This is a genomic window from Streptomyces sp. NPDC060028, from assembly GCF_042736725.1.
Lineage (GTDB): Bacteria > Actinomycetota > Actinomycetes > Streptomycetales > Streptomycetaceae > Streptomyces.
Genome location: NZ_JBHWVJ010000015.1, coordinates 54,782 through 111,237 on the forward strand (window position 1 = coordinate 54,782; position 56,456 = coordinate 111,237).

The window sequence follows — 56,456 nt, forward strand, 5'->3', positions numbered from 1 at the left end:
GCGGGCGGCCGGGGTGCTGCCGCCGCCGCGCTGGGCCCGGCGCCCGGCTTCGGTGCTGGACCACCAGGAGGAGGGCCCGGGCGGCCAGTTCGCCCTGCTGTAGTCCGGGAAATCAGGGCCGGGAAATCAGGGCCGGAGGTCAGGACCCCCACGCCGTCAGCAGCCGGGCCATCGAGCGGTCGAAGGCCGCGGTCAGGTCCGGTCCCGCGGTGGTGACCGGCGTGGCCGAGGCGAGCGCCGCCGCGAGGTGCGGGTACTCCCCCGTCGCCAGCCGGGAGCCGAGCCAGGCCGCCCGTACGCCCTGCTCCTCGGCCTCGCTCCAGGGGAGTTGGCGGCTCCGCTCGGCCAGCGCCAGCTCGCCCGCCACGTACGTGGCCACCGTGCCGTTGATCGCGGCGATCAGCTCCAGCTTCTCGCCGTCGGACGCCTCCAGCGGCGCCAGGCAGGCGAGGCTGTGCTCCAGGTACCGCAGGGCGTTCGGGCTGAAGCCGTGGACCGGGCTCAGCAGCCGGGGCAGCCAGGGGTGGCGCTGCATCAGCTGCCGCGTCTGGCGCGCCAGCGCCAGCAGGTCGGCGCGCCAGTCGCCGGTGGGCGGGGTCAGCTCGTACTCCGCGCTGACGGCGTCGACCATCAGCTCGTACAGGTCCTCTTTGCGGGGGACGTAGTTGTACAGGGACATCGTCCCGGCGCCGATGCCTGCCGCCACGCGCCGCATGGAGACGGCTTCGATGCCCTCCGCGTCCGCGATCCGCACCGCCTCGGCCGCGATCGAGTCGCGGCTGTGCGCGGGCCGGGGGCCGCGGCCGGCCCGCTGCGGGCGGGCCCAGATCACCGCGGGTTCAGTGGCGCGGTCACCGGTCGTCATCGCGCATCGCCTCGTCGCTCTCGTCGCCCTCGCGACCTCTTCACGTCCATGGATCACCATCCTAGTTACGTACGGCGTACGTAGTGCGGTAGGGTGCCGCACATGACTACTACGTACGCTGTACTTAGTGAGGGTCTGGAGAAGCGCTACGGGGACGTCCACGCCCTGCGCGGCCTCGACCTCGCCGTCCCCCAAGGCACGGTCTGCGGCCTCCTCGGCCCGAACGGCGCGGGCAAGACCACCGCCGTCCGGATCCTCGCCACCCTGACCGCGCCCACCGGCGGCCGCGCCCTGGTCGCCGGCCACGACGTCACCCGCGAACCCGCCGCCGTCCGCCGCGCCATCGGGGTCACCGGCCAGTACGCCTCGGTCGACGGCGACCTGACCGGCCGCGAGAACCTCCGGCTCTTCGCCCGCCTCACCGGACTGCGCGGGGCAGCCGGCCGGACCCGCGCCGACGAGCTGCTGGACCGCTTCGACCTCGCCGAGGCCGCCGACCGGGTGGCGTCCACCTGGTCGGGCGGGATGCGCCGGCGCCTCGACCTGGCCGCGGGGCTCCTCACCGACCCCCGGGTGCTGTTCCTCGACGAGCCCACCACGGGCCTGGATCCCGCGGCGCGCGAGCAGATCTGGACCGCGGTACGAGCCCTCGCCGACCAGGGCACGACCGTGCTGCTCACCACCCAGTACCTGGAGGAGGCCGACCGCCTCGCCGACGACATCGTGGTCGTGGACCGCGGCCGGACCGCGGCCAGCGGCACCCCGGCCGAGCTCAAGGCCCGGCTCGGCTCCCACGCGGAGGTCACCGTCACCACCCGCGAGGCGCTCGCGGGCGCGGCCGTCGTGCTCGACCAGCTCACCGGCGGCCGGCCCGCGCTGGACGGGGAGCGCCTCACCGTCGGCGTGACCGTCCCGGACGGCGCCCTGACCCTGCCCGCGATCATCCGCGCCCTCGACGCCGCCGGGATCCCGGTCACCGACGCGAGCCTGCGCCCGCCCACCCTCGACGAGGTGTTCCTGCGCCTCACCCGGGTCCGCCGGGCCGAGCAACCCGGGCGGCACGCCGACCAGAACCAGGAGCACGCGGCATGAGCACCCTGCTGTCCGACGGCGGCGCCGTCCTGACCCGCCAGCTGCAAAAGGCCCGGCACGCGCCGGCGCTGCTGATCCTGACCCAGACCATGCCGGTCACCATGCTGCTGTTCTTCGGGTACGTCTTCGGCAGCGCGCTGGCCATGCCGGGCTCGGAGTACCGGGAGTTCCTGGTTCCGGGGCTGCTCGCCGCGACCGCCGCGAACGGTCTGATGACCGGGATGTTCACGGCCGCGCAGGACGCCCACCGCGGGGTGATGGACCGGCTGCGGACCCTGCCGATGAGCCGGGCCGCCGTGCCGTTGGGCCAGACGGCCGCGGACCTGCTGACCACCGCGGTCTCGATGGTGCCGCTCATGCTGGTGGGGCTGGCGATGGGCTGGCGGGTCGAGAACGGCCTCGGGGGCGCGCTCGCGGCCCTCGGTGTGCTGCTCCTGTTCCGGTTCGCGACCGCGTGGGTGGGGACGTACCTCGGGCTGCTGAGCAAGAGCGAGGAGGCGGCGGGCCAGCTCGGCAGCGCCACCTTCGTCCTGCCGATGCTCTCCAGCGCGTACCTGCCGACCGCCGGGCTGCCCGGGTGGCTGCGGGCGGTCGCCGAGTGGAATCCGATCAGCGCCGTCGCCACCGCCGTGCGCACGCTGTGCGGGAACGCGGGCGGCGAGGCCGCGGCGGGCGCCGCCTGGCCGGCCGCGCACCCGGTCGCGGGGGCGCTGCTCTGGTCCCTCGTGCTGCTGGCCCTCTTCGCGCCGCCGGCCACGCGCAGGTTCGCGCGTGGCCGGGACTGAGGTCGGCACGCAGGGACCGGGACCAGGGACCCGGACCAGGGGACCCGGACCAGGGGACCGGGAGCAACGGCGCTGGGACTAGGGGACCGGGAGCAACGGCACTTGGACGGTCCTCGGGAAGGACTCGGTGCCGCCGTCGTCCAGGGCGTCGGTGCGCAGCACTTGGACGTCCGCCGTGAAGCGGCAGTTGAGCACGAGGAGGCCGCACACCCGGTAGCGGACCACCACCTGCTTCTCGGCACCCGCCGCCAGCGCACCCACCGCCTGCGGCACCGGGCCGATCCGGGTCACCCCGGAGCCGGCGGGAAGGGCGTCGGTGAGCACCACCCCGAAGGCGTCACCGGGTCCCGTGTTGCGGATCCGGTACTCGACGCCGAGGGTGCGGGAGAGGTAGTTGAGCGGCCCGCCCCAGTAGGCGCGGTGGGTCACGGCGAGCTGCGGCTGCAGGACCGTGATCGAACCGCTGAGGGCGAGCTGCCATGCCTTGCCGGTGCCGACGGAGACGGCGGCCGCCGGGATCGCGAAGGTGCCCGACCCCGTGGCGCCCCGGTACGCGTTGGTCGTGGTGGCGTCCGGTACGACGGTCCAGGTCCCGGAGCCCGTCACCGAGGTCCCGCTGTAGCTCAGGCCCGGCGCGGCGCAGCTGCCGCTCTGCAGGGCGAGGGTCAGGGTGCCGCGGGCGTTGGTCAGGGTCACCCGCGCGTCGGTGGACTCCAGCACGGCTTGGGTCCCGCCCACCCGGAACGGGAGGTCGATGCCCAGTTGGGAGGGCAGCGCCGAGAACACTCCGGCGGAGAGCGCGGAGCTGCCGGTGAGCCGCCGGGTGTCGGTGAGCGGCCCCGAGGAACAGCCCGGGCCGCTCGTCACGACGCCGTTCGCGCTGGAGGCGTTCACGTTCAGCGGGTGCGGGGCGAGGCTCTCCGCGCCCGCGGGCGGGGCCATGACCACCAGCCCGGCCAGCAGCGCCGTCAGGACGACCGCTGCCCGCCGGGCTGCGGAGCGCGGAATCGATGCGGTCGGGCGTCTCATGGGCGGCCCTTCTGTACGAGTCGACGGATGAGCCCGTACCTTACGCACGTAAAACGGATTATCAGTGTGCATTTCGCACCGCACACGGGTGACAGACCGCCCTCCACCCGGTAGGCAGGGCGCCATGACCACCACCGAGCCCCTCCCCCTGGACGGCATCACCGTCGTCGCCGTCGAACAGGCCGTCTCGGCCCCGTTCGCCACCCGCCAGCTCGCCGACCTCGGAGCCCGCGTCATCAAGGTCGAGCGGCCCGACGGCGGTGATTTCGCGCGCGCCTACGACACCGCCGCGCACGGGCTGGCCTCCCACTTCGTCTGGGCCAACCGGGGCAAGGAGTCGATCGCGCTCGATCTGAAGGACCCGCGCGGCCGGGAGATCCTGCACGGGCTGCTCGACGGCGCCGACGTGTTCGTGCAGAACCTCGCCCAGGGGGCCGCCGCCCGGCTGGGGCTCGACTCGGCGGCGCTGTGCGCCCGCTATCCGCGGCTGGTCGCGGTGGACGTCTCCGGCTACGGCGCCGAAGGCCCGTACGCCCACAAGCGCGCCTACGACATGCTCGTGCAGTGCGAGGCGGGCCTGGTCTCGGTGACCGGCACCCCGGAGCAGCCCGTCAAGGCGGGCATTCCGGCGGCGGACATCGCGGCCGCCATGTACGCCTTCTCGGGGGTGCTCGCGGCCCTGCTGCGGCGCGGCACCACGGGGCGCGGGGGCAGGGTGGAGGTGTCGATGCTGGACGCGCTCGCCGAGTGGATGGGCCATCCGCTGCACCTGACGATGCACGGCGGGCAGGAGCCGGTACGCACCGGACTGGCGCACGCGGTGATCGCCCCTTACGACGCCTACCCGACGGCGGACGGCGACCGGGTGCTGCTGGCGGTGCAGAACGACCGGGAGTGGCGTCGTCTTACCGAACAGGTCCTGCAGCGGCCGGAGTTGGCGCTCAACCCGGCGTACGCGACGAACGCGGCGCGCACCGCGAACCGGGAGAAGACCGACGCGGTGGTGGCCCAGGCGCTGGTCCGGCTGGGCGCGGACGAGGCGATCGCCGCACTGGAGGCGGCGGGCCTGGCCTGCGCACGGCTGAACTCGGTGGCCCGGCTGGCCGGGCATCCACAGCTGGCGGCGCGGGACCGCTGGCGGGAGGTGGGGTCGCCGGCCGGTCCGCTGCGGGCTCTGCTGCCGCCCATCGGACTGCCGGGTGGCGCGGCACCGCACATGGGTGCGGTGCCCGCGCTCGGCGAGCACACCGAAGTCCTGCTGGGCGCCTTGGGGATGACGGGCGCACAGATCGCGGCATTGCGCCGGGACGGTGTGATCGGGTGAATCAGGCCGGGACGAAACGGCTTTGCTTCGGGGACAGTTACGAGCGGCGGCTGCCGAAGAGCGTGCGACGCAGACGGCGCAGCGGCGCGAAGAGCGAGACGCGCGCGCTCCGGCTCCGCAGACGGTGCGTGTGGTCGCGGGAGGTGAGCTCGCGCATCAGCAGCGTCGCCTCGGCGGCCTCGCGGTGCGGGACGGCGGGGCCGCCCAGCACGGCGAGGTGGCGGTCGAGGCGCGAGCTGGTCGCGCTGCTGCCGCAGGTGATGGCAGGCACGCGAGGCGGCCTGCTGCGCATTGCTATCTGTTCCATGTCTCTCCCCACCCGTACGAGGGCACCCGGCCCGGGCAGGTTAACCCTATCGCCCCCGCGTCGCGCTCGGGTATCCCGGTGGTGTGAATTACCCCTACCACAACGGGGAGTTGACGATTACTCAGCGGAGTCGACAGTTACTCTCCGCACAATTTCGGCGCCATGCGGACTCCCTGCGCGGCGGGAGTCACTCAGCGCGCACTGCGCTAACTTGGAGTGATCAGTCGGTAACGCATTGGGGGCTCCCGTGAATGAGGCTCGCTCGGATGGGGAGACGGACGGCGAGCGGCTCATCGCCGGCCGGTACCGCCTGCTGGGCCCGCTCGGCCGGGGCGGCATGGGCATCGTGTGGCGGGCCCGGGACGAGCTGCTCGGCCGCGAGGTGGCGGTCAAGGAGGTGCGGGCGCCGGCCGGGCTGGACGAGGCCGACGTGAGCCGGATGTACCGGCGGCTGGAGCGGGAGGCCTGGGCCGCGGCCCGGGTCTCGCACCGCGGGGTCGTCACGGTCTACGACGTGGCGACCGAGGGCGGCCGGCCCTGGATCGTGATGGAGCTGGTGCGCGGGCTCACCCTGGCGGAGGTGCTGGAGGCCGAGGGGCCGCTCACCCCGCAGCGGGCCGCGCACATCGGCGAGCAGGTGCTGGCCGCGCTGCGCTCCGCGCACGAGGCGGGGGTGCTGCACCGGGACGTGAAGCCCGGCAATGTGCTGATCGCCAATGACGGCCGGGTGGTGCTGAGCGATTTCGGGATCGCGAGCCTGGAGGGTTCCTCCTCCATCACGATGACGGGCGAGGTGATCGGCTCCCCCGAGTTCCTGGCGCCGGAGCGGGCGCTCGGGCGCGAGCCGGGTCCCGAGTCGGATCTGTGGGCGCTCGGGGTGATGCTCTACGCGGCCGTCGAGGGGGTCTCGCCCTTCCGGCACGACACCCCGCTGTCCACGCTGCGGGCGGTGGTGGACGAGGAGTTCCCGCCGCCGCGGCGGGCCGGCGCGCTGGAGCCCGTACTGGCGGGGCTGCTGCGCAAGGATCCCGCCGAGCGGCTGCCCGCGGCGGAGGCGGCCCGGATGCTGCGGATCATCGGCGCGGGCGGGACCGTACGGGCCTTCGGCGGGCCGGTGTCGGGGCCGGATGCGCCGACCGCGGTCGTGCCCCACCGGCACGAGGAGCAGGGCGGACCCGGTGGGTACGGCGCGCGCGGCGGGCCCGGCGGGCCGACCCCGCGGATGCCGCTGCCGATGCCGACGCCCGCGTCCGGGCCCGCGGCGGCCCGGGGGCCCGCCCCGGAGCCGCCCCGACGGGGGCGGGCCGGGCTGGTACTGACGGCCGGCATCTTCGTACTGGCGCTGGCCCTGGTCGTGCTGGCCTGGCTGGTACTGCAGGACCGCAAGGGCTCGGGCGGGGACGGCGGCGAGAGCCCGACGGACGCTCCGACCACCTCGCAGTCGGCCTCCCCCTCCGCCTCCCCTTCGGCGAGCCCGTCGCCTTCCCCGAGCCCCTCCGCCTCCCCGTCGGCCACCCCCGCGCCGCACGTCACCGTGTCCGCGGTGACGGCCGTACGGGACACCTACAGCGGCAGCTGCCCGCCGCCGGCCGACCGGGCGCCCGCCTTCGGCGCCACCGTGGAGGTGGACGGGACGCCCGCCGTGCTGGAGTACCGCTGGGCCACGCGCAGCGGGGTGACCACGGGACCGGGCTGGCAGTCCGTCACGTACGAGGCGGGCGGGCCCGCGAGCAGGAGGCTGGAGTACACGGAGCTGACGTACTTCGCGAGCGCGACCTTCGAGGACGCGGTCCGGCTGGAGGTCCGGGCGCCGGAGGAAAGCACCTCGGACTGGGTGGAGTTCTCCGTGACGTGCGAGAAGGAGACCCCGACGGACGGGGCCTCCTCCCCTGGAACACCCGGAACGCCTGGCGCGTCCGGTCCGCCCGCGTCACCGGGCCCGACGAAGTCGGGTCAGGCTGCCGACGGCGAGGCACTGGACGAGTGAGCGTCAGGCCGCGTTGGTGAAGGCGGGCAGGTAGCCGCCGGAGTGTCCGGCGGCGGTCGGGTGGTAGGACTCGCCGATGTTGAGCCAGTTGAGACTGTGCAGCCACGCGTCGCCGGAGCAGATCTCGTGGCCGGTGAAGGCGCCCGCCACCGAGGCGAAGGCGAAGCCGTGGTTGGCGGCGCGTTTGGCGACGGCGGCGTTCAGGTAGTCGGAACCGCCGTTGATGGCGGTGCGCTCGCCCTCGGTGAGGCCGGTGACGCAGGACCCGTTGAGCTTGTAGAAGCGGGGATAGCCGAGGACGACCACGCGGGCGTTCGGCGCCTTGGAGTGGATGGCGTTGTAGACCTGGTCGAGCTGGCCGGGGAGGGTGGAGTCGACGTACGCCTTGGCCTGGTTGACGCGGCTGACGCAGGTGGACTCCGACTGGAGCACACAGGTCGTCATGACGTCGGCGAAGCCGGCGTCGTTGCCGCCGATGGTGATGCTGACCAGGTCGGTGCCGGAGTTCAGCGGGCCGAGCTGACCCGCGAGCACATCACCCGTACGGGCGCCCGAACAGGCGGTGAAGGAGAAGGTCTGGGGGGAATGGGCGGCGGCCCACAGGGCCGGGTAGGCACGGGTGGTGCGTTTGCAGTCGCCGCTCCCGCTGTCGTAGTTGCCGGCGCCGACGCCGGAGGAGTACGAGTCGCCGAGGGCGACGTAGCCGAAGTCCGCCGAGGCGGCGGCGGAGGCCTGGCCGGCGCCGAACAGGGCGGCGCCCGCGGCGAGTAACAGCGAGGAGGTCAAGGCTGCGAAGCGCGACATTCTCATGCTCATGTGTGCGGCTCCTTGTGGGGGTTACTCCTGAGTCCGTGGTACTGGGAGACGGGAGCCGCTGGAAGCGTTCATGCCAAGAATGTTCGGGGTGGACTTGCGGTCCGAATCTTCACGTCCGATGCGTTTGAAGAGGGAACTTGGGCACCCGATCCGGCGAAACACGGGTGCATGAGGACACTTCGTGCCGGATCATGGGCGCCATGCCAGCCAACCCGCATGACGCGCTGCCGATCCGGCTCAACGTCGACGACAGCGACTCGCCGTCCGACGTCGTCGATGCGCTGTTCCTCGGCCGGTTCGCGTCCGGCGAGCAGCCGTACTCGCACAGCGTGTCGATCGAGCGGGTGAAGGCCGACGCGAGCCTGCTGCCGCCCGAGGCCACCGTGCTGCGCTCGGCGCGCGACACCGACCGCAGCGCGACGCTCGCGGAGGGCGACGGCTGGACCATGCTCGTCTCCCGCTGGAGCCGGGGCGCGGACGTGACGGTGACCGCGGTCAGCGACGAACTCGCCGCCGGGGTGCTGGGCAAGGCCACGGAGGGGGTTCAGGACGAGCCCGCCCCGCAGCCGGAGAACGTCGCGATGGGCTTCTGGTACGTCTCCCCGCGCCGCGGCCCGTACCGTACGACGCGTCAGATCGCGGCCGGTACGTGGGCGGAGGTGCGGCCCAACTACACGGCGCCGGTGGCGGGGGCCATGGACCGGCTGATGAAGGTCACCCCCGACGACATCGCGGGCCGGCTGCTGTTGCTGCACGGTCCGCCGGGCACCGGGAAGACCTCGGCCCTGCGGACGCTGGCCCGCTCCTGGCGGGACTGGTGCCAGGTGGACTGCGTCCTGGACCCGGAGCGGCTGTTCAACGACGTCGGCTACCTGATGGACATCGCGATCGGCGAGGACGAGGGCACGGCGAAGGGCCGCTGGCGGCTGCTTCTCCTGGAGGACTGCGACGAGCTGATCCGCGGCGAGGCCCGGCACACCGCCGGGCAGGCGCTGTCCCGGCTGCTCAACCTGACGGACGGCCTGCTCGGCCAGGGGCGCAACGTCCTGGTCGGCGTCACCACCAACGAGGACCTGGAGCGCCTGCACCCCGCGGTGGTGCGGCCGGGCCGCTGCCTGGCCCGCATCGAGGTCGGCCGGCTGACGCACCGCGAGGCGGTGGACTGGCTGGGCACGGACGAGGGCATCCCCCGCGAGGGCGCCACCCTGGCCGAACTCTTCGCCCTCCGCCGAGGCGCGACGGGCCCCACGCCCCTCCTCCCGCCCCAGGGCCACGACACCGACGCGGGCCTGTACCTGTAGCGGAGCTGAATGGCCCGGCCGGCGCGCCGAAAGGCGGCGCCGGCCACAATCCAGCCGCGGGCGGAGTTACTGGCCGTACCGCGCCCGGAGGGCATCGGCGGCGGCCGCCGTGGCTTCCTCCATGCTCAGGCCCAGCCGGTGGACCCGGTCCGCGAACGCCTGGCCGGCCGCCGCGGCCTCGCGGGAGGCCCCTTCCCCCGCCGCCGCGACGAACGTGCCATGGCGGCCCCGCGTCTCGATGACCCCGTCGGCCTCCAGCGCCCGGTACGCCTTGGCGACCGTGTTCGCCGCCAACCCGAGCTCCTGCGCCAGCCCCCGCACCGTGGGCAGCTTGAACCCCGTCGGCAGCTTCCCCGACCGCGCACGGTCCGCGATCTGCGCGCGCAGCTGCTCGTACGGGGCGGCGGCGCCGGCCGCGCCGTCAATCCGGATCTTCAGGTTCGTCGAGGTCACGCGGCCGATTCTCCCCCATCACCCCCGTGATCCGCAGGCATCCGTCCCGGCACCGCCCGGCCGCGCGGACCGACAGTGCCCCCCGCTACGGCTCGGGGATGACCGGCACCCTGCGGGCCTTGCGCGGCCGGGGCCTGGCTAAGCTCGCGAAGACCGATTCGGGTACGAGATCCGCGCGACCGAACGCGCCACGCGAAGAAGCTGGAGACCACGAGAACATGACCGAACAGCTCACCGTCGCCCTGGTCAAGGCCGGCCGTACCAAGATCCGCTACCCGGCGGACCTGGTCGCCGACACCGGCAGCCGGATCTCCGTGCGCGCCCCCTGGGCGGCAGAAGGCGTACGGGACTTCGGCTTCGTGCGCTTCGAGCCGGGCGACGTGTTCACCGAGCACTTCTGGCGCGACCGCTGGTACGCGGTCAAGGAAGTGCGCACCGGCGAGGGCGTCCTCAAGGGCTGGTACTGCGACGTCACCCGCCCGGCCGTGGTGGAGGACGGCGTGATCGTGGTCGAGGACCTGGACCTCGACCTGTGGGTCTCGGCCGACGGCACGTCCGTGCTGCGGCTGGACGAGGACGAGTTCGCCGAGAGCGGCCTCGCCGAGACCGACCCGGAGGCGGCGGCCGAGGCCGTACGGGCCCTCGACGCCCTGGACGCGCAGGCCAGGACGGCGGCGGGGCTGAACGCCCTGCTGGCGTAGCCGGCAGCGCTTCCTGTGGGCACGCTTACCGCTTCCTTAAGCGGAGCCTAAGGATCGCCTTCCGGGCCCCGGAGCCGGGGAAACCCGGGGTGCGGGCGGTTAGTTTGGCTGGGCCAGGGAGGGCCGGAGGCGGCGCCGCGACCCCGTAGGGGACGGCGCCGCACAGCCCGGGTCTCCTGGCGCACCCCTGCCTTGCGCCCGAAGGAGATCCACCATGCCCGCACGCCGCACCGCCACCCGTATCGCGTCCGTCGCGCTGGCCCCCCTCGCGGTGGCCGCGTACGCCGCGGCGCCCGCGGCGGCCCACGGTTCGATGACGGATCCGGTCAGCCGGGTGGCGGCGTGCTACGCGGAGGGACCGGAGGCCCCGAAGTCGGCGGCCTGCAAGGCGGCGGTGGCGGCGAGCGGGACGCAGGCGTTCTACGACTGGAACGCGGTGAACATCGCCAACGCGGCCGGCCAGAGCAAGTCCCTGATCCCGGACGGGCAGTTGTGCTCGGCAGCCAACCCCAAGTACAAGGGTCTGGACCTGGCCCGCGGCGACTGGCCGGCGAGCCCGATGGCAGCGGGCGCGCACACCTTCCGCTACAAGGGGACCGCCCCGCACAAGGGTTCCTTCGAGCTGTACGTGACGAAGGACGGGTACGACCCGTCGAAGCCGCTGAAGTGGTCGGACCTGGAGCCCGCGCCGTTCGCGAAGGTCACCGATCCGGGCATGCAGAACGGCGACTACGTCTTCTCCGGCACGGTCCCGAACAAGTCGGGCCGCCACCTGATCTACAGCGTGTGGCAGCGCTCGGACAGCCCCGAGGCCTTCTACACCTGCTCGGACGTGGTGTTCGGCAAGGACAACGGCGGCAACGGCGGCAACGGCAACGGGGGCGGTTCCACCGCCAAGCCGAGCACGAAGCCCGGCTCGAAGCCGAGCACCCAGCCGTCGCAGCAGGCCTCGCAGCCGGCCTCGCAGCAGCCCTCCGTGCAGCCCTCGGACGAGAGCGGCCCCCAGGCCCCGACCGACGAGCAGATCGCCGACGGCGCGGACAAGTCCACGGTGGAGCACAACGGCCACGGTGACAACGACCCCAAGACGAACGCCAAGACCGCCGAGTCGCCGGTCCCCGCGCAGGGCACCAACCTCGCGGAGACCGGCGCCGGCAGCGCCACCCCGGCGATCGCGATCGCCGGGGCGGGCATCCTGGCCGTCGGTGCGGCCGTGCTGTTCGCACTGGCCCGGCGCCGTGCGGCCACGGGCCGCCACGGCCGCTAGTCCAGCGCGGGGTTCACGCCGGACGGACCGTCTGCCGCGTCAGTCGAAGACCGACGCGCAGGTGGTCCGTCGGGCGTGCGCCGGGTCGAGGGCGTTGGCCGCCTCGTGCCAGGCGATCCGGTCGGTGAGGCCGATGGCCACGTGCTCCGAGAGGTCCAGGAGGCACATGTCCTGGAGCACCACGTTGCGTACGTCCGGCCCGTCGAGGAATGCGCTGCGGTAGGGGGTGACCACCTCGTCGTACTTGGTCGCGATCACCGTGTACTTGACGCCGGGAACGGTGTCCCCGCCCGCGTTCAGCTTGTTCTGGAAGGCCGATCCGGCGATCTGGTCGGCGAGTCCGGGTGTCGCGGCGCTGATCAGGTCCTCGGCTCCGGGGAAGTACGGGAGCAGTTGGGTGAGCCCGTCCAGGTCCGTGCCGTGGTTGTCGGGGGCGAGTCCGACCAGCGCGTTGACCTTGGCGGCGCCGCCGAGGAACTTCAGGTAGTAGCGCGGCATCATGCCGCCCTGGGAGTGGCCGATGAGGTCGGTCTCGGCGGCGCCGGTGGAGGCGAGCACCTTGTCGACGAAGACGGAGAGCTGGCCGGCGGACTTGTCGATGGGACCGAGCCCGTTGAAGAGGGGTACGCCGGGCAGTTGACCGTAGTCGAGCGAGTAGACGCAGTACCCGCGGTGGACGAGGTACGGCGCGAGGCCGAGCCAGTTGTCGATGGAGTTGCCGAAGGTGCCGTGTACGAGCACGACGGGCCGGGGGTGGGCGGCGGACGGCTTGCAGGACCAGTCGTTCCAGCCGCTGCTCGGTGCGGACGCGGCCTGCGCGGTGCCGGTGGGGGCGACGAGCGCGGCGGCGGTGAGGGTGAGGACGGCCAGCGGGCGGAGCAGGCGTCTCCAGGGCAGCATCGTGTGATCTCCTTGCGGCTCAAGGGGAATGCGTGGGGATGAGTGGGGATGACGTGGGGGCTCGTCCCGTGATCCGGATCACAAGGGGGGCTGCTGTCGCCAAATTACGGGCGGGTAGCAAAACAAGGAAGTTACGCGTCAGTAAAAGATGCGTGTCGCAAGCCGCGCTCCAGCGCCGCGCCAGAGCCGCGCCGGCCCTCCGCCGGTGCTACGCCGACGCGGCGAACGTCGCCGCGGGGCGGACCGTGCCCGCACCGAAGCGGGCGTTCGCGCGGTCGATGGCCGCCTCCACCGTCAGCCGGGCCTCGCGGACCGGGTCCAGGGAGATCTGCCGGGCCGTCTTCTCCGCGCCCGTGAGGTCCTCGGCGCGCAGCACCATGCCGGTCAGCCGGGCCCGTTGCAGGCCGGCCGCGTCCAGCAGCCGGTACGCGAGGGCCCGCAGGTCCTCGTCGTGCGCGGAGGGCTCGGCGAGCCGCCGGGACTTCTCCCAGCGGGTGCCGCCGACGAACTGCAGGGTCAGCGACAGGGACCGGGCGGCCTGACGGCGGCCGCGCAGCAGCGCGCCCAGCCGTACGGCGAGGCCGAGCAGTTCGGCGCGCGCGAGGGGGCCGTCCAGTTCGTGCCGGGCGAAGCCGGTCCGGACCGCGGCCGACGGCGGCAGGCCCTGCGGGGTGACGGGGCGCGGGTCGATGCCGCGGGCGCGCTCCGCGGCGGGCCGGCCCGCCCGCCGGCCCAGGACCCGCTCGACGACCCCCGGCGGTACGGCGGCCAGCGCGCCGACCGTGTGCAGTCCGTACCCGCGCAGCACCGCCGCCTGTTTGGAGCCGATGCCGTACAGCGCCTCCACCGGCAGCGGCCCCAGGAAGTCGGCCACCGCCCCCTCGGGCACGCTCAGCACTCCGCCGGGCCCGGGGACCCGCGCGGAGGCCATCGAGGCCACCGCCCAGGTGCCGGCCACCCCGATCCGTACGTCCGTGCCCAGCCGGGCGACCGCGCGCAGCCGTACGACCTCGGCGATCCGGCCCGCGTCCGCGCCGAAGTACCGCTGGGCGCCGCGGACCTGGACCAGTGCCGAGCGGGGCGGCAGCGCCTGGACCAGCGGGGAGAACTCCCGCAGCAGTTCCAGGACCTCCCGGTACCCCTCCTCCGGCAGGGCCGCGGCGCACCGGACGTGCAGGACCGCGCTCCCGCGGACCGCACTCCCTCGGACCGCACTCCCTCGGACCGCACTCCCTCGGACCGCGCTGTGCGAGGGGCCGCTCATCCCGCGCTCCCCGGGCTGGAGTGCCACAGCTTGCGGCCGGTCAGGTCGCCCTCGCCGGGCGGCCGGAGGTCGGCCCAGGGGTTCATCTCGTAGCCGGTGGACAGGTGGATGCGGCGTCCGGAATCCGTGGAGGCCGCCGCCCCGGGCTCTGTCGTCACCGGCTGCGAGAGGTGGGCGGTGACGGCTTCCAGGCCGCGCTGCCCGCGCAGTTCGACCAGCTCCGACAGGTTCCAGGCCGCCGCTCCGACGACGCTCAGGCTCTGCGGGCCGCGCCGCTGCACGACTCCCCGTACGAGCAGCAGGAAGGAGTGGAAGACGGTGTGCGCGCAGGCGTCGTGGCTGTCGTCGAAGAAGGCCAGGTCGACCAGGCCGCTGCCGTCGTCCAGGGTCGTGAAGATGACCCGTTTGCCGGATCTGATCGGCGGGGTCTGGGTGGCCGCCTTGGCCCCGGCGACCAGGACGGTCCGGCCGTGCTCGACCTCCCGCAGCCGGTGCGCCGGGACCACGCCCAGCTCGGCCAGGAAGGCCTGGTGGTCGCCCATCAGGTGCCGCGAGGCGTCCATGCCGAGGACGCCCAGTTCGGCACTGAGCCGCTCGGCCTCGTTCAGGTCGGGCAGGCCGATGGCAGCGGTGGACAGGCCGCCGTCCAGCGGGAGTTGGGAGCTGCCGCGGGCGGCGGGCGCCCGCGAGGCCCCGTGCAGTTCCGCCAAGTGCAGGAGCAGGTCACGGCGGTTGTCCCCGAAGGAGTCCAACGCGCCGACCTGCGCGAGGCGTTCGGCGACCGGCCGGCCGGGATGCGCCCGGTCCCAGAAGTCGCGCAGCGAGGCGTACGGCTGCCCGTCCTCGATCCGGGCCGCCTCCGCCTCGCCGATGCCGTGGACGTCGGACAGCGCGAGCCGCAGACCCCAGCCCTTACCGGACACCAGTTCGATACGGTGGGCGACCGCCGACCGGTTCACGTCCAGCGGCAGCACGGGCACGCCCCGGCGCCGCGCGTCCGCCAGCAGCAGCCGCTTCGGGTACATGCCCGGATCGTGCGTGAGCAGCCCGGCGTAGAACGCCGCCGGGTGGTGGGCCTTGAGCCAGGCCGACTGGTACGTGGGCACCGCGAAGGCCACCGCGTGCGCCTTGCAGAAGCCGTACGAGCCGAAGGCCTCGACGATCTCCCAGGTACGGGCGATCACCTCGGCCGGGTAGCCGCGCCCGGCGGCCGTCGCCGCGAACCAGACCTTGATCCGCCCCTGCGACTCCGGTTCCGAGAGCCCGCGCCGCACCCGGTCCGCCTCGTCCCGGCCGCAGCCGGTCATGGTGTGCACGATCTCGATGATCTGCTCGTGGAAGACCACCACCCCGTACGTCTCGCGCAGCGCGTCGGCCAGGTCCGGGTGCGGGAAGCGGACCGGGGCCCGCCCGTGCCGGGCCTCGATGAACGGCCGCACCATGTCGGCGGCGACCGGCCCCGGCCGGAACAGCGAGATGTCGACGACCAGGTCGTGGAAGGTGGCCGGCTGGAGCCGGCCCACCAGGTCGCGCTGGCCCGGCGACTCGATCTGGAAGCAGCCCAGCGTCTCGGCGGAGCGGATCAGCTCGTACGTCGCCTCGTCGCCCGGCGGCACCTGCGCCGGGTCGTCCAGGTCCAGCTCCTCCCCCGTCGTCCGCCGCAGTTCGGCGACCGCGTGCGCCATCGCGGACTGCATCCGTACGCCCAGCACGTCGAGCTTGAGCAGCCCGAGCTCCTCCACGTCGTCCTTGTCGAACTGGGACATCGGCAGCCCCTCGCCGCTGGTGGGCACCACCGGGGTGCGGGCGAGCAGCGAGGCGTCGGAGAGCAGGACCCCGCACGGGTGCATGGCGATCCCGCGCGGCAGCGCGTCCAGCGCCTCGACGAACTCCCACAGCCTCCCGTACGACTCCCCGCGTACGTCACGCAGTTCGGGCAGTTCCTCCAGCGCGGCGCGGGCGTCGCGGGCCCGGATGTGCGGGAAGGCCTTGGCGAGCCGGTCGATGACGGCCGGGTCCATGGACAGGGCGGCGCCGACGTCGCGGATGGCGTGCCGGACCCGGTAGGTCTCGGGCATGGAGACGGTGGCGACGCGCTCGGTGCCGAACCGGTCGATGATCCGCCGGTAGACCTCCAGCCGGCGGGCGGACTCCACGTCGATGTCGATGTCGGGCAGGACGTGGCGGCGCTTGGAGAGGAAGCGTTCCATCAGCAGGCCGTGCGCGACGGGGTCGGCGTGCGCGATGCCGAGCAGGTGGTTGACGAGGGAGCCGGCGCCGGATCCGCGGGCGGCCACCCGGATGCCCATCTCCCGTACGTCATCCACTACTTGAGCGACCGTCAGGAAGTAGGAGGCGTATCCGTGGTAGGCGATGATGTCGAGCTCGTGGTGCATCCGCTCCCAGTACTCGGGGCTGTCGGGGCCGTTGGCGTATCCGCGCAGCACCATGCCCGCGGAGGCCCGGGAGGCGAGGACCCGCTGGGCGGTGCGGTGGGCGGCGCCGACGAGCCGGGCCTCGGGGAAGTGCACCGAGCCGATGCCGAGGTCGTCCTCGGGGTCCACCGCGCAGGCCTCCGCGGTACGCCGGGTCTCCGCGAGCAGCCGGCGCGCGTCGGCGGGGCGCTGGCCGGCCGCCCGGGCGATCCGGTCGGCGGCCTCGGCCATGGCGTCGGGGGGCTTGAGCCAGCGCTCGCCGCCGTCCAGTGGCTTGCGGGGGTCGACGGGAATCAGCCGCCGGGCCGCGTCGAGGACGTCGGCGACCGGGCCCTGGCCGGGGTCGGCGTAGCGGACGGCGTTGGTCAGTACGGCCGGGATGCCGTGCTCGGCGGCGAAGCCGACCGTACGGGCGGCCAGCCGCAGCGAGCCGGGCCCGGTGCCGGCGCGGCCGTGGTGGACGGCCTCCAGGCGCAGCGCGTCGCCGTAGACCTCCCGCCAGGGCGCGAGCAGCCGGGCCGCCCGGTCGGGCCGTCCGGCGGCGAGTGCCCGGCCGACCTCGGAGTCGGGGCCGAGCAGTACGAAGACGCCGCTCACGCCGTGGGGGCCGAGGGTGTCGCGCAGGGCGTTCCAGGGGAGGACCGGCGACCCCGTGGCGCCGGCCGCCGCGTGCGAGGCGTGCGCGGCGGTGACGAGCCGGCACAGTTCGGCCCATCCGGCGGCGCCGTCCCGGGCCAGGAAGACCGCGCGCGGGGCGGACTCGTCGACGAAGGCCCCGCCCTTGACGGGGTTGCGGCGGCGGTACGAGGCCTCACCGGCGGGGCCCGGGCCCGCGGATCCGGCCGGGCCCGCGGGTCCCCCCGAACCCGCGGATCCGGCCGGGTGCGCCGCGGCCGACACGGCCAGGTCGACCCCGAACAGGGGCCGGATCCCGGCCTCCGCGCACGCCTTCGCGAACCGCACCGTGCCCGCGAGGGTGTCGCGGTCGGTCAGGGCGAGGGCGTCCATGCCCCGCTCGGCGGCACGCTCCGCCAGCCGCCCGGGATGGGAGGCTCCGTAACGCATGGAGAACCCCGAAACGGTGTGCAGATGCGTAAAACCGGGCACCCGCGGCCTCCTGCTTTCACTCGGCGAACATCACCCCCGTCTCCACCATAGAGCAATTCGAATATCCGTGCGAAACGTTTGTTCGATACTCCACAGGGGCCGGTCCCCGCACCCGGACACATGTCATCCGTTCGGCCCACCCCTGCTGCGCGCCGCCCCCGGCACGCCGAGCGTGTGAGACATGAACCAGCCCACCCAGAGCACCGAGCCAGCCCCGTCCGGCGGCTTCCTCGCCGAGATCAAGGACGCCGTGACCGCCCGGGCAGCCGTGCTGGTCCTGGGTGTGCTGGCCCTCCAGCTCGCCTTCATCACCTCGTACATCGGGGCCTTCCACCATCCGAGGCCCAGCGAGATCCCGATCGCGGTGACCGCTCCCCTCGCGCCGGTCGCCGAGCGCTCGGCCGACCAGCTCGGCACCCTGCCCGGCAAGCCGCTCGACCCCCACGCGGTCAAGGACGAGGCCGCGGCGCGGCGGCAGATCGAGAACCGGGACGTGGACGGCGCGCTGATCATCGACCCGGCCGGCAAGACCGACAGGCTGCTGGTCGCGGGCGGCGCCGGGGCCGCGCTCTCCCAGGCCCTCGAACAGGTCGTCGGCCTCGCCGAGAAGGCCCAGGGCCGCACCGTCCGGGTCACCGACGTGGCCCCGTCCGCCGCCGGCGACGGGCGCGGCCTGAGCTCCTTCTACCTGGTCGTCGGCTGGTGCGTGGGCGGCTACCTGTGTGCCGCGATCCTCGCGATCAGCGCCGGCGCCCGGCCCGCCAACATCCACCGCGCCGTCATCCGGCTCGCCGCCCTGCTGCTGTACTCCATCGCCGCGGGGCTGCTCGGCGCCGTGATCGCGGGCCCGGTCCTGGACGCCCTGCCCGGCTCCATTGCGGCCCTCTGGGGGCTCGGCACCCTGGTCGTCTTCGCGGTCGGGTCGATCACCCTGGCCTTCCAGGGCGTGGCCGGCGTGGTCGGCATCGGCCTGGCGATCCTGCTGGTCGTGGTCTTCGGCAACCCGAGCGCGGGCGGCGCCTACCCGTACCCGCTGCTGCCGCCGTTCTGGAGGGCCATCGGCCCCGCCCTGCCACCGGGCGCCGGTACGTACGCCGCGCGCTCCATCACGTACTTCAAGGGCAACGGCGCGGGCGGCCCCATGCTGGTGCTGGCCGCCTGGGCGGTGGCGGGCTCGGCGGTCACGCTGGCCTGCGCGGTGTTCCGCAGGGGCCGGTCCGGGGCGGCGGTGGGCAGCGGGCTGCCCGACGACTCGCCCTCGGTCCCCCGCTTCGCCGACACCGAAGGGGGCACAGGCGCCGAGGGGGCGGGCGCCCGGTGAACCTGCGCAGCCCTGCGCCGGGGGTCCCCCCGGACGACGGAGTCCGGGGGATGATCCGGCCGCCGCGTGGGGCGGGATGGCCCGTTGGACGAACCCCTCCGGTACTGGCCCCAGCGCCGGGTCAGGGGGCCCGGTGGGTGACCTCGCCCGCCACCACCACCGTCTCCGCGACCGTGCCCGGGATCTCGGACGCCGGGACGGAGAGGATGTCCCGGGACAGGACCACGAAGTCCGCCGCCTTGCCCACGGTGAGGGAACCCCGCTGCTCCTCCAGGAAGTTGGCGTAGGCGGAGCCCATCGTGTAGCCGTACACCGCCGTCCGCACGTCCACCGTCTCGGCCGGCTGCCACGGCTCGCCACCGGCCAGGGGGCGGCGGGTCACCGCCGTGTAGATGCCGATCATCGGGTCCATCTCGGCCACGTTCCAGTCGCTGGAGAACGCCAGGACCGCCCCCGCCTCGTGCAGGCTCCGCATCGGCCAGGCCTTGTGCCACCGGCCTTCGCCCACGTTCTCGGCCCAGTCCTGCCCGGGGCCCGCGATCTCCGGTGCGCAGTGCCTCGGCTGCATGCAGGCCACCACGCCCAGTTCCGCGAAGCGCTCCACGTCCGCCGGGTCCAGGCATTCCACGTGCACCACCTGGTGACGCGCATCGCGCGGGCCGTTCACCGACCGCGCGTGTTCCACCGCGTCCAGGACGGTCCGGATCCCCCGGTCGCCGGTGGCGTGCACGAAGCACTGGAAGCCCCGCGCGTCCAGATCGGCCAGTAGCTGCGCGAATTCCTCGGCCGGGTAGAAGGTCTCGCCCCGGTGCTGCCCGCAGCCCGCGTACGGCTCCAGGAGCGCCGCCGTACGCGGTTCCACCACGTCGTCGATGTACAGCTTGAGCGGGCCCACCCGCAGCCGGTCCCCGGAGTACCGGCGGGCCGCTTCCTCGAAGTCGGCCAGGTCGGCCTCACCGGTGCCGCGCGGGTGGAACAGGGCGGCGACGATCCGCGAGCGCAGCCGGCCCTGCGCCCGGGCCCGTTCGTAGAGTTCGAGGTCGTCGAGGGAGTTCTGCGGCTCCACCACCGTGGTGATGCCGAAGCGGATCGCGTCGTCGAGGCTCTTGGCGAGCCGCCCGTACTGCCGGTCCGGCGAGGCCCACGGCACGCCCAGTTCACGCAGCGCCCGGTGGCCGTCCCGCGAGAGCCCCTTGACGGCGAAGTCCTTGACGAATCCGGTGGGTTCGCCGGTGCGCGGGTCCACCGCCGCCGTGCCGAAGGGCAGGTCCGTACGGTCCCGGGTGACGCCGAGGCGCCGCATGGCCGCCGTGTTCAGCCAGGCCGTGTGCACGTCGTACGAGAGCACGAGCGCCGGGACGTCCCCGGTGACCGGGTCCAGGTCGGCGGCGTCCGGCATCCGCCCGCCCGGGATGGCGGAGTAGTCGAAGGCCTCGGCCTCGATCCACTCGGCGTCCGGGTTGGCCTGCCGCCAGGCCAGGATCCGCTCGTGGATGCCCTCCAGGGTGCGCACCCCGGCGAGCTGTACGCAGGCGTCGTCGGAGCCGAGCCGGACGTGGTTGTGCGCGTCGATGAAGCCGGGCAGAACCAGCTTGCCGCCCGCGTCGATCCGCTCGGTGTCCGGTCCGGCCCAGGCGGCGGCCTCGGCGTCCGGGCCGAGCCAGACGATCGTTCCGTCGTGGACGGCGAGGGCCTCGGCCTCGGGCAGTCGCGGGTCCACGGTGTGGATCCGGGCTCCGGTGAGCAGCAGGTCGGCGGGGAAGGGGCGGCGTGCCATGTGAGGGTGCTCCATTGCGGCGTGGGAGGTGGTCGGTCGGTCAGGCCGCGGGGGCGGCGGCGGGGGCGGCGGGGGCGTACGAGAGGACGCGGCCGCGGGTGAGCGCCCAGTAGGCGAGGCCGGAGACGACGGAGCCGAGCAGGGTGAGGTCGGCGCCGCCGAGCGGGGCCACCAGCGGCCCGGTCCAGAGCTCGGAGTCGCAGGTCAGGGCGGCGAAGGCCATGCCGGCGAGCAGGGCGGCCATCCCGGCCGGGTGGTAGCCGGCGCGGTACCAGTAGGCGCCCGCGCTCCCGGCGTGCAGCGCGTCGGAGTCATAGCGGCAGCGGCGCAGCAGCATGTCGGCGAGGAAGACCCCGCCCCAGGGCGCGAACACGATGATCAGGAGAGAGAGGAAGGAGAGCAGGGAGGTGGTGAAGTCGGTGAGGAAGAGCGCGGCGAGCGAGCCGATCGCGGTGACGCCGGCGCTGATCACGATGGCCCGGGCGCGGCTCCACGGGATGCCGAGGACCTGGAGGTTCAGGCTGGAGGAGTAGAGCGTGATGATCGAGTTGGTGACCGAGCCGCCGAGTACGAGGGCCAGGAACAGCGGCTGGAACCAGCCGGGCAGCAGGCTCTCGGCCCCCGCGACCGCGTCGGTCATGTCGGTCTGGGTGGCGGCGGCGACGCCCGCGACGCCCAGGGCCACGGAGGAGACGAACCCGCCGAGGGCGCCCATCCAGGTGATCGACTTCAGGGAGGTGGTCCGGGGCAGGTAGCGGGTGTAGTCGGCGGGCATCGGCAGGTACGAGAACGGCCCGGCGAGCATGACGACGAAAGCCAGGCTCCAGCCGGACAGCCCGGGGGCGGCGGCGGGGGCGGAGGTGTCGGCGCCGGGCAGGACGAAGACGAGCAGCGCGCCGAAGCCGACGGCGAGGACGTAGGCCATCCAGCGCTCGGCGAACTGCACGGTGGCGTGGCCCCACATGGCGACGGCGAAGGTGAGCGCGAGGGTGATGCCGAGCGCGAGGCCGCGTGCCAGGTGGCCGCTTCCCAGGCCGACCTCGGCGAAGAAGACCTCCAGCGCGAGCGTCCCGACCACGGTGTTGACGATGGTGTAGCCGATGCTCACCACCCAGTTGAGGACGCCGGCCGGGAAGTTGCCGCGGACGCCGAAGGCGGCGCGGGAGATGACCAGGGTGGCGGTGCCGGTGCGGATGCCGCTGAGCCCGGCGGCGCTGACGGCGAAGAACGACAGCCCGCTGATCACGACGACGGCGGTGGCCTGCCGGAAGGAGAGCCCGAAGGCCACGGCCAGGGCGCCGTTGATCACGTAGGTGAAGGTGAGGTTGGAGCCGAACCAGAGCCAGAAGAGGTCCTTGGCGCCGCCGTGGCGTTCCGCGTCGGGGATGGGGTCGATCCCGTGGGTCTCGACCCGGAACACCTCGTCGACGTCGACTGTCTCCTGCTGCCCCATGAGCTGTCCCATGACGGACCCCTGACCTTGAGCGATCTTGAATGACGTTCTAAGTTCTTGAATGGCATTCAAGATGCGGGCTGCACCGGGACCCCGTCAAGACCCTGTCCGCGATGAGCGGGATAAGGTCGGGCCAGGAAGATCCGGAGGGCGGGAGCGGTGGCGGGAGCGGTGGCGGGAGCAGCACGGCGGCGCGACGGGCAGATCGCCCAGGAGCGGATGCTGGAGGAGGCCATGGCGGCCATCGCCGAGAACGGGCTCGCGGCGCTCACCATGTCCGCGCTGGCCGAGCGCCTCGGCACCAGCGGCGGCCACATCCTGTACTACTTCGGCAGCAAGGACCGGCTCCTGCTGGAGGCCCTGCGCTGGAGCGAGGAACTGCTCACCGGCGAGCGCCGGGCCCTGCTCGGCCGCAGGGTGACGGCCGCCCGCAAGCTCGACCAGTTCCTGGAGCTCTACCTCCCCGAGGGGCCGCGCGACCCGCGCTGGACCCTGTGGATCGAGCTGTGGGCCCGTACGGCCTCCAACGAACCTCTGAAGGCGGCCCAGGAGGAGATCGACGAGAGCTGGCAGCGGGACCTGGAGGCGCTGCTGGCCAAGGGCGTGGACCAGGGCCGCTTCGCCCCCATGGACGTCCCCGCCCGGGCCTCGGAACTGCTCGCGCTGCTGGACGGGCTGAGCACCCGGGTGGTGCTGGGCCAGCGCGGCGCGGACCGCGCCCGGGCCCTGGTCCAGGCCCGCTCGGCGGCGGCGCTCCTCGTGCCGCACGCGTAGCGCAGGCGAAAAGGCCCGCCCGGGCCTGGGCTCGCACCCCGGACGGGCCTCTCGCGCTCTTCCTTCCGGAGGGGCCTATCGACCACGTCGGCGGCCAGTTCGAGGCCGTGCCCGGTGTCGGAGGCCTTCAGGACGGCCGGCACCGGGGAGAGGTTCTCGCGGCTCAGCGGCTCAGCGGCTCGCTGTCGCCGACCTCGTGGCACTGGGCGAGGAGGATCGAGGTGTCGGCGGGGCACCGGGTGCAGCTTGGCGCCGGCGCAGTCGGCCGCGTAGGCGGTCGTGCCGGAGACGAACTGCTCCAGGACGTACGCCAGGACGTTGCCCACGCCGGAGACGCCCGGGTGGTTCATGAGGGCGCCGGCGGCTTCCATGGCGGGGGCGGTGACCCACTGCACGCAGTTCTCGGGGGCGCCGGCGGCGAACTCGGCGTCGCGGACCGTGCGCGCGGCCCCGGCCGAGCAGTCTGCGCGGAGGGGTGGAAGGCGAAGATGATCGGGTTGCCGGTGTTGCGGGCGACCGTTTTCCTGATGGCTCAATTCGACACCCAAAAGCGGAATCCACCCTGCCGAGAAGGCCCTTTTCCGGCAGGCCGAAGGACCGTTCACGCCCCTTCACCTCTTCTGGATCACACCTCTGACCTGCATGGACGACGAAGAGCCAAGGGCCCGCATGTGCTTGTGAGTTCGTTCACAAGAATTTCCGACGGAGTGCGCCCTACCGCACTCCTCCCCCAGCGAGCACAATCAGCCTGACGAGTCGCGTCAACCGTGAGGGAGGAAGCGCGTGCGCAGTCAGGTGCGCGTCGCGGACGGACGGAATCTGACGGTGGAGCGCTGGGGCGACCCGGACGGCAAACCGGTATTCCTGCTCCACGGCATGCCCGGCAGCAGGCTGGGCCCGGCCCCCCGGGGCATGGTGCTCTACCAGCGGCGGATGCAGCTCATCGCCTACGACCGTCCCGGCTACGGCGGCTCCGACCGCCACCCCGGCCGCAGCGTGACCGACGTGGCCCAGGAGGTGGCGGCCATCGCCGACTCCCTCGGGCTGGACACCTTCGCCGTGGCGGGCCGCTCCGGCGGCGCCCCCGGCGCCCTGGCCTGCGCGGCCCTGCTCCCGGAGCGCGTCACCCGTACGGCGGCCCTGGTCCCCCTCGCGCCCAGGGACGCCAAGGACCTGGACTGGTTCGCCGGAATGGCCGCATCGAACGTACGGGAATACACCACCGCCTCCGACGACCCCGAGGAGTTGGAGGCCCGGCTGATCCCGCGCGCCGCCGGCATCGCCCGGGACCCCCGCCGGCTGCTGGACGAGCTGCGCCGCGAGCTGACCGACAGCGACCGCATGATCGTCGCGGACTCGGGCCTTCGGGAGATGCTGCTGCGCAACTACCGCGAGGGGGTGCGCGCCTCCGCCTACGGCTGGATCGACGACATCCTCGCCTTCAGCCGCCCCTGGGGCTTCGACCCCGCCGACATCCGCTGCCCCGTGCTGATCTGGCACGGGGAGCTGGACGTGTTCTCCCCCGTGGGCCACTCGCGCTGGCTGGCCCGCCGCATCCCCGGGGCGACCGCGACCATCGACCCGGCCGCCGCGCACTTCGCGGCGCTGCGCGCGCTGCCCGACATACTGACGTGGCTGCTCAGGGAGCTGCCGGCCCCACCTATGGGCGAACAGCAGCCCGCTTAGGAGGCGTTCGGACCCAGGACGGAACAAGAAAAGGATCTTGCGCTGCGGCAAACGGCGCAATGCGACATGGCGAGAAATCCGTCACGCTTTCCATAGAACGCTTGACCATGCGTCATGTCTCGGTTGCCAATGGAGTGTGGCCGAGTAAAGTCCACGCTTGACACCAGCATGTCGCTGGTGTCAATCCCCATGCCCATTCCACATGGCTTCCCCGAGGACGGTGTCGTGAACACTTCCGCAACCCCCCCGACCAGCACGGTCAAGGACCGCCGCGTCCCGCTCGCCCAGATCGACGTCCGCAGCGCGTCCGCGGCCTCGACTCTCGGCCGCGTGCTGCCGACGGAATCCGCCCGTCGCGTTCAGGCACCGATCTTCAACTCTGCGCTCTGACGCAGAAGTACGCGCTCTAGACTGGTGGAATGACCGGCCTGATCGCTTTTCGCGAGATCGTCCTGAAAGTTCACAGCAGATGCGATCTTGCTTGTGATCATTGCTATGTCTACGAACACGCAGATCAGAGCTGGCGAGCCCGGCCGAAGGTGATCTCCCCCGAGGTGATTTCCCGGACCGCGTCGCGGCTGGCCGAACATGCCCGTGACCATGAAATCCCCTCCGTCACGGTGATTCTCCACGGAGGGGAACCCCTGTTGGCGGGCACCGCCCGGCTCCGGCTCGTGTGCGAGGCCCTCACCCGGGAATTCTCCGGGACCGCCGCCCTCGACCTGCGGATCCACACCAACGGGCTCCAGCTCAGCCCCCGGTACCTCGACCTCTTCGACGAGTTCGACGTCCGGGTGGGCATCTCCCTCGACGGGGACCGCGCCGCCAACGACCGGCACCGCCGCTTCGCGGACGGGCGCACCAGCCACCCCCTGGTCCTGGCCGCCGTCGGCCTGCTGCGCTCCGAGCCGTACCGCCACCTCTACCAGGGTCTGCTCTGCACCGTGGACGTGGCCAACGACCCGATCGCCGTCCTGGACGCACTCGTCGAACTCGACCCCCCGCGGGTGGACTTCCTGCTCCCGCACGCCACCTGGCAGACCCCTCCGGTCCGCCCCGACGGCGCCCCCGACGCCTACGCGCGCTGGCTGCTGCGGGTCTTCGACCACTGGGAGCGCCGCGAGCGCCCGGTCCCCGTACGGCTCTTCGAGTCCCTGCTCTCCACGCTGAGCGGCGGCCCCAGCCTCACCGAGTCCCTCGGTCTTGCGCCCACCGATCTCGTCGTCGTCGAGACCGACGGGACGCTGGAGCAGGTGGACTCCCTCAAGAGCGCCTTCGAGGGGGCCGCGGCCACCGGATTCAACGTCTTCGACCACACCTTTGACGAGGTCGCGGCCCACCCCGGGATGCGCGCCCGGCAGCTGGGCCTGGCGGGCGTCAGCGACGAGTGCCGCCGCTGCCCCGTCGTACGTTCGTGCGGGGGCGGGCTCTACACGCACCGCTACAAGGCCGACGGCGCCGCGGGAGCGGGCTTCGACAACCCGTCCGTCTACTGCACCGACCTGCGTGAACTCGTCGACGGCGTCGAGGGGCGTACGTCGGCCCGCGCGAGCGCGCCCGAGCTGACCGACCCCGCCGCGCTCGCCCGCTCCCAGGAGGAGCTGACCCGGGTCCTGCTCGCCCGGCTGAACGCCGACCGGACGGGTGATCCCGACTGGGCGCGGGCCTGGGAGCTGCTCGCGGCGGTGGAGGAGGCCGGCGAGACGGGCGCGGACGCGCTGGACGCCGTACTGGACCACCCGTTCACCCGTACCTGGGTGCTGGCGGCCCTGGACCGGCCGGGCGAGGGCCCGCGCGACGCCGGGGAGACGGCCCGCCGGCTCACGGCGCTGGCCGCGGCCGCCGTACTGCGCGGCGGGCTGGACCTGCCGGCCGAGGTGGCCTACCGGGACGGCGAGGTCTACCTGCCGACGCTCGGGCTGCTGCGCCTGGGCGAGCCCGGTACGGAGGGGCGGGCCGCGGTGCACGCCACCGACGAGGGCTACGCGGTACGGGACGGCCGCGCCGAGCACCGCTTCGGCCCGGCGGCGGGGGACGCGCGCTGGCTGCCCGTACGGACCTGGTCGCCCGGGCCGGACGCGGCGCCGGTGGCGCTGGAGGACCTCGACCCGTACCGCAACTGCTTCGCCCGCCCGCCGAGGCTGCGCCTGGGCACCGGGGAGGCCGAGGAGTGGCGGCTGCGGCTGTCCGGGGCCTGGACGCTGCTGCACTCCACGGTGCCCGGGTTCGCCCGGGCGGCGGCCGCCGGGCTGACCACGCTGACCCCGCTCGCGGGCGGGCCGCGGGCCGGCGGCTGGGGCGAGGCCGGGCGGCACGGGCCGGGCGCGCTCGGGGTGCCGTACGCGGCGGGGGTGCGGGAGACCGCGCTCGCGCTGCTGACCGGGCGCAGGCGGGCGCGGCTGCGAGCGCTGACCGAGGTGGCCGACCTGTACGCGCTGGACGGGGAGTGGCAGCACCCCTCGCCGTGGCGGGAGCGCCCGGTCCCGGTGTCCCGGCTGCTGGCCGACGTACACGAGCGGGTGGCGGTGGAGGCGTACCGGCGGGCGACGGCGTCACCGGAGCCGGGGGGCGCGGACCGCATCCACCGGGCCCTGGACCGGCTGTCGGAGGCGGCCGAACTGACGAGCACCGGCAAGCGGCTGGTGGCGGAGCTGCGCTGGGAGCTGAAGGCGGTCGACGCGTGAGCGGACCGGGAGCCGGAGGTCCCCCGGCCGCCTCCGCACCCGCGCAGCCCGCACCGGCGCAGCCCGCACCCGCGCAGTCCCCACCGGCCCGGCCCGCACCGGGGCCCGTCCAGCCCGGGGTCCTCTCCCTCGCCGCCCAGTTGCGCCTGCTCGGCGTGCGCCCGGGCATGCGCGTGCTCGCCCATGCCTCCCTCGGCGACACCGGGCTGCGCGCCGAGGCGCTGCGGGACGCGCTGCTCGGCCTCGTCGGGCCGCGCGGGACCCTGATGGTCCCGGCGTTCACCCCGGCGAACTCGCGTACGTCCACCGCCCATCTGAAGCGGATCGCGGGTCTCGACGAGGCACAGGTGGCGGCCTTCCGCGACCGGATGCCCGCCTTCGACCGGGAGCGCACCCCGAGCGAGGACATGGGCGCGCTGGCCGAGGCCGTGCGTACCGCTCCGGGCGCGGCGCGCAGCGCGCACCCGCAGACGTCCTTCGCCGCGCTCGGCAAGGACGCGGACGCGTTGTGCGCAGGTCATCGCCTCAACAGCCATCTGGGCGAGGAGACACCCCTGGGAAAGATGTGCCGGGGGGGCGGCCAGGTGCTCATGATCAATGTGGGTTTTTCGGTCTGCACCGCTTTCCATCTCGCGGAGTATCGAATTCCGAAGCCCCCCTTGCGCATGTACGAGTGTGTGGTGAAGGTGAACCTTCCGGGAGGGCAGCCCGGGCAGTCGCAGGCGGAAAGGTGGACCGCGTACGAGGACGTCGCGCTGGATGACAGCGATTTCGCCGAGATCGGCATGTCGTTCCCGGAATCCCGGGTGCGCAGGGGGCGGGTGGGAGGGGTATCGACCATGCTCTTCTCGGTCCCGGATGCCGTCGATCACGCGCTTGAGTGGATGACCGAAAACAGACGCTGATTGACTGAACGATGAGGGGATGTGGCGAAGCAGCTCCGGAATGATGTTTCTTCGCTCGCATCTTCGGGACGGGGGGCATGTGCCCGCATCAGTGCAGCCGTACTTTTTTCTCAGTTATGCGCATACACCGAGATTCGGGGCCGGGGGGCCCGATCCCGACATGTGGGTGGAGCGCCTGTTCCGTGATCTCTGCAGCCATGTCATGGCGCTGACGGATCTGCCCGCCGGATCGGATGCCGGGTTCATGGACCGGGAGATACGCAGCGGCGAGGGCTGGTCGGAACGGCTCGGGGCGGCGCTCGCCACCTGCCGCGTCTTCGTCCCCCTGTTCTCGCCGCGGTACTTCGCCAGTGAGATGTGCGGGAAGGAGTGGTACGCCTTCGCGCAGCGCGCCATCCAGCACGGCGCCGTCAGCAACCGGCCGGCCGAAGCCATCGTGCCCGCCCTGTGGGTGCCGGTACCACCGTCCCAACTTCCCGGCCCCGCCGAGCGGTTGCAGTTCAACCACAACACATTCGGCGAGCGCTACGTCACCGACGGGCTGTACGGCCTGATCAAACTGCGCGGCTACGCGGAACAGTACGAACGCGCCGTGTACGAACTCGCCAAACGGATCGTCCGGGTCGCCGAGACCGTCCGGCTCGACCCCGTCCGCCCGGTGGACTACCGGGTGGTGCCGAGCGCCTTCGGCACCCCGAGCAGCGCCGCCCGCACCCTGCACGTCACCGTGGCGGCCGCCTCCCGGCACGATCTGCCGGAGGGACGCAGCCCCGAGTACTACGGGGACAGCGCGCTGGAGTGGAATCCGTACCATCCGGTGGCCCAGCGGCCCATCGCCTACGTGGCGGAGGACCTGGTCCGCAACCTCAACTACCAGACCACCATGGGCTCCTTCGACGACGAGGCCGGTCACTTCGACAGCAAGCAGCCGCCGACCCGGCCGGAGATCCTGATCGTCGACCGGTGGGCGGTGGAGGACGAGCAGCGCCGCCAGCGGCTGGCCGCCTTCGACCAGGCCCCCCGCCCATGGATCAACGTGGTCGTGCCGTGGAACCGCTACGACCACCAGAGCCGGGCGAAGGAGAGCGAGTTGGCCGACCGGCTGGAGGAAACCATGCCCGTCAAGATGAGCCAGGGCCGGGCCGCCTGCCGGGCCGCCGCCAACGGCGTGGCCAACATGGAGACGCTCGGGCAGATCCTGCCGCAGGTGGTCGAGGCGGCCGCCCAGCAGTTCCTCAGACACGCCCAGGTGTATCCGCCGGCCGGCACCGCCACCGAACGACGGCGACTGCTCGGCCCGATGGGAATGAACGAGCCGCCCGACCGGCCGGCCGCTCCCTTCCCGCCCGGCGCATCCAACGATGGACACAGTGAGAGCAACGACAACGACCGGGGGGACGCGGATGACAGCGAGTCGTGACAGCCGGGAAAGCCGTGACGGACGCATCGTCACCTTCTACTCGTACAAGGGCGGCACGGGCCGCACCATGGCGCTGGCCAACACCGCCTGGATCCTCGCCGCCAACGGCAAGCGGGTCCTCGCCCTGGACTGGGACCTGGAGGCCCCCGGCCTGCACCGCTTCTTCCACCCGTTCCTGGACCCCTCCACGCTCGGGGCCACGACCGGGGTCATCGACCTGATCAGCGAGTACGCCTGGGCGGCGACCAGTCCGGTGCAGCGCGCCGACGACTGGCACAAGGACTACGCGCGGATACAGCCGCACGCCGTCTCGCTCACCCCCGAGACCCTCGGCTGGGAGTTCCCCGACGGCGGCACCCTCGACTTCGTCTCGGCGGGCAAGCAGAACCGCGAGTACTCGGCGACCGTGTCCACCTTCGACTGGGACAACTTCTACGACCGGCTCGGCGGCGGGCTCTTCTTCGACGCCTTACGGGCGGACATGAAGGAGAACTACGACTACGTCCTGATCGACAGCCGCACGGGCCTCTCCGACATCGCGGACATCTGCACCGTCCACCTCCCGGACGTCCTGGTCGACTGTTTCACCCTCTCCGACCAGTCCATCGACGGCGCCGCCTCCGTCGCCCGGCAGATCGACGAGCGCTTCAACGACCGCGGCATCAAGATCTACCCGGTCCCGATGCGCATCGACGAGGGCGAGAAGGAGAAGGCCGACGCGGGCCGCGCCCTGGCCCGCATCAAGTTCGACCGCTTCCCCAACGGCCTCGTCGGGGACGACCTCACCTCCTACTGGGGCGCGGTGGAGATCCCGTACCGCCCCTACTACGCCTACGAGGAGACCCTGGCCACCTTCGGCGACGAGGCCGGGCTCACCAACTCCCTGCTCTCCGCCTTCGAACGGCTCACGGCCGTGGTCACCGAGGGCGACGTCACCTCCATGCCCGCGATCGGCGAGGAGGTCCGCCTGCGGATCCGGGACGCCTTCACCCGGCGCCGCCCCGCGCTGCCCGCCGACCTGTTCCTCTCCTACGTCGCCGAGAACCGGATGTGGGCCGACTGGATCGAGTCGGTGCTCACCCGGGCCGGCTTCCGGGTCGTCCCCAAGGACGTCTCCGCCGAGCGGGCGCCCGGCGGGACGGCCGGCGACACGCTCGGCGGCGCCGGCATCAGCATCGACACCGCCGCCCGGACCGTGGTGCTGCTCTCCAGCGCCTACCTCAAGTCCGCCCGGGCCGTGGACGTGTGGGAGCGCGCGGCCGCCGAGGACCCGACCGGCGGGCGGCGCCAGCTGGTGCCGCTGCGGGTGGGTGACGTACGCCTGTCCACGCCCTACATCGACCGCAACCCGGTGGACCTGTTCCGGCTCGACGAGGTGCACGCCACCACCGCCCTGCTGCGCGCGGTGGAGCGGCCCATGGCGCTCCCGGACAGTGTCGCCAGCAGCTCGCAGCCCGGCCCCCGGTTCCCCGGGACGGTCCCGAAGATCTGGAACGCGCCGCCGCGCAATCCCGGGTTCACCGGGCGCTCCATCGTGCTGGAGCGGATGCGCGACCAGCTCGGCGGGGGCATGGCCGTGGTCCTGCCGCAGCCGCAGACCCTGTACGGGCTCGGCGGCGTGGGCAAGACCCAGGTGGCGCTGGAGTACGTGCACCGGTTCATGGCCGACTACGACCTGGTGTGGTGGATCTCCTCGGAGCAGACCGACGACGTGGTGGCCGCCCTCGCGGAACTGGCCGTACGCCTCGGCGCGCAGACCGGCGAGGACATGTCGGCCGCCTCCCAGGAGGCGATCGACCTGCTGCGGCGCGGGGTGCCCTCCTCGCGCTGGCTGCTGGTCTTCGACAACGCCGACGATCCCGAGACGCTCAAGCGGTTCTTCCCGCCGGGCGGCCCGGGCCACGTGCTCGTGACCTCCCGCAACCAGTCCTGGTCCCAGTACGGGGACGCGCTGCCGGTCGACGTGTTCCTGCGCGAGGAGTCCATCGAGCACCTCCAGCGCCGGGCCCCCGGGCTCAGCAAGGACGACGCCGAGCAGGTGGCCGTGGCGGTGGGCGACCTGCCCCTCGCGGTCGAGCAGGCCGGTGCCTGGATCGCGGAGACCGCGACGCCGGTCTCCGCGTACATCGAGCAACTGGCCCAGCAGGCCGCCCGGGTGCTGGCGCTGAACCAGCCGCCCGGATACCCGGAGCCGGTGGCCGCCACCTGGAACGTGTCCATAGAGCGGCTCCAGTCCCGCTCGCCCGCCGCCGTACGGCTGCTGCAGCTGTGCGCCTTCTTCGCACCCGAGCCGATCTCCGCGAACCTCCTCTACAGCAAGGAGATGATCGACGCGCTCAAGCCGTACGACTCCTCGCTCCAGGAGAAGCTGGTGCTCGGCCGCGTGATCCGGGAGATCGGCCGGTTCGCGCTGGCCAAGGTCGACCAGGTCAGCAACAGCATCCAGGTGCACCGCCTCGTACAGGCGGTGATCCGGGCGCAACTGTCCGAGGAGGAGCAGCGCGAGGCCCGGCACGCGGTGCACCGGATCCTCGCGGGCGCCCGGCCGGACGACGACGAGCCGATAGACAACCCGGAGACCTGGCCGCGGTTCAACACCATCTGGCCGCACCTGACGCCTTCCGAGGCACGGTTCTGCAAGGAGCCGGAGACCCGCCGGCTCCTGATCGACCGCGTCCGGTACCTGTGGAAGCGCGGTGACTTCAAGGCCGCCTACCAACTGGGCGAGGAGCTGCGCGAGACCTGGCGGGAGACCCTGGGCGGCGACGACCTCCAGTACCTCTACCTGCGTTTCCACCTCTCCAACATCCTGCGCTCGCAAGGCCGGTTCGTGGAGGCGATGGAGCTGGACGAGGGCACGCTGGAGCGGCAGCGGGACGCGCTGGGCCCCTCGCACCCGCACACGTACATGACCACCAGCGGCCTGGCGATGGACCTGGGCGCGCTCGGCCGGTACGGCGAGGCGATGGAGCTGGCCACGGCCGCGCACGAGGGCTTCGGGCAGATCTTCCACGAGGCGCACCCGCGCACCCTGGCCGCCGCGAACAACCTGGCGCTGAACCTGCGCATGGTCGGGCAGTACGCGCGGGCCAGGGAGATCGACCAGGAGGTCTTCGACCGGCGCACCGAGGTACTGGGCACGGACCATCCGTACACCCTGTCCTCGGCGCAGAACCTGGCGCGCGACCTGCGCGAGGTCGGGCGGTACGACGACTCGGTGCAACTGCTGAGCCGGACGTACGAGATCTACAAGCGGACCCTGGGCCGGGCCTTCCCGGGCACCCTGTCGGCGGCCAAGAACCTCGCGGTGTCGCTGCGCCGGGCGGGCGACACGGAGGACGCGCTGCGGCTGACGACGGCGACCCGCAACCGCTACCGGGCGAAGTACACCTCGGTCAACCCGGACGTGCTGGCCTGCGAACTGAACCTGGCGGCGGACCTGTTCGCGACCGGGGACCCGGGCGCGGCGCGGGACCTGGCGCAGGAGGTGGTGGACGAGTACATGAAGGTGCCGGGCGAGCGGCACCCGTACACCCTGGCCGCGGTCAACAACCTCGCGGTCTTCCACTGGGGCACGGGGGCGGCGGAGACGGCGGAGCCGATGCTGCGCCAGACCATCCGCTACATGCGCGAGGTGCTGGGCGACAACCACCCGCACACCGTCTTCGCGCACCTCAACCTGGCCAACGCCCGGGCGGACCTGGGTGATCCGGAAGGCGCCCTGGAGCTGGAGCGCCTCGCCGTGATGCGGCTGCGCGAGGCGCTGGGGGCGCACCACCCGGAGACCCTGGCGAGCGCCTCCAACATGGCGATCAGCCTGGACTCGATGGGCCGCAAGGAGGAGGCGACCCGGGTACGGGCCGAGGCCGTCGCCGAACTGTCGCGGCTGCTCGGCGAGGACCACGGCCTGACCCGCTACGCGCGCGACGAGCGACGGGTCCACCGCGACCTGGAGCCCCTCGCCGTGTGATCCCACCGGCGGGCGCCGGGGGCCGCACCGGGCCCCCGGCCGCCCGCCACCATGACGGCAGACTGCCCGACAGCAGACTGGGGGCGCTGTGACCGACAGCATGACCTTTCGAAACGAGGACCTGCCCGTCCTCTTCCACCACACCGACCGGGCGGCGATCTCCCGGCAGCGGGAGTCCACCCAGGCCACGCGCGCCCAGCTGATGCTGCTCGTCGCGGCCGCGGCGGCCGCCGCCCTGCCCTCGGGGCCCAAGCTGGGGTCCGTGTACCTGTTCGGGCTGCTGAGCGTGCTCGCGTACGCCGGGGTGCTGGCCGTGGGCATACGGGCGACCCGGCGCCGGGCTCGCCCGCAGTGGCAGCTCAACCGCAGCGCGGCGGAGTTCATCAAGTCCCTGGCCTGGCGGTACGCCGTGCACGGGGCGCCGTTCGGCAGTGAGGTGGCCGGACCGGAGGGGGCGTACCACACCCGGCTGGAGGCGGGTCTGGACGAGCTGAAGAAGATGGGCTGGGAGGATCCGCGCGGCTCCGGGACGGTGCCGGAGGGCGGGGAGATCACCGGGGCGATGCACCGGCTGCGCGGGCTGAACTACCAGGTGCGGCGCGAGACGTACGTCCGGGACCGGCTGATCGAGCAGCGCAACTGGTACCAGCGCAAGACGGAGGTGTCGCGGCGGGCGACCGCCCTGTGGTCGTGGACGATCGTGCTCCTCACCTGTCTGGCCCTGCTGTTCGCGCTGATCGGGGCCGTCGGGTCGGGGCCGGCGCCGAAGCTGACGGGACTGCTGAGCGCGGCCGCGGCGGCCGGGATCGCGTGGAACGAGGTGCGGCGCCACCATCCGCTGATCGAGGCGCACACCCTGATCGAGCAGGATCTGGCGGCGATGATGGTCGTGATGCAGACGACCATCACCGAGTCGCAATGGCCCTCGTCGGTGTACGAGACCGAGCGGTACGTGTCTCCGCAGCACACGGACTGGCTGGCCAGACACAGCAGTTGAGGCCACCCGCAGCCGGTTGGGGCGGGGGCGCGGCTCAGTCCCGGGTCACGCCCTCGCGCCAGATCACGTCGACGGGTTTGCCGAGCCGGCGGGCGTAGGCGACGATCTCGCCGGTTCCGCCGTGCCCGCGGGCGGGCTGTCCGTCCCAGACGGCGACGAGCCGGTCACAGGAGTCGGCGATGTAGGTGCCGGCGGCGTAGTAGGCCTCGTCGGTGGAGCGCTCGAAGGCCATCCGGACCTCCTGGGTGGCCCGGCGCTTGAGCCCCAGGTAGCCGGCGAGCGCCCCGGCGTCCTCGAAGGTGTCCTCGTAGTCCCCGCTGGGGATCACCACGGTGAGGTCCGCGCCGCATTCCAGGGCGATGGCGGCGAACAACTGGTCCGCTCCCTCCGCGAGGCTGGAGAACGCCTCCAACGGCCCTTCGTGGCCCCCCAGTACGGCCCGCAGGCCCTCTTCCACATGACCGAGCGCCTCGTCGGGAATCGAGCGGTGTCCGGTCACGCCGATACGTTTCATGCGAAAACCTGCTCCCCCCGCGGACACCGACGCCCTGGACATCCTCCCAGAAGGAGGGAGGACGTCCAGGGGTGCAGCGGGGGCGCAGCGCCCGGGACGGGTCTAGTACACGCTGACCCCGTACGCGTTGAGCGCTTCGACGACGGGCTGGAAGAAGGTGGTCCCGCCCGAGGAGCAGTTGCCGCTGCCCCCGGAGGTGAGGCCGACCGCGCGGGTGCCGGAGTAGAGCGGGCCGCCGCTGTCGCCGGGCTCGGCGCAGACGTTGGTCCGGATCATGCCGTAGACGACGTCGCCGCCGCCGTAGTTGACCGTGGCGTTGAGGCCGGTCACGGAGCCGCCGTGGATGCCGGTGGTGGAGCCGCGGCGGGTCACGGACATGCCGTTGGTGGCGTTGACGGCGCTGGTGATGTCCTGGCTGCCGACGGTGCCCGGGGGCACGGGCGAGTTGCTGGCGTACTTGATCAGGCCGTAGTCGTTGGTGGGGAAGCTGGATCCGACGGTGGTGCCGATGGTGCTGGTGTGGGAGGAGTTGGTCCACCAGGTGCCCGCACCGTCGGTGCAGTGGCCGGCGGTGAGGATGTAGTAGGTGCTTCCGCTGCGTACGTTGAAGCCGAGCGAACAGCGCCAGCTCGACGCGTAGATGGCGTCGCCGCCGGAGAGCAGTTTGGTGAGCTTGCCCGGGGTGCGCTCGATGCGCAGGGCCCCGGCGTCCGCCCCGGCCTCGCGGCGGATTCTCGCGATGTCGGCGGCGGAGACGGTGGAGTCGGCGGTGACCACCAGGGTTCCGGTGGCCGGGTCGGTGTGCCAGGCGGTGCCCGCGACGTCGGCGCGCAGGACCGACGCCCCGGCCGAGGCGAGGCGGTCGGCGCTGAAGCCCGTTTGCTTGAGGTCGCGGCCCGCGTCGGCCTGCGCCGCAGTGGGGATGGCCAGGGCGGCCACGGCGGCCATGCCGGTGGCCACCGCGAAGAGCCTGGTACGGATGATGCGGTTGATCCTCACGTCTCGTCCTCCCGGAGGGGATCGGGGGCCCGGCGGTCGTGGGGGTGCCGTGACCCGTGGGGGGCGGCCGGGGCACGGCGGGCGCATGGCCGTTCGTCGTGCCCCTGACAAGCCCCGAGAGGTGCTGTCGGGAGTGTCCTGGCGTCAGATACCGGTCGCAAGGGCGGCTTTCAGCCGCCGCTCGCCCGCGGTGACTTCGAACGGCAGGGTGTTCCCCGGCGGCGGGAACGGGCAGATGAAGTGATCCGCGAAGGCGCAGGGCGGCAGCTGGACCCGGTTGAGGTCCACGACGACCGGGGCTCCCCCGGCCTGCGTCCCGCGGGACCCCCAGGCCGGCACACCGGGCCTGAGGAAGCGGAAGCGGTAGCTGGAGCGGCCGCCCGTGGCGTCGCCGATGACCGCCCAGAGGCTGCCGTCGTCCTCGTCCACGGCCACCTGGAGCCGGTGCGTCGCCCCGTCGAAATCGAAGCTCAGCTCGCCGCCGAGACCGAGGCCGCGGGCCCGCCCGTCGGCGTTCTCCACCTGGACGGTCCGGTCCTGTGCGTACGGCTGGAAGTGCCCCGGCAGGACGAAGGCCGGATCGTACGGGGTCGCCTCGATGCCCGCGAAGGCGGCGCGGGCCTCGGAGGCGGGGTCGAAGACGCGCACCGCCCACTCCCCCTCCCGCCGGATCACGACGAGCCGTACGTCCCCGGCCGCGATCCGGGAGTGCGAGGGACGGCTCTCGTCCGCGGCGAGTACGGCGTCACCGGTGAAGGGCTCGCCGTCCAGGCTGATGCCGTCCTCGGCGACCGCGGTCAGGGTCACTCCCGCCCCGGTGGTGCGCCAGCGCCCCGGAACGGCCGGAATTCGACCTTCCGGGTAGTCGGCGAGCCAGTGGGTGCCGATCAGCGCGAGGGGCCCGTAAGGGGCGGACACGGCGGCCACCCGGTGTTCGTGCCACTGTTTCCACGCCAAGTCGGGATCAGGGTCGATGTCATGTGCGTCAGCGCTCATGCCGCTCAACCCTTCCCACGCGGGCCCGGACGGGAACCTCCCGGTACGCCGTCCGGGCCTGCGGCCTTCTGACCGGTGATCAGCAGTCGCAAGGACAGCAGCAGTCGCACCCGTCACAGCCGCAGTCGCAGTTCCCGCAGCCGGGGTCGCCGCAGTCGCAGGCGTCGCACCACGGATCGCGCTTCTCGCGGGACCACGGACCCTCGTGGTCGGTACAACACAGCTGGCAGGTGCAGAACAGCCCGAGGGCCACCGCGCAGCCCGCGAGCAGCCCGCGGCGCGGCTTCTGCGGAGGTATCCCGCCACCGCCACCGCCACCGCCCGGCCCCATGGGCGGTGGCGGCATCCCGGGACCGCCGGGGGCGTACGGGTTGCCGGAGCCGTACGGATCGGCGCTCCCGTACGGATCGGTGTTGCCGTACGCAGGGCCCGCGCCCGGGGCGCCGTACCCCTGCGGCGGCGGCCCGAAGCCCCCCGCCGAGGCGGAGCCGTCGTGGCGGTGCGCGCAGCCGCTCGTCCCGAAGGCCCGGTCCACGGAGGTGCGCAGCTCGTGCACCAGCAGCCGGTGGGCGAGCCCGGCGTCCGCGAACTCCACCTCGCGCAGCGCGAGCCGGATCCCCTCCAGGGCGTCGTCGCAGAGCCGCCGGGCCTCGGTGAGCGGGGTACCGGTGGCGGTCAGCGGGTTCCAGGCCCCGGCCGCGCGGTCCGCGGCCTGGTCCTCGACCGCGTCGAGCAGGTGCGCGAGGCGCCCGAAGTACCGGCCCGCCTCGGCGAGCGCGGGGGCGTTGCCCGGCCGTCCGGCGAGGGTCGCGGTATGCGCGAAGGCGGCGGCCGTCGCGGTCTCGGTGGGCTCGGTCACCACGAGCACCGGGGTGCCCGGGCCGGCCAGGATCTCGATGCCCGGCTGCCGGTCCACGGCGTCGACGAGCACGGCCGTGTCGAAGCCGAGCGAGGCCCCGGTGCGGGCGCCCGCGCGGTCCCAGCCCCGGGCCACTCGGCGGGCGGCGGCGGCGATCGGGGCGCGGGCCAACAGCCCGTCCCGGTCGGCCACGTGGTCGCGTACCTTCGCGGAGGCCAGCACGAGCGAGACGGCGGCCGCGAGCCGCGCCCCCTCGCCGTTCGCCACCGCGGCGGTGCGCATGCCGCGCAGGGGGCAGGGGCCCGCGGTGCGCCGGGCGCCGGGGGCGGGACCGGACTGAGCCTCCGTCAGAACGGAGACGAGCAAACCGTCGTAGTTCGTGACGATCCGGGCGAACTGCCCGTGGTCGCCTCTAAGTGCCAGGCACAGCCCGCACAGATGGGCCATCCACTCCGACTTGAACCGCTCCCCCAGCCGGTGCGTGCAAGGTCTGACGATGCCGAACAATCCACTTCCCCCGTGTGTCATACGCGTACCTGACGGGCATCGTATCGAGCCGCGTCCTTCACCCGTACGTCCCCGTCGGTCACCCGCACGGCGGCAGTGGTCGTATTTTCACTCAGTCAGCAGTGGTACCCACCAGGATCCTTGACGGTGCAACGGATGTTCTGCACCAGTACCGTCACGAAACCCCTGCGCGGTGACTATCCACTTGGCGCGTTGTCAGCATCATGGACGACCATAGGGGCAGCGGAGAGAAGACAACTGACCGCGGTGAGAGGAGGCGTCCATGGGTTCGGTGCGCAAGGCGAGTGCCTGGCTGGGTCTCGTGGAAGACAGCGACGACGAGCGTTACTACGACGACGACTACGCGGAGGCCGGCCAGGGTGGCTCGGTGTCCGGCCCGGGCGACCAGTGGGTCACCGACCCCCGGGTCAAGGTGGCGTCGGAGTCGGCCGTCGAGCAGGGCCGTCGGATCGCGACGGTCACCCCGGACGGCTTCCGTGACGCGCGGGGCATCGGCGAGCTGTTCCGCGAGGGCGTCCCGGTGATCGTGAACCTGTCGTCCATGGACCCGGGCGACGCGAAGCGCGTGGTCGACTTCGCGGCCGGACTGACCTTCGGGCTGCGCGGTTCGATCGAGCGGGTGGCGACCAGGGTCTTCCTGCTGACCCCGGCCGACACCCAGATCGTGAGCGGCGAGCACGGCGGCCGCTCCCGCGACTTCTTCAACCAGAGCTGAGCAGGGCTCTCACCGGCTCCCTCCGGTCCTCCCGGGCCTAACGGAAGGCGTCGAGCCCGGTGAGCGCCTTGCCCAGCACCAACTGGTGCATCTCGACGGTGCCCTCGTAGGTGAGGACCGACTCGAGGTTGGTGGCGTGCCGCATGACGGGGTATTCCAGGGAGATCCCGTTGGCGCCGAGGATGGTCCGCGCGGTGCGGCAGATGTCGATGGCCTCGCGGACGTTGTTGAGCTTGCCGAAACTGATCTGCTCCGGCCGCAAGGTGCCCGCGTCCATCCGACGGCCCAGGTGGTGGGCGAGCAGGATGCCCTTGTGGAGCTCCAGCGCCATGTCGGCGAGCTTGGCCTGGGTGAGCTGGAAGCCGCCGATGGGCCTGCCGAACTGCTCGCGCGTCTTCGCGTAGCCGAGCGCGGCCTCGAAGCTGGCGCGCGCCGCGCCCATGGAACCCCAGATGATCCCGTACCGCGCGTGGCTGAGGCAGCCGAGCGGTCCCTTGAGCCCGGTGACGCCCGGGAGCACGGCGTCGGCCGGCAGCCGTACGTCGTCCAGCACGAGCTCGCTGGTGACGCTGGCCCGCAGCGACCACTTGTGCTTGATCTCCGGAGCAGAGAAGCCGGCGGTGTCGGTCGGGACGGCGAAGCCGCGGATCCCCTCGTCGGTCTGCGCCCACACGACGGCGACGGAGGCCACCGACCCGTTGGTGATCCACATCTTGCGCCCGTTCAGCACCCAGTCGGTGCCGTCGCGCTTGGCGTGGGTCCGCATCGCGGCGGGGTCCGATCCGACGTCGGGCTCGGTGAGCCCGAAGCAGCCGATCAGCTCGCCGGCCGCCATGCCGGGCAGCCAGCGCTCCTTCTGCTCCTCGGAGCCGTACTTCCAGATCGCGTACATCGCGAGCGATCCCTGGACCGAGACGAGGGAGCGGATCCCCGAGTCGGCGGCCTCCAGCTCCAGGCAGGCCAGGCCGTACTGCACGGCGCTGGCGCCGGCGCAGCCGTACCCGGTGAGGGACATCCCGAGCGCCCCGAGCGCCCCGAGCTCCCGGGCCAGTTCCCGGATCCCGGGCAGCTCGCCGCTCTCGTACCACTCGGCGATGTGCGGCAGCACCCGGTCGGCGGCCCAGCCGCGGACGGTGTCGCGGACGGCGAGGTCCTCGGGGCTGAGGAGCTCGTCGAGCCCGAGCGGATCGGTGGGAACGAAGGACACGGGGGCCTCCCGGCGGGCCTAGTCGAAACCTAGCGCTGCAAGTTTGGCCCCACCCCTGGCCCTGGTCCACCCCGGCCTGCCCTTCGCCGAGGCGGACGGGTCAGCCGACGGCCGGGGCGCGCTCGGACGTGGCCTGCGCCGGAAGGCGGACCGGGTCGGCCACGGACGGCTCGCCGCACTCCATGACACGCGGAAGCTTCAGCGCCATCACCGCCCCGGCGAGCAGCAGCCCCGCACTCACCACCAACGTCACGTGCAGCCCTTGCACGAACGAGTGCCGCGCCGCCGCGTACAGCGACTCCCCTGCCGGCCCGCCGAGCCGCGCGGCGATCTGGTAGGCCTCGCCCAGGGAGTTCGCCGCCCGCGCCGACTCCGCCGCCGAGACCCCCGGCACCCGCGCCAGCCCCGGCGCGTAGGCCGCGTTCATCACGCTGCCGAGCAGCGCGATGCCCATGCCCGCGCCCAGCTGGTACGAGGTCTCGCCTATCGAGGCCGCGCCCCCGGCCGCATCCGCCGGAGCCTCGCTCAGCATCGACTCGTACGCCCCGAACAGGGTGGTCTGCAGCCCGAAGCCGAGCAGGATGAAGCCCACCGTCAGCAGCACGGGCCGGTCCTGCTGCCCCATGAAGGTCAGCAGCAGCACGGCTGCGGCGGTCAGCAGGAAGCCCAGCGACACCATCGTCCGCGGCCCGATCCGCGTCAGCGTGTACGACCCGGTGGCCCCCGCGGCCATGGCGGCGAAGGTGAGCGGCAGCAGCCGCAGTCCGGTCTCCAGCGGGCTGAGGTGCAGCACCAGCTGGAGGTACTGGACGGCGATCAGCTCCAGGCCGACCAGCGCCAGCATGGCGAGCACGATGCAGCCGACGGACGTCGTGAAGGCGGCGCGGGAGAACATCCGCATGTCGATCAGCGGATGCGGACGCCGCTTCTGGCGCCGGACGAAAAGGATCACCAGGGCCGCCCCGAGCACCAGCGGAACCAGCGCCTCGGGGTCGGCCAACTGCCGCTCCGCGCCGAGCCGCTTCACCCCGAGGACCGCGCCGAGCACACCGGCGGCGGCCATCAGCGCGCCGAGTACGTCCCACGGCCCGTCGCAGGAGCCCTTGGACTCGGGCAGCAGCCAGCGGCCGAGCGGCAGGATCAGCGCCATCAGCGGGATGTTGATGAGGAAGACCGAGCCCCACCAGAAGTGCTGGACCAGGAAGCCGCCGAGGACCGGTCCGCCGGCCGCGCCGATGGCGGCCACGGCGGTCCAGATGCCGATGGCGACGGCCCGCTCGCGCCGGTCGGGAAAGACCTGGCGCAGGATCGAGAGGGTGGCGGGCATGATCATCGCGCCGCCGACCCCGAGCAGGGCGCGGGCGGCGATCAGCACCTGGGCGCTGTCGGCGAGGGCCGCCATCGCGGAGGCGGCGCCGAAGAGCCCGTAGCCGACGAGGAGGATCCGGCGGCGGCCGACGCGGTCGCCGAGGGTGCCGAAGAGGATCAGGAGGGCGGCGCACACCAGCGGGTAGGCATCGACGATCCACAGGAGCTCGATCGAGCCAGGGCGCAGGTCCTCGGTGACGGAGGGGACGGCGACGTGGAGGATCGTCGCGTCGAGCGCGACGAGCACCAGGCTGACGCAGAGGACGGCCAGGACGGCCCAGCGGTTGGCCCCGCCGGAGACGGCGCCGAGTCGCTGCCAGGGGGAAGGGTTCCTGTCGCCGGCCACGTTCGTCCCCGACATGCATGTACCTCCCAGGTGATCCCTCGCACTCGGCGGACCAGCGTCTTGTGGGGCCACGTTGGGGTTCTGTGTGTGGTGTGGCGTCCTACGGGGTCCGGCGTCGACACGCGAGTTGAAGAGTCAGCGTACGCGAGTTCGGCTGTCCCACACGTGGTCAAGCTCTCATCCCGGCGCCGGCCGCCGTGTGGTCTGCGCCACTCCCGCCACCTCGCCTTCCCGCCCGCTCTTCCCCCGTGTACACGCTCGCTCACGCCCAGTGGTTCTCGGCCACTCCCCGGCGCCCGCGCATCGATAATCATGCCCGTGAAAGATCTTGGATTTCGTCGGGCCGCGCCCGCCCTGGCCGTCTTCGCGGCGGTCCGGCTGCTCGGGCTGGCCGTGCTCGGCGTGTGGGGGGCGGCCGTCGGCAGCAGCCCGCACACACTGCTCTCGGCCCGCTGGGACTCCCTCTGGTACGCCCGGATCGCCGCCGAGGGGTACGGGTACGAGGTGGTCCTCCCGAACGGGGACGTCCACTCCAACCTCGCCTTCTTCCCGCTGCTCCCCTGGCTGGAGCGGCTGGTGTCGGCGGCGAGCGGACTGTCGTACGGCTCTGCGGGTCTCGTGGTGTCGGCACTCGCCGGGCTCGCCACGGCCTGGGGGATCTTCGCGGTCGCCGATCTCCTCCACGGCCGGCGCGCCGGGGTCTTCGCCGTCGCGGTCTGGGCCGCGCTGCCCGTCGCCGTCGTGCAGTCCATGGCGTACAGCGAGTCGCTGTTCACCGCCCTCGCGGCCTGGTCCCTGTACGGGATGCTGCGCGGGCGCTGGATCACCGCGGGCCTGCTCGCGGCCGGCGCGGGGCTGACCCGCCCGGTCGGGGCCGCGGTCGTCGCGGCGCTGTGGGTGGCCGCCGTACTGGCCTGGCGGCGCGGGGAGCGGTCCTGGCGGCCGGTGGCCGGAGCCCTGCTGGCCCCCATGGGCGCGGCGGCGTACGTGCTGTGGGTCGGCGCGCGCACCGGCGCCGGACTGCTGGGCTACCTGGACGTGCAGGGCGGCTGGGGCAACGGCTTCGACGGCGGCTGGGCCTTCGCCCGCTTCATCGGGGCGAAGCTGGCCTCCTCCGCCTTCCTCGCCGGGGTCGGGCTGATCGCGGGCGTGGCCCTGGTGCTGTGGCTGTACGCCCTGTGCGTGCGCGGGCGCCAGCCGACGCCGCTCCTCGTCTACTGCGGGATCGTGGTGGCGCTGGCGCTGTGCGCGTCCGGATACTTCGGCTCCAAGCCCCGGCTGTTGCTGCCCGCCTTCCCGCTGCTGCTGCCGGCGGCGGTGGCGCTGGCCCGGTGGCGGACGGGCCGGGCGGCCGCCGTGCTGGGCGCGGCCGCCCTCGCCTCGGCGGTCTACGGGGCGTTCTGGCTGAACGGCTCGGGGCCGCCGTAACCGCAGTGATTGACCTGCGCCGATAAAGCCGGGTTAAGTGTCTGAAAAAATGGCCGGGCATTGGATCGGGGCGACTCCAACTAATGCCCGAACACCCGGAATTAAGTACCGTGTGAGACCCACTCCACATCACATGGTCATCACAAAGCCCGCGATTCGACCGGGCCGACCATCGGCGCGCGGTAACGTCGATTGAGTGCGTACCGACCAAATCCTGACCCGTCTGGAGCGGGTGTTCGCCCGGCTCGACCGGGAACCAGAGCGACCGGCTCATCTGCAAACACCGCGGATGAGCCGGCATCGCGTCGTGCTCCTCGGGTCAACTCTGGCCTTCTACATCGCGATCGTCGTGGCCGTGCTGACCACGTCCTGGCTCGTCCGCCTGGACTGGCAGGTCATGTTCTTCCGGCCCTACGAGCAGTGGCCGCAGCTGCACGCCTTCCTCGACTACCTCGTCGTCCTGGGCCAGCGCGGACCCACCGCGGTCATGGTCGCGGCCTGGCTCGGGTGGCGTTCCTGGCGGCAGCACACGCTGCGCCCGCTGATCACCCTCGGCATGGCCCTGCTGCTCCTCAACATCACCGTCGGCGCCGTCAAGCTCGGCCTCGGCCGGCTCGGCCCGCACTACGCCACGCAGATCGGCTCCGCGGAGCTCTTCGCGGGCGGCGATATATTTCCTTCCGGCCACACCGCCAACGCCGTCGTGACCTGGGGAATCCTGGCCTACCTGGCCTCCACCGTGGTCACCCGGCGCGTGCTGTCCGTGGTCTCCGCGGTGGTCTCGCTCAGCGTCGGCGCCACCACCGTCTACCTCGGCACCCACTGGGTCAGCGACGTCCTGCTCGGCTGGTCGGCCGGCCTGCTGGTCCTGCTCGCCCTGCCCTGGTGCGAGCCGCTCACCGCCGCGGTCGAGGCCTACGTCTTCGGCCTGCGCGAGCGGCTGCGCCGCCGTATGGAGGCCGGGCGGGTGCCCGCGCCCCTCACCGGCGTACTCGTACCGCTGCTCTCCGCGGGCGGCAAGTGGCAGTTCCGGGGCCCGGTCGAGACCGCGGAGCCGGCGGCCCAGCCGGCCGCGACCGCCGCCCTGCCCCCCGGGCGCTCCCCGGCTCCCCGGCCCGCCGCGCACATCCCGTCCCGTCCGCACCTGATCCGCTCCGAGCGCACCCCGGTGACCCCGGCCGGCAGCCGCCGCCCCGTCCACGCCGAGCGGGCCGCGGCCCGCGCCGCCGCCGCCCGCCCGGTCGCCGGGGGCTGAGCGGGAACGGTACGCACGAAGCAGGTACGCACGCGCGACTTTCGGCGGGTCCGGTCATCGACCGGGCCCGCCGTCGTCGTTCACCTGGCCGCAACGTCAGCCGTACGCCCGGAGGTTCGTCCGTCCCGGGTCACGCTTGTGTCACGGATTGTCGACAGTTTTTTGACAGCCGAGTTCGGGTGAATCCATTTCTTTCCGCCTCGCGACACGCCCGGGGGAAAATCCTCTTCGGAATTTCCTTCCGGGGTCTTGGAATTACACTCGAGACCCACTCGGGTTCCTTACATCTCCTTCACGGAACCGGGCTCCAAGGCGCGGCCGAGGAGATCCCTCGCGGCCTTGATACGGTCCGTCAGCTCAACCGGTTCGACGACTTCGAACTCACAGCCGATCAGCATGATGTGAATCACCAGAACGTCGAGGTTCACCGCCCCGGTCCGCAGGATGCAGCTCTCCTCGTCGACCGGTTCCAGGGCTCCGTCGCTCGGCCCGATGATCTGCGAGGCCTCCCGCGCCGACACCCTCAGCCGTACGACGGCCCGCGCCGCGTACACGCGCTGGGCGATGCCCTCGGAGACGTACGCGGCCAGGTCCTCGGCCGGCGGCGGGCGCGGGGTGAACCGCGGGCCGTGCGGTGGCCGCGGCTCGATCCGGTCGGCCCGGAAGGTCCGCCAGGCCTTCCGGTCGAGGTCCCAGGCGACGAGGTACCAGCGGCGCTCGGTGCACACCAGCCGGTGCGGCTCGACGGTACGGCGGCTGACCGCGCCCCCGTGGTCCCGGTACCCGAAGCGCAGCCGCTCGCTGTCGCGGCAGACGGTGGCGAGCTCGGTCAGCACGGCGGGGTCGACGGCGGGGCCCGCGGCGGCGCGCAGCATCGGCACGGTGAACCGGTTCAGGGCGGAGACCCTGCCGCGCAGCCGGGACGGCAGCACCTGCTCCAGCTTGGCGAGGGCCCGTACGGAGGCCTCGCCGATGCCCTCGACGCCGTTGCCCGCGGCCGTACGCAGGCCCACGGCCACGGCGACGGCCTCGTCGTCGTCGAGCAGCAGCGGCGGCAGCTCGGCCCCGGCCCCGAGCTGGTACCCGCCGCCGGTGCCGGGGCTCGCGTTCACGGGGTACCCGAGCTCGCGGAGCCGGTCCACGTCGCGCCGCACGGTCCGCGGGGTCACGCCGAGGCGGTCGGCGAGATCGGCGCCGGTCCACTCGCGGTGGGCCTGCAACAGGGACAACAGGCGCAGCAGTCGCGCGGAGGTCTCGAGCATGCGAGCAGTCTGCCGCCCCGGCGGACCCGGCCGCAGGCGGCATCAGCCCAAAACCGGCCCCGCCGGCACTTGAGGCGCAGGCGCGACGGGCCCCGCGGGCACCGGCACCGGTGCCGGCACCGGCACCGGCACCGGCGGAGCCACCGGCGGGGCCGGGGGGAGGGTCAGGAGGGTGCCTGCCCGGAGGACTTCGGGGCGGGGGCCGACCACGGCCCGGTTCGCCTCGTACAGGGCCCGCCAGCCCCCCACCACCCGGTGCCTGCGCGCGACCGCCTCCAACGTGTCCCCCCTCCGCACCACGTGCATCCGCCCCGCCAGCCCGTACCGCTTCGCGCACACCGGCCACGCCTCCCACCCCTGCGTGCCGAGCAGGCCCTCCGCCACCCGGATCTGCTGCTCCCGGCTCGCCAGATCCGCCCGCGCCGCATACGCGAGCCCCCCGTGCTCCTCCCACGTCGGCTGCCAGAACTGCAGCCCCCCGTAGAAGCCGTTGCCGCTGTTCACCGCCCACCGCCCACCGCTCTCGCAGTCGGCGACACAGTCCCACGGCCACTCCCCGCCCGGCCCGCAGTCCCCCGTGCGCGGCGCGCGCACCCCCGGAGAGCCGGGAGCCGGCGGCGGCGGTGCGGCGGCGGCCGCCACACCCGGCCCGAGGGCGAACAGCACCGCGGCGACGGCAGCCGGGATCCCGAGGTTGCGCATCGCGTCACGCTACGCAGCGCCCCGGGCCGCTCCCGCCCCGCCACACCGCCCGCCCCCGCGGCCACCCGCTCGGCCCACCCCACCACCCACCCCAAACGAGCAGCTCCGACCACCAACTGCACACAATCAAAAAACAGTTGGCAAGAAAACAAAGCCCCGGTCCCACCGTTCACCCCTGCGGGTGTCCGGTTCGATTCCGTTCCCTCAAACGGCGTGACCCCGGCCGCCGCTCTCCCGTTGAGCCCGGCGAGCCGGGAACCCCCCGGCCCCGCACGCCTAGTCCGAGGAGCCACCCGTGCCGCGCATGCTCGACGTCAGTGATGAGGTACGTGCCGAGATCGGCGACGAGGAGGCCGAACGGCTGCTCGTCGGCGACGGGTCCCCCGGCAGTTACGACTGCACCTCCTGCCGCACCCCCGGCGACTCCGAGCGCGAGCAGACCAGCACCGTGCTGTTCGTCGGCGACGAGACCGCCGTCCTCGCCTTCGCCCACGCCGGGTGCATCCCCTCGCAGGTCGTCTCCGTCTCCGAGGAGCAGCTCCAGGGCGCCGTCCGCTCCATCACCGGCTACACCCCGGGCGCCGGCGGCGACGACGCACCGCAGGCCGTCCCCGGCGGACAGGCCGTCCTCGGCATCACCAGCGGGCTGATCCTGATCGGCGGCGACCTGCACCCCGCCCTGGTCGTCGAGCCCACCGCGGCCATCGCCCGCCCCGGCACCACCGGCCCCGGCGACGACTTCCTCCCGCTCCTCATCGAGCAGGGCTTCATCCCGGTCACCGACACCGGCGAACTGCCCTCCCCGCTGAACGGCTGGTCGGTCCTGCTCGCCGCGGGCCAGCTGCACGCCGTGCTGCAGCCCGGCGCCGACGGCGCCGGCCAGGTCGCCTGGTGGCAGGCGCACCAGGCCCTGTCGGTCACCGACGGCTGGCGGGCCGCGGTCAACAAGACCCAGCGCGTCCTGATCTACGCCGCCCCGGTCGGCTCCATCGGCCAGCAGCCCCGCGAGGACCTGCTCCGCGACGCCCTGGACAAGGCCGCGGCCGACGGCAAGCTGGTGGCCGCCTCGATGCCGCTGGCGGGCACCGCGGGCGCCTGAGTCCTTCCCGCCCCGCAAACGGCCGTCCGCCCCCTGCGATGGGGGCCGGGCGGCGTGCGCCGGGGGTGTGCGCTCCGTCCCGCACACCCCCGGCGATCTGCGTTTTTCCGCCCGGTCACCCCGCATCCGCAGGGGCCCGGGTTCGTTGGCTGATACGTGCATTCATACGACGTCTCCCGCGCCCCGTCCTCTCCGAGCACCGTTCCCCCGATGCGCCACGCACGGGACCGGGACAGCGCTCCGGCCGCCTCGCACACCCCGATCTACGACGCGCTGTACTCGGAGTACCTGCGTTCCTTCCGGGCCCTGCCGGGCGACCGCACGGGCGAGGAGGACCTCGGGTTCACGACGTTCTCGTACGGCGGCCAGGCCGGCGGCTCGTACGGCGGCGGCAGCGGCTGGAACGGTTCCGCATGGCAGCAGCCGGACCCCTGGCAGCCCGCCTACACCCCGCAGCCCGCGTACTCGTACGCATACGCCGGCGGGCGGCAGCACCAGACCGGGATGCAGCACATCCCGGCGGCCCTGCCGCCCGCTCCGCGCCGGGGCTACTGACCCCGGCGCCCGGTGGCGCGTACCGCCGCCGCTACTTCTTCTTGTGCTGAGCGCCGCGCTTCTCGCGCACCCGCACCGAGATGTGGATCGGGGTGCCCTCGAAGCCGAACTCCTCGCGCAGGCGGCGCTCGACGAAGCGCCGGTAGCCGTGCTCCAGGAAGCCGGAGGCGAAGAGGACGAAGCGCGGCGGCTTCGTGCCCGCCTGGGTGCCGAACAGGATGCGCGGCTGCTTGCCACCGCGGACCGGGTGCGGGTGGGCGGCGACGATCTCACCGAGGAAGGCGTTCAGCCGACCGGTGGGGACGCGCGTCTCCCAGCCCGCGAGGGCCGTCTCGATCGCCGGGACCAGCTTCTCCATGTGGCGGCCGGTGAGCGCCGAGACGTTCACCCGGGGTGCCCAGGAGACCTGCTGCATCTCGGTCTCGATCTCGCGCTCGAGGTAGTAGCGGCGCTCCTCGTCGAGCTCGTCCCACTTGTTGTACGCGATCACGATGGCGCGGCCGGACTCGACGGCCATGGTGATGATGCGCTGGTCCTGGACGCTGATGTTCTCGGTCGAGTCGATCAGGATGACCGCGACCTCCGCCTTCTCGACGGCGGCGGCCGTGCGCAGCGAGGCGTAGTAGTCGGCGCCCTGCTGGAGGTGGACCTTCTTGCGGATGCCGGCGGTGTCGACGAACTTCCAGGTGATGCCGCCGAGCTCGATGATCTCGTCGACCGGGTCACGGGTGGTGCCGGCCAGCTCGTTGACGACGACCCGCTCCTCCTTCGCGACCTTGTTCAGCAGGGAGGACTTGCCGACGTTCGGGCGGCCGATGAGGGCGATGCGGCGCGGGCCGCCGATGGGGGTGCCGAAGGTCTGCTCGGGGGCCTCCGGCAGAGCCTCCAGGACGGCGTCCAGCATGTCGCCGGTGCCACGGCCGTGCAGCGAGGAGACCGGGTGCGGCAGACCGAGGCCCAGCGACCACAGGGCGGCCGCGTCGGACTCGCCGCTCTGGCCGTCGACCTTGTTGGCGCACAGCACGACGGGCTTGCCGGCCCGGCGCAGCAGCTTGACGACGGCCTCGTCGGTGTCGGTGGCGCCGACCTTGGCGTCCACGACGAAGACGACCGCGTCGGCGGTCTCGATGGCGTACTCGGCCTGGGCGGCGACGGAGGCGTCGATGCCGAGGACGTCCTGCTCCCAGCCGCCGGTGTCGACGACCTTGAAGCGGCGCCCGGCCCACTCGGCCTCGTAGCTGACGCGGTCGCGGGTGACGCCCGGCTTGTCCTCGACGACGGCCTCGCGGCGGCCGATGATGCGGTTCACCAGGGTCGACTTGCCCACGTTCGGGCGGCCGACGACGGCGAGCACGGGAAGCGGGCCGTGGCCTGCCTCCTCGATCGCGCCCTCGACATCCTCGGCGTCGAAACCTTCCTCCGCGGCGAGCTCCATGAACTCCGCGTACTCGGCGTCGCCAAGTGCTCCGTGGTCGTGCTGGTCGTTCATGAAGTCCGTTCCTCGTCGTTCGTGGTGATCGGTGGCACCCGCGCAGCGCGGTTCCACTACTAGGGTCAAGTCTCGCTCAGCGCCCGGTGAGGCGCTTGGCGTCGGCCAGGTGGGCGGTCAGCCGGTCCTGGATGCGTACGGTGGCCTGGTCCAGCGCGGTACGGGTGCGGCGGCCACTGCCGTCCCCGGCGTCGAAGGCGTCGCCGAAGACGACGTCCACCCGGCTCTTCAGCGGCGGCAGCGCCTTGACCAGCCGGCCCCGGCGCTCGGTGCTGCCGAGGACGGCGACGGGCACGATCGGCGCGCCGCCGCGGACCGCGAAGTACGCGAGGCCCGCGCGCAGCGAGGCGAAGTCACCGTCGCCCCGGGTGCCCTCGGGGAAGATGCCCAGGGCTCCACCATTGTCGAGCACGCCGAGGGCGCGGCCTATCGCGCCGCGGTCGGCGCCGCTGCGGTCGACCTTCACCTGCCCGATGCCTTCGAGGAAGGGGCCGAGGGGGCCGATGAACGCTTCCTTCTTGATCAGGAAGTGCAGCGGCCGGGGGGCGGTGCCCATGAGCATGGGCCCGTCGATGTTGTGCGAGTGGTTCACGGCCAGGATGACGGGGCCGGAGGCGGGCACCTTCCAGGCCCCCAGCACACGCGGCCTCCACAGCCCGTACATGAGCCCGATGCCGATCCGCCGGCCGACCGCCGCACCCTTGAGGGAGGGCGTATCGCTCACTTGCGGCCCGCCCGCTTCTCTTCGACGAGGGTGACCACGCACTCGATCACCTGGTCGAGCGTGAGCTCGGTGGTGTCCACTTCGACGGCGTCCTCGGCCTTGGCCAGCGGGGAGGTCTTGCGCCCGGAGTCTGCGGCGTCCCGCTTGATCAGCGCCTCTTTGGTGGCCGCGAGGTCCGAGGCCTCCTTGCCGCGCAGCTCTCCGCTGCGGCGCGCGGCGCGGGCCTCGGCGGAGGCCGTCAGGAAGATCTTCAGGTCGGCGTCGGGCAGCACGGTGGTGCCGATGTCCCGGCCCTCGACGACCATTCCGCCGACGGCCGCGGCGGCGATGGAGCGCTGGAGCTCGGTGATGCGGGCGCGGACCTCGGGGACGGCGCTGACCGCGCTGACCTTGGAGGTGACCTCCTGGGTCCGGATCGGGCCCGCGGCGTCCTCGCCGTCGACGGTGATGGTGGGGGCGGCCGGATCGGTGCCGGACACGATGGCGGGCTTGCCCGCGGCCACCGCGATGGCGTGCGGGTCGTCGGTGTCGACGCCGTTGGTGATCATCCACCAGGTGATGGCCCGGTACTGGGCGCCGGTGTCCAGGTAGCGCAGCCCGAGCTTGGCGGCCACGGCCTTGGAGGTGCTGGACTTGCCCGTGCCGGAGGGACCGTCGATGGCGACGATCACGGCGGACGGAGCTGCGGTTTCCACGGTGCGGGCACCTTCCTGGTTGCGCGTACGTGTCCGGGCGCGCCAAAGCGCCCCTCCCCAAGGTTACCGGGCCCCGGCGCTCCCCGGCCCCGCCCCGTTCGGCCCAGCCCCGGCGGGCCCGCGGAGGGGGGGTCGGCGGGCGCGGCTACTGCTGGCGCAGCGCCCAGCCCCGCTCGCGCAGCTCGGCCTCCAGGGCCGCCACCGCGCGCGGCTCGACCATCAGCTGCACCAGGCCGGCCTGCTGTCCGGTCGCGTGTTCGATCCGCACGTCCTCGATGTTGACGCCGGCCCGGCCCGCGTCGGCGAAGATCCGTGCCAGCTCGCCCGGCTTGTCGCTGATGAGGACGGCGACCGTCTCGTACACGGTGGGCGCGGCCCCGTGCTTGCCCGGTACCCGGACGCGGCCCGCGTTGCCGCGTCGCAGCACGTCCTCGATGCCGGCGGCGCCGCCGCGGCGCTTGTCCTCGTCGGCCGACTGGAGGCCCCGTAGCGCTTCGACGGTCTCTTCCAGGTCCGCCGCGATCCCGGAGAGGACGTCCGCCACCGGTCCCGGGTTCGCCGACAGGATCTCGACCCACATCCGGGGATCGGACGCCGCGATCCGCGTGACGTCCCGGATTCCCTGCCCGCACAGCCTCACGGCCGTCTCGTCGGCGTCCTCCAGCCGTGCGGCGACCATGCTGGAGACGAGCTGCGGGGTGTGCGAGACCAGGGCGACCGCCCGGTCGTGCGCGTCGGCGTCCATCACGACGGGTACGGCCCGGCAGAGGGAGACCAGCTCCAGCGCCAGGTTCAGCACCTCGTGGTCGGTGTCCCGGGTGGGCGTGAGCACCCACGGCCTGCCCTCGAAGAGGTCCGCCGTCGCCGCGAGCGGCCCGGAGCGCTCCTTGCCCGCCATCGGGTGGGTGCCGATGTACGCCGTCACGTCCACGCCGAGCGCGGCCAGCTCGCGCCGCGGGCCGCCCTTGACGCTGGCCACGTCCACGTACGCCCGCGCCAGGCCCCGCCGGATCGCGTCGGCGAGGGTCGCGGCCACGTGCGCCGGCGGTACGGCGATGATCGCGAGGTCGACGGTGCCCTCGTACGCCGCGTCCGTGCCGGCCCCGAGGGCGGCGGCGGTGTGGGCCCGCGCCGGGTCGTGGTCGACCAGGTGCACGGTGATCCCGCGGCCGGACAGGGCGAGCGCCGCGGAGGTGCCGATCAGTCCGGTTCCGATGACGACGGCGGTTCTCACGGGGTGCTCCATGGGTGCGTGACGGCGGGGCCTGCCTCAGGGTAGCCAGCCCGCACGGTACGAGGGCCCGGCGGCCCGTCGGGTGGGACGGTGCGGCCGGGCCCTCGCGAAGCGGCTGCCTGACGGAACCGCTGGTGCTGTGACCGGAAAGGTGAACCCTTCCGGTCACAGCACTAGCTAGAGCCGCTGCTGTTTGATGATGTCCTCGAGCGAACCGCTGGGCATCGATCCTTCGGGGGTCAGCTTGTCCACCGCCTGCGGCAGGGCCTGCGCGATCTGGTCGGCCGCCTTCTCCGGGGTGACGCCCGCCTGATCGGCGACCTTCTGCAGGGTGTCGGACGGCAGCGCGTCGGCGATCTGGGCGCCGCTGACCGGCTGGTTCTCGCCCGTACCGATCCACGACTTGGCCTGGTCGGCCAGACCCGACTTGGTCAGCATGTCCAGCAGCCCGCCAAGCGGGTTGCTCCCGCCGCCGCCGGCCGCCTGGGCGCCGCCCGCACCGCCGGCGCCGCCCAGCAGCGAGCCGAGCAGCGAGCCGAGGATGTTGCCGCCGCCACCGGGGCCGCCACCGGAGCCGCCTTGGCCGCCGCCGCCGAGGAGACCGCCCAGAAGGGAGCCGAGGTCGTTACCCGCCATCGTCATGCCTTTCGAAGAGGGACCGGGCCGCACGGCAGGCGGCGTACCCGGCTTCGAGACACGGACAATGTCGCCCAGACCGGACAGTGACGCCACTTGGCGCAGGGCCGCCCGGCGGCCGCTGCGGTAGAACGATGGGCATGATCTTCCACCTCGTACCGCTCACCGACTGGACCGCCGAACCCGAGCTCCCGTACGCCCCGCCCTCGCTCGCCGCCGACGGCTTCGTGCACTGTTCGGCGGACCGGCCCACGGCGCTGGCCATCGCCGGCACGCACTACGCGGACGTGCCGGGCACCCTGCTGGCCGTGGAGCTCGACGAGCGCGCCCTGACCTCCGAGGTCCGCCGGGAGGGTGAATCCGGGGACCTCTACCCGCACGTGCACGGCCCGTTGAACCGGGACGCGGTGTTGCGCGTGTGGGAGGTGGTACGAACTCCGGGCGGCCCCGCGGAACTGGTCCCGTGGCGGCGCCCCGCCCACTGAAACCGTGTGGCGGGCTTCACCTGGACCCCCGGCACACGCCAGGATGCTCATCGCCATCCCGGCACCCCGAGCGAGGAGCCCCAGTGACCGAGCAGAGCCGTACGAGCATCCCCACGCCCACCACCCGGCGCACGGTACTGGCGGTGAGCGCCGTCGCCCTGGCGGGCGGCGCCCTCACCGCGTGCGGCGGCGGAGACGAGAAGGAACCGAAGCACGAGAGCGGCAACGCGGCCACCCCGCAGACGTCCGGGCCGGCGGCGTCGGTTCCGGGGACGGCGGGCAAGGCCCTGCTGCAGTCCTCGGAGGTGCCCGTCGGCGGCGGCACGGTCCTCAAGGACGAGAAGCTCGTGGTCACCCAGCCGACGGCCGGGTCCTTCCGCTGCTTCACGGCGGTGTGCACGCACCAGGGCTGTCTCGTGAACAAGGTGGAGGCCGGCACCATCGACTGCCCCTGCCACGGCAGCAAGTTCCAGGTCGCGGACGGTGCGGTGGCCCACGGCCCGGCCACCCGCCCGCTGGCCGAGAAGAAGATCACGGTCGCCCCGGACGGCGCCATTTCGCTCGCGTAGCGGCGCCGCGTCCGCCTACCCTCCCGGAATGAACGAACAGACGCCCGGGACGCCCGGGACGCCCGAGATCCCCGGGACCCTGCCGGTCCCCGACACGGACCTCGTTCTGGTGCGGGACCACACGATCTACGCGTGTGTGATGGGGTCGCGGGCGTTCGGGCTGGCGACGGAGGCGAGCGACACCGACCTGCGCGGTGTCTACCTCGCCCCGACGCCGCTGTTCTGGCGCTTCGAGAAGCCGCCGACGCATGTGGAGGGGCCGCGCGAGGAGGAGTTCTCCTGGGAGCTGGAACGCTTCTGCGAACTCGCCCTGCGCGCCAACCCGAACATCCTGGAGTGCCTGCACTCCCCCCTGGTCGAACGCCTCTCCCCCGTGGGGGAGGAACTCCTCTCCCTCCGCGAGGCGTTCCTCTCCCGCCAGGCCCACACCACCTTCACCCGCTACGCGAGCTCCCAGCACGCCAAACTCGTCGCGGACGTCCGCGTCCACGGCGCCCCCCGCTGGAAGCACGCCATGCACCTGCTGCGCCTGCTCCTGTCCTGCCGCGACCTGCTGCGCACGGGCCGCCTCACCATCGACGCCGGCCCCCACCGCGACCGCCTGCTGGCGGTCAAGCGCGGCGAGCTCGCCTGGTCCGAGGTCGACGCCTGGATGACCCGCCTCACCACGGAGGCCGACACCGCCCTGACCACCACCCCGCTCCCCGCCGCACCGGACCGCCCCCGCGTGGAGGACTTCCTCCTGCGCACCCGCCGCACCTCGGCCGGCGCCCGCGCCTAGCCCCCGGCGCGGCCGCGGACGACGAAGTCGTCGAGCGCGTCGTACGCCGACCCGTACGCGGGCAGCGCCGAGCAGCCTTGGGCCGCGTCCAGCACCCCGTGCAGCGCCTCGAAGTCCTGCCGCAGCCGCGCCGCGTCGACGCCCGCGGCCGGCCCGTGCTCGGCCGCGACCTTCGCCTCGATCAGCCGCGCCAGACACCGGCTCCGCGGAGGTCGACGTCGGAGTCCCGGGACGGGTATCCGTACGGCTCACGCGTCCCAGAGCGTGCCGAAGGCGAGGAGTTCGTCGCGGTACTCGATGCGGTCCTCCCAGTCGCGCGGCCAGGCGGCCGCGCCGAGGTGGGCGCCGGCGAAGGCGCCGGCCAGGCAGGCGAGGGAGTCGGAGTCGCCGCGGGTGCAGGCGGCCCGGCGCAGGGCGAGGAGCGGCTCCTGCGGGAAGAGGAGGAAGCACTGCAGGGCGGTGGCCAGGGCCTCCTCGGCGATCCAGCCGTCGCCGGTCGTCAGGCAGGGGTCGGTCTCCGGCGAGGGGTTGCGCAGGGCCGCCGCCAGCCGGTCCAGGACGCCCAGGCACTCGTCCCAGCCGCGGGCGATGTAGGACTCCGGCGAGGCGTCGGAGGCGGTGCGCATCCACAGGTCGCCGAGCCAGCGCTCGTGGTAGCGGGTGCGGTTCTCCAGGGCGTACGAGCGCAACCGCCCGACCAGGCCCGTCACCTCGGTCCCCGCCGCCAGCAGGTGCACGGCCCGGGCCGTGAGGTCGGAGGCGGCGAGCGCCGTCGGGTGGCCGTGCGTGAGGGCCGACTGGAGCTGGGCCGCGCCGGCCCGCTCCTCCTGAGTCCAGCCGGGCACCAGCCCGACCGGCGCCACCCGCATGTTCGCCCCGCAGCCCTTGGAGCCGAGCTGGCTGGCGTCGCGCCAGTCCCGCTCGGGCAGGTTCAGCAGGCTGCAGGCCTTGAGGCAGGTGTTGCCCGGGGCCCGGTTGTTCTCCGGGGAGTGGTACCAGTCGACGAACTCCTCCCGGACCGGCCGGGTCAGGCGCAGCGGGCCGACCGGGCCCCGCTCGGCGGCCGTGCGCATCCCGCGGGCCAGGGCCAGCGTCATCTGCGTGTCGTCGGTGACCATCGCCGGGCGGGGCAGCTTCATCTCGCGCCACGGGCCGGTCTTCGCCAGGATCGACGGTACGTCGTTGAACTCCGTCGGGAAGCCGAGTGCGTCCCCCAGCGCCAGCCCGATCATGGCGCCCGTCGCCGCTCGCTTGGTGGTCGTGGTCATGGTCAGTGTCCTTCCGAGGGGCGGAGCAGGGGCGGGTGGAGCGCGTTCGCGGGCCCGGGCCGGTACAGCGCGGCCGGTTTGCCGCGGCCGCCGGTGAGGCGGGCGGCGCCGGGCACGGCCTC

At 73.1% G+C, this 56,456-nt stretch carries 50 protein-coding genes (2 of these 50 running past the window's edge); 25 read left to right on the plus strand and 25 right to left on the minus strand.

Annotated elements, in window-relative coordinates; all coding sequences use genetic code 11:
• Positions 1-103: the end of a type ISP restriction/modification enzyme gene (locus ACFWBF_RS10755; protein ID WP_385598547.1), read on the plus strand. 1,022 nt of this gene lie to the left of the window's left edge; the window shows 103 of its 1,125 coding nt (coding positions 1,023-1,125); its start codon lies beyond the left edge, outside the window; its stop codon occupies positions 101-103.
• A gap of 36 nt (positions 104-139) precedes the next feature.
• Here ACFWBF_RS10755 and ACFWBF_RS10760 read toward each other — a convergent pair whose 3' ends face one another.
• On the minus strand, positions 140-865 hold the full coding sequence (locus ACFWBF_RS10760; protein WP_385598400.1) for a TetR/AcrR family transcriptional regulator: 726 nt from the start codon (positions 863-865) through the stop codon (positions 140-142).
• A 102-nt stretch (positions 866-967) separates the two neighbouring features.
• On the opposite strand from ACFWBF_RS10760, the gene ACFWBF_RS10765 reads away from it, so the two are divergent.
• Both ACFWBF_RS10765 and ACFWBF_RS10770 read left to right on the plus strand, forming a co-directional pair.
• Positions 968-1,957 carry an ATP-binding cassette domain-containing protein gene (locus tag ACFWBF_RS10765; protein ID WP_385598402.1) on the plus strand — a complete coding sequence of 330 codons (990 nt, stop codon included), beginning with the start codon at positions 968-970 and terminating at the stop codon, positions 1,955-1,957.
• The gene (locus tag ACFWBF_RS10770) at positions 1,954-2,742 is read left to right on the plus strand and encodes an ABC transporter permease (RefSeq protein WP_385598405.1); all 789 of its coding nucleotides are present in this window, start codon (positions 1,954-1,956) and stop codon (positions 2,740-2,742) included. Before ACFWBF_RS10765 ends, ACFWBF_RS10770 begins: the two co-directional genes overlap by 4 nt.
• 78 nt (positions 2,743-2,820) lie before the next feature.
• On the opposite strand, the gene ACFWBF_RS10775 is transcribed toward ACFWBF_RS10770, so the two are convergent.
• Positions 2,821-3,771 (minus strand): hypothetical protein, encoded by a 951-nt coding sequence (locus ACFWBF_RS10775; RefSeq protein WP_385598408.1) that lies wholly within the window; start codon positions 3,769-3,771, stop codon positions 2,821-2,823.
• 124 nt (positions 3,772-3,895) lie between these two features.
• Between ACFWBF_RS10775 and ACFWBF_RS10780 the strand changes: the two genes are divergently transcribed.
• Positions 3,896-5,095, plus strand: coding sequence for a CaiB/BaiF CoA transferase family protein (locus tag ACFWBF_RS10780; protein WP_385598411.1), 1,200 nt, complete (start codon positions 3,896-3,898; stop codon positions 5,093-5,095).
• A 37-nt stretch (positions 5,096-5,132) separates the two neighbouring features.
• On the opposite strand, the gene ACFWBF_RS10785 is transcribed toward ACFWBF_RS10780, so the two are convergent.
• Positions 5,133-5,402, minus strand: a complete 270-nt coding sequence (locus ACFWBF_RS10785) for a hypothetical protein (RefSeq protein WP_172671376.1) — start codon at positions 5,400-5,402, stop codon at positions 5,133-5,135.
• A gap of 247 nt (positions 5,403-5,649) precedes the next feature.
• On the opposite strand from ACFWBF_RS10785, the gene ACFWBF_RS10790 reads away from it, so the two are divergent.
• Positions 5,650-7,389 (plus strand): serine/threonine-protein kinase, encoded by a 1,740-nt coding sequence (locus ACFWBF_RS10790; RefSeq protein WP_385598415.1) that lies wholly within the window; start codon positions 5,650-5,652, stop codon positions 7,387-7,389.
• Between the two features lie 3 nt (positions 7,390-7,392).
• On the opposite strand, the gene ACFWBF_RS10795 is transcribed toward ACFWBF_RS10790, so the two are convergent.
• Positions 7,393-8,199 carry an SGNH/GDSL hydrolase family protein gene (locus ACFWBF_RS10795; RefSeq protein ID WP_385598550.1) on the minus strand — a complete coding sequence of 269 codons (807 nt, stop codon included), beginning with the start codon at positions 8,197-8,199 and terminating at the stop codon, positions 7,393-7,395.
• A gap of 197 nt (positions 8,200-8,396) precedes the next feature.
• Here ACFWBF_RS10795 and ACFWBF_RS10800 point away from each other — a divergent pair, with 197 nt between their 5' ends.
• On the plus strand, positions 8,397-9,506 hold the full coding sequence (locus ACFWBF_RS10800; protein ID WP_385598418.1) for a DUF5925 domain-containing protein: 1,110 nt from the start codon (positions 8,397-8,399) through the stop codon (positions 9,504-9,506).
• Between the two features lie 66 nt (positions 9,507-9,572).
• On the opposite strand, the gene ACFWBF_RS10805 is transcribed toward ACFWBF_RS10800, so the two are convergent.
• Positions 9,573-9,959 (minus strand): GntR family transcriptional regulator, encoded by a 387-nt coding sequence (locus ACFWBF_RS10805; RefSeq protein WP_385598421.1) that lies wholly within the window; start codon positions 9,957-9,959, stop codon positions 9,573-9,575.
• Positions 9,960-10,177: 218 nt separating this feature from the next.
• On the opposite strand from ACFWBF_RS10805, the gene ACFWBF_RS10810 reads away from it, so the two are divergent.
• Entirely contained in the window at positions 10,178-10,660 is a 483-nt protein-coding gene (locus ACFWBF_RS10810) for a DUF402 domain-containing protein (RefSeq protein WP_385224102.1), read from the plus strand.
• Between the two features lie 214 nt (positions 10,661-10,874).
• Positions 10,875-11,927, plus strand: a complete 1,053-nt coding sequence (locus ACFWBF_RS10815; RefSeq protein ID WP_385598423.1) for a lytic polysaccharide monooxygenase — start codon at positions 10,875-10,877, stop codon at positions 11,925-11,927.
• 39 nt (positions 11,928-11,966) lie between these two features.
• Here the strand turns inward: ACFWBF_RS10815 and ACFWBF_RS10820 are convergent, their stop codons facing one another.
• The 3 genes from ACFWBF_RS10820 to ACFWBF_RS10830 form a co-directional block, all read right to left on the minus strand.
• Positions 11,967-12,827 (minus strand): esterase/lipase family protein, encoded by an 861-nt coding sequence (locus tag ACFWBF_RS10820; RefSeq protein ID WP_385598426.1) that lies wholly within the window; start codon positions 12,825-12,827, stop codon positions 11,967-11,969.
• Positions 12,828-13,035: 208 nt separating this feature from the next.
• On the minus strand, positions 13,036-14,091 hold the full coding sequence (locus tag ACFWBF_RS10825; RefSeq protein ID WP_385598429.1) for a hypothetical protein: 1,056 nt from the start codon (positions 14,089-14,091) through the stop codon (positions 13,036-13,038).
• Positions 14,088-17,591 carry a DNA polymerase III subunit alpha gene (locus tag ACFWBF_RS10830; protein WP_385598435.1) on the minus strand — a complete coding sequence of 1,168 codons (3,504 nt, stop codon included), beginning with the start codon at positions 17,589-17,591 and terminating at the stop codon, positions 14,088-14,090. Before ACFWBF_RS10830 ends, ACFWBF_RS10825 begins: the two co-directional genes overlap by 4 nt.
• Positions 17,592-17,814: 223 nt before the next feature.
• Between ACFWBF_RS10830 and ACFWBF_RS10835 the strand changes: the two genes are divergently transcribed.
• Positions 17,815-18,954 carry a DUF3533 domain-containing protein gene (locus ACFWBF_RS10835; RefSeq protein WP_385598438.1) on the plus strand — a complete coding sequence of 380 codons (1,140 nt, stop codon included), beginning with the start codon at positions 17,815-17,817 and terminating at the stop codon, positions 18,952-18,954.
• 121 nt (positions 18,955-19,075) lie between these two features.
• Here ACFWBF_RS10835 and ACFWBF_RS10840 read toward each other — a convergent pair whose 3' ends face one another.
• Together ACFWBF_RS10840 and ACFWBF_RS10845 are read right to left on the minus strand one after the other, a co-directional pair.
• Complete coding sequence (locus tag ACFWBF_RS10840; RefSeq protein ID WP_385598442.1) at positions 19,076-20,731, minus strand: amidohydrolase; 1,656 nt, start codon at positions 20,729-20,731, stop codon at positions 19,076-19,078.
• A 40-nt stretch (positions 20,732-20,771) separates the two neighbouring features.
• Positions 20,772-22,196: a purine-cytosine permease family protein gene (locus ACFWBF_RS10845; RefSeq protein WP_385598445.1), complete on the minus strand. Its 1,425-nt coding sequence runs from the start codon at positions 22,194-22,196 to the stop codon at positions 20,772-20,774.
• A 159-nt stretch (positions 22,197-22,355) separates the two neighbouring features.
• On the opposite strand from ACFWBF_RS10845, the gene ACFWBF_RS10850 reads away from it, so the two are divergent.
• From ACFWBF_RS10850 to ACFWBF_RS10885, 8 genes are all read left to right on the plus strand, one after another.
• Positions 22,356-22,958, plus strand: a complete 603-nt coding sequence (locus tag ACFWBF_RS10850; protein WP_385598448.1) for a TetR/AcrR family transcriptional regulator — start codon at positions 22,356-22,358, stop codon at positions 22,956-22,958.
• A 783-nt stretch (positions 22,959-23,741) separates the two neighbouring features.
• The gene (locus ACFWBF_RS10855) at positions 23,742-24,644 is read left to right on the plus strand and encodes an alpha/beta fold hydrolase (protein WP_385598451.1); all 903 of its coding nucleotides are present in this window, start codon (positions 23,742-23,744) and stop codon (positions 24,642-24,644) included.
• A gap of 225 nt (positions 24,645-24,869) precedes the next feature.
• Complete coding sequence (fxsA, locus tag ACFWBF_RS10860) at positions 24,870-25,034, plus strand: FxSxx-COOH cyclophane-containing RiPP peptide (protein WP_385598454.1); 165 nt, start codon at positions 24,870-24,872, stop codon at positions 25,032-25,034.
• Positions 25,035-25,063: 29 nt separating this feature from the next.
• Positions 25,064-27,328 (plus strand): radical SAM/SPASM protein FxsBH, inactivated beta-hydroxylase extension form, encoded by a 2,265-nt coding sequence (gene fxsBH / locus ACFWBF_RS10865; protein ID WP_385598457.1) that lies wholly within the window; start codon positions 25,064-25,066, stop codon positions 27,326-27,328.
• Between the two features lie 140 nt (positions 27,329-27,468).
• Positions 27,469-28,233, plus strand: a complete 765-nt coding sequence (locus tag ACFWBF_RS10870; RefSeq protein WP_385598460.1) for an aminoglycoside N(3)-acetyltransferase — start codon at positions 27,469-27,471, stop codon at positions 28,231-28,233.
• Between the two features lie 43 nt (positions 28,234-28,276).
• Positions 28,277-29,653, plus strand: coding sequence for a TIR-like protein FxsC (locus ACFWBF_RS10875; RefSeq protein WP_385598553.1), 1,377 nt, complete (start codon positions 28,277-28,279; stop codon positions 29,651-29,653).
• Positions 29,637-33,623 (plus strand): FxSxx-COOH system tetratricopeptide repeat protein, encoded by a 3,987-nt coding sequence (gene fxsT, locus ACFWBF_RS10880; protein WP_385598462.1) that lies wholly within the window; start codon positions 29,637-29,639, stop codon positions 33,621-33,623. The genes ACFWBF_RS10875 and fxsT overlap by 17 nt, the downstream gene beginning before the upstream one ends.
• 100 nt (positions 33,624-33,723) lie before the next feature.
• Positions 33,724-34,620 carry a DUF4231 domain-containing protein gene (locus ACFWBF_RS10885; protein WP_385598465.1) on the plus strand — a complete coding sequence of 299 codons (897 nt, stop codon included), beginning with the start codon at positions 33,724-33,726 and terminating at the stop codon, positions 34,618-34,620.
• Positions 34,621-34,654: 34 nt separating this feature from the next.
• Here the strand turns inward: ACFWBF_RS10885 and ACFWBF_RS10890 are convergent, their stop codons facing one another.
• The 4 genes from ACFWBF_RS10890 to ACFWBF_RS10905 all read right to left on the minus strand — a co-directional run bounded on the left by ACFWBF_RS10890 (position 34,655) and on the right by ACFWBF_RS10905 (position 38,495).
• Positions 34,655-35,134, minus strand: coding sequence for a hypothetical protein (locus tag ACFWBF_RS10890; RefSeq protein WP_385598467.1), 480 nt, complete (start codon positions 35,132-35,134; stop codon positions 34,655-34,657).
• Between the two features lie 102 nt (positions 35,135-35,236).
• Positions 35,237-36,082, minus strand: coding sequence for a S1 family peptidase (locus tag ACFWBF_RS10895; protein ID WP_385598556.1), 846 nt, complete (start codon positions 36,080-36,082; stop codon positions 35,237-35,239).
• Between the two features lie 195 nt (positions 36,083-36,277).
• Entirely contained in the window at positions 36,278-37,129 is an 852-nt protein-coding gene (locus tag ACFWBF_RS10900) for a DUF1684 domain-containing protein (RefSeq protein WP_385598470.1), read from the minus strand.
• Between the two features lie 79 nt (positions 37,130-37,208).
• Entirely contained in the window at positions 37,209-38,495 is a 1,287-nt protein-coding gene (locus ACFWBF_RS10905; RefSeq protein ID WP_385598473.1) for a DUF5685 family protein, read from the minus strand.
• Positions 38,496-38,778: 283 nt separating this feature from the next.
• On the opposite strand from ACFWBF_RS10905, the gene ACFWBF_RS10910 reads away from it, so the two are divergent.
• The gene (locus tag ACFWBF_RS10910) at positions 38,779-39,231 is read left to right on the plus strand and encodes a cell division protein SepF (protein WP_385598476.1); all 453 of its coding nucleotides are present in this window, start codon (positions 38,779-38,781) and stop codon (positions 39,229-39,231) included.
• A gap of 37 nt (positions 39,232-39,268) precedes the next feature.
• Here ACFWBF_RS10910 and ACFWBF_RS10915 read toward each other — a convergent pair whose 3' ends face one another.
• On the minus strand, positions 39,269-40,438 hold the full coding sequence (locus ACFWBF_RS10915; RefSeq protein ID WP_385598478.1) for an acyl-CoA dehydrogenase family protein: 1,170 nt from the start codon (positions 40,436-40,438) through the stop codon (positions 39,269-39,271).
• A gap of 100 nt (positions 40,439-40,538) precedes the next feature.
• Positions 40,539-42,167 carry an MFS transporter gene (locus ACFWBF_RS10920; protein WP_385598480.1) on the minus strand — a complete coding sequence of 543 codons (1,629 nt, stop codon included), beginning with the start codon at positions 42,165-42,167 and terminating at the stop codon, positions 40,539-40,541.
• A gap of 297 nt (positions 42,168-42,464) precedes the next feature.
• On the opposite strand from ACFWBF_RS10920, the gene ACFWBF_RS10925 reads away from it, so the two are divergent.
• On the plus strand, positions 42,465-43,580 hold the full coding sequence (locus tag ACFWBF_RS10925) for a glycosyltransferase family 39 protein (protein ID WP_385598482.1): 1,116 nt from the start codon (positions 42,465-42,467) through the stop codon (positions 43,578-43,580).
• 196 nt (positions 43,581-43,776) lie between these two features.
• Positions 43,777-44,835 (plus strand): phosphatase PAP2 family protein, encoded by a 1,059-nt coding sequence (locus tag ACFWBF_RS10930; RefSeq protein WP_385598485.1) that lies wholly within the window; start codon positions 43,777-43,779, stop codon positions 44,833-44,835.
• Positions 44,836-45,116: 281 nt separating this feature from the next.
• On the opposite strand, the gene ACFWBF_RS10935 is transcribed toward ACFWBF_RS10930, so the two are convergent.
• The gene (locus tag ACFWBF_RS10935) at positions 45,117-46,097 is read right to left on the minus strand and encodes a helix-turn-helix transcriptional regulator (RefSeq protein WP_385598488.1); all 981 of its coding nucleotides are present in this window, start codon (positions 46,095-46,097) and stop codon (positions 45,117-45,119) included.
• Positions 46,098-46,139: 42 nt separating this feature from the next.
• Entirely contained in the window at positions 46,140-46,799 is a 660-nt protein-coding gene (locus ACFWBF_RS10940) for a transglycosylase family protein (RefSeq protein WP_385598491.1), read from the minus strand.
• Positions 46,800-47,094: 295 nt separating this feature from the next.
• On the opposite strand from ACFWBF_RS10940, the gene ACFWBF_RS10945 reads away from it, so the two are divergent.
• Together ACFWBF_RS10945 and ACFWBF_RS10950 are read left to right on the plus strand one after the other, a co-directional pair.
• On the plus strand, positions 47,095-47,898 hold the full coding sequence (locus ACFWBF_RS10945; RefSeq protein ID WP_385598494.1) for a hypothetical protein: 804 nt from the start codon (positions 47,095-47,097) through the stop codon (positions 47,896-47,898).
• Between the two features lie 156 nt (positions 47,899-48,054).
• Entirely contained in the window at positions 48,055-48,453 is a 399-nt protein-coding gene (locus ACFWBF_RS10950; protein WP_385598497.1) for a hypothetical protein, read from the plus strand.
• Positions 48,454-48,484: 31 nt separating this feature from the next.
• Here the strand turns inward: ACFWBF_RS10950 and der are convergent, their stop codons facing one another.
• The 5 genes from der to ACFWBF_RS10975 form a co-directional block, all read right to left on the minus strand.
• On the minus strand, positions 48,485-49,942 hold the full coding sequence (gene der / locus ACFWBF_RS10955) for a ribosome biogenesis GTPase Der (protein ID WP_385598500.1): 1,458 nt from the start codon (positions 49,940-49,942) through the stop codon (positions 48,485-48,487).
• A 76-nt stretch (positions 49,943-50,018) separates the two neighbouring features.
• On the minus strand, positions 50,019-50,606 hold the full coding sequence (locus tag ACFWBF_RS10960; protein ID WP_385598558.1) for a lysophospholipid acyltransferase family protein: 588 nt from the start codon (positions 50,604-50,606) through the stop codon (positions 50,019-50,021).
• Positions 50,607-50,662: 56 nt separating this feature from the next.
• Entirely contained in the window at positions 50,663-51,361 is a 699-nt protein-coding gene (cmk, locus tag ACFWBF_RS10965; RefSeq protein ID WP_385598503.1) for a (d)CMP kinase, read from the minus strand.
• Between the two features lie 145 nt (positions 51,362-51,506).
• A complete protein-coding gene (locus tag ACFWBF_RS10970; protein WP_385598505.1) occupies positions 51,507-52,595 on the minus strand; it encodes a prephenate dehydrogenase in 1,089 nt (362 codons plus the stop codon).
• A 177-nt stretch (positions 52,596-52,772) separates the two neighbouring features.
• On the minus strand, positions 52,773-53,231 hold the full coding sequence (locus tag ACFWBF_RS10975) for a YidB family protein (RefSeq protein WP_385598508.1): 459 nt from the start codon (positions 53,229-53,231) through the stop codon (positions 52,773-52,775).
• Between the two features lie 140 nt (positions 53,232-53,371).
• On the opposite strand from ACFWBF_RS10975, the gene ACFWBF_RS10980 reads away from it, so the two are divergent.
• The 3 genes from ACFWBF_RS10980 to ACFWBF_RS10990 all read left to right on the plus strand — a co-directional run bounded on the left by ACFWBF_RS10980 (position 53,372) and on the right by ACFWBF_RS10990 (position 55,066).
• Positions 53,372-53,716, plus strand: a complete 345-nt coding sequence (locus tag ACFWBF_RS10980; RefSeq protein ID WP_385598511.1) for a DUF952 domain-containing protein — start codon at positions 53,372-53,374, stop codon at positions 53,714-53,716.
• An 83-nt stretch (positions 53,717-53,799) separates the two neighbouring features.
• A complete protein-coding gene (locus tag ACFWBF_RS10985) occupies positions 53,800-54,285 on the plus strand; it encodes a Rieske (2Fe-2S) protein (protein WP_385598514.1) in 486 nt (161 codons plus the stop codon).
• A 139-nt stretch (positions 54,286-54,424) separates the two neighbouring features.
• Positions 54,425-55,066: a DNA polymerase beta superfamily protein gene (locus tag ACFWBF_RS10990; protein WP_385598561.1), complete on the plus strand. Its 642-nt coding sequence runs from the start codon at positions 54,425-54,427 to the stop codon at positions 55,064-55,066.
• Positions 55,067-55,314: 248 nt separating this feature from the next.
• On the opposite strand, the gene ACFWBF_RS10995 is transcribed toward ACFWBF_RS10990, so the two are convergent.
• Together ACFWBF_RS10995 and ACFWBF_RS11000 are read right to left on the minus strand one after the other, a co-directional pair.
• The gene (locus tag ACFWBF_RS10995; protein WP_385598517.1) at positions 55,315-56,334 is read right to left on the minus strand and encodes an ADP-ribosylglycohydrolase family protein; all 1,020 of its coding nucleotides are present in this window, start codon (positions 56,332-56,334) and stop codon (positions 55,315-55,317) included.
• Between the two features lie 2 nt (positions 56,335-56,336).
• Positions 56,337-56,456 carry the 3' end of an NUDIX domain-containing protein gene (locus ACFWBF_RS11000; protein WP_385598520.1) on the minus strand. 606 nt of this gene lie beyond the right edge of the window, so the window shows 120 of its 726 coding nt (coding positions 607-726); the start codon falls outside the window, past its right edge; it ends in the stop codon at positions 56,337-56,339.

Coding starts and splice junctions, on each gene's coding strand:
- ACFWBF_RS10760 (WP_385598400.1), bottom strand. CDS start 865: ATGACGACCGGTGACCGCGCCACTGAACCCGCGGTGATCTGGGCCCGC.
- ACFWBF_RS10765 (WP_385598402.1), top strand. CDS start 968: ATGACTACTACGTACGCTGTACTTAGTGAGGGTCTGGAGAAGCGCTAC.
- ACFWBF_RS10770 (WP_385598405.1), top strand. CDS start 1,954: ATGAGCACCCTGCTGTCCGACGGCGGCGCCGTCCTGACCCGCCAGCTG.
- ACFWBF_RS10775 (WP_385598408.1), bottom strand. CDS start 3,771: ATGAGACGCCCGACCGCATCGATTCCGCGCTCCGCAGCCCGGCGGGCA.
- ACFWBF_RS10780 (WP_385598411.1), top strand. CDS start 3,896: ATGACCACCACCGAGCCCCTCCCCCTGGACGGCATCACCGTCGTCGCC.
- ACFWBF_RS10785 (WP_172671376.1), bottom strand. CDS start 5,402: ATGGAACAGATAGCAATGCGCAGCAGGCCGCCTCGCGTGCCTGCCATC.
- ACFWBF_RS10795 (WP_385598550.1), bottom strand. CDS start 8,199: ATGAGAATGTCGCGCTTCGCAGCCTTGACCTCCTCGCTGTTACTCGCC.
- ACFWBF_RS10800 (WP_385598418.1), top strand. CDS start 8,397: ATGGGCGCCATGCCAGCCAACCCGCATGACGCGCTGCCGATCCGGCTC.
- ACFWBF_RS10810 (WP_385224102.1), top strand. CDS start 10,178: ATGACCGAACAGCTCACCGTCGCCCTGGTCAAGGCCGGCCGTACCAAG.
- ACFWBF_RS10815 (WP_385598423.1), top strand. CDS start 10,875: ATGCCCGCACGCCGCACCGCCACCCGTATCGCGTCCGTCGCGCTGGCC.
- ACFWBF_RS10820 (WP_385598426.1), bottom strand. CDS start 12,827: ATGCTGCCCTGGAGACGCCTGCTCCGCCCGCTGGCCGTCCTCACCCTC.
- ACFWBF_RS10825 (WP_385598429.1), bottom strand. CDS start 14,091: ATGAGCGGCCCCTCGCACAGCGCGGTCCGAGGGAGTGCGGTCCGAGGG.
- ACFWBF_RS10830 (WP_385598435.1), bottom strand. CDS start 17,591: ATGCGTTACGGAGCCTCCCATCCCGGGCGGCTGGCGGAGCGTGCCGCC.
- ACFWBF_RS10835 (WP_385598438.1), top strand. CDS start 17,815: ATGAACCAGCCCACCCAGAGCACCGAGCCAGCCCCGTCCGGCGGCTTC.
- ACFWBF_RS10840 (WP_385598442.1), bottom strand. CDS start 20,731: ATGGCACGCCGCCCCTTCCCCGCCGACCTGCTGCTCACCGGAGCCCGG.
- ACFWBF_RS10845 (WP_385598445.1), bottom strand. CDS start 22,196: ATGGGACAGCTCATGGGGCAGCAGGAGACAGTCGACGTCGACGAGGTG.
- fxsBH (WP_385598457.1), top strand. CDS start 25,064: ATGACCGGCCTGATCGCTTTTCGCGAGATCGTCCTGAAAGTTCACAGC.
- ACFWBF_RS10875 (WP_385598553.1), top strand. CDS start 28,277: ATGTTTCTTCGCTCGCATCTTCGGGACGGGGGGCATGTGCCCGCATCA.
- fxsT (WP_385598462.1), top strand. CDS start 29,637: ATGACAGCGAGTCGTGACAGCCGGGAAAGCCGTGACGGACGCATCGTC.
- ACFWBF_RS10885 (WP_385598465.1), top strand. CDS start 33,724: ATGACCTTTCGAAACGAGGACCTGCCCGTCCTCTTCCACCACACCGAC.
- ACFWBF_RS10890 (WP_385598467.1), bottom strand. CDS start 35,134: ATGAAACGTATCGGCGTGACCGGACACCGCTCGATTCCCGACGAGGCG.
- ACFWBF_RS10895 (WP_385598556.1), bottom strand. CDS start 36,082: ATGGCCGCCGTGGCCGCCCTGGCCATCCCCACTGCGGCGCAGGCCGAC.
- ACFWBF_RS10900 (WP_385598470.1), bottom strand. CDS start 37,129: ATGAGCGCTGACGCACATGACATCGACCCTGATCCCGACTTGGCGTGG.
- ACFWBF_RS10910 (WP_385598476.1), top strand. CDS start 38,779: ATGGGTTCGGTGCGCAAGGCGAGTGCCTGGCTGGGTCTCGTGGAAGAC.
- ACFWBF_RS10920 (WP_385598480.1), bottom strand. CDS start 42,167: ATGTCGGGGACGAACGTGGCCGGCGACAGGAACCCTTCCCCCTGGCAG.
- ACFWBF_RS10925 (WP_385598482.1), top strand. CDS start 42,465: ATGCCCGTGAAAGATCTTGGATTTCGTCGGGCCGCGCCCGCCCTGGCC.
- ACFWBF_RS10935 (WP_385598488.1), bottom strand. CDS start 46,097: ATGCTCGAGACCTCCGCGCGACTGCTGCGCCTGTTGTCCCTGTTGCAG.
- ACFWBF_RS10940 (WP_385598491.1), bottom strand. CDS start 46,799: ATGCGCAACCTCGGGATCCCGGCTGCCGTCGCCGCGGTGCTGTTCGCC.
- der (WP_385598500.1), bottom strand. CDS start 49,942: ATGAACGACCAGCACGACCACGGAGCACTTGGCGACGCCGAGTACGCG.
- ACFWBF_RS10960 (WP_385598558.1), bottom strand. CDS start 50,606: ATGTACGGGCTGTGGAGGCCGCGTGTGCTGGGGGCCTGGAAGGTGCCC.
- ACFWBF_RS10975 (WP_385598508.1), bottom strand. CDS start 53,231: ATGGCGGGTAACGACCTCGGCTCCCTTCTGGGCGGTCTCCTCGGCGGC.
- ACFWBF_RS10980 (WP_385598511.1), top strand. CDS start 53,372: ATGATCTTCCACCTCGTACCGCTCACCGACTGGACCGCCGAACCCGAG.
- ACFWBF_RS10990 (WP_385598561.1), top strand. CDS start 54,425: ATGGGGTCGCGGGCGTTCGGGCTGGCGACGGAGGCGAGCGACACCGAC.
- ACFWBF_RS10995 (WP_385598517.1), bottom strand. CDS start 56,334: ATGACCACGACCACCAAGCGAGCGGCGACGGGCGCCATGATCGGGCTG.